Consider the following 57,671-nt stretch of genomic DNA (forward strand, 5'->3'; position numbering starts at 1 on the left):
GAAAAATGTTTGTCTGGGTATTTTTCACGCTTTTTTTGAATATTAGTCAATGCCTGGGGATTGGAATAAAGGATGTTAATCTTTATCATTTCCCAAATATTTTTATAATTCATGCCTCATCACCTGCCTTTGGCTCTTCTTTGCGTCCGGCCAGTTCCAGGTAGATAGTTTCTAGGTCCTTATCCGGATGATTAGTTTTTAATTCATCCAAAGTTCCAACAAAAATAAGCTCCCCGTGCCGCAAAATACCAATACGGTCGCATAACTGTTCAGCAACCGAAAGAACATGGGTTGAAAAGAGGACAGTGTGACCGGTACGGGCATGCTCTTTCATCATCTCTTTCAAATCAAAAGATGCCTGGGGATCCAATCCGGTCAGCGGCTCATCCAAAATCCAGATATCAGGATTAGGAATAAGAGCTCCAATGACAATAACTTTTTGGCGCATGCCGTGAGAAAAACTCTCGATTGTTTCAAAGCGCCGGTCAAAAATATCAAACAGACTGGCAAGTTTAGCAATGCGGTCTTCAGCTGTTTTTGGGTCAACATCATAAATTTTCGCTAAAAACAGCCAATATTCTTGAGCGCTGAGATTAAGAAAGATGTCAGGAGAATCAGGGACATAGGCGATCCGTCTTTTAATGTCATCGCGATGTTCAGCCAACTTTAAATCATCAACAAAAATATCGCCATAGCTGGCATTGATGACCGATGTCAGCATATTAATCGTAGTTGTTTTACCGGCGCCATTATGACCAATTAGACCAAAAATTTCACCGTTTTCAATTGTTAGGTTCAAATCGCTCAAGGCTTGGGCGGTTCCGTATAATTTGGAAACATGTTCAAATCTAATCATAAAAATTCCTCCTTAAATATTAACTATTATACTACTAAAATCATACAAACAAAACCCCAATTTTAGAAAAAATAAAGGAAAGATTTCTGTACACTGATATTTTCCGGTAAAAAAGGTATAATAAGCTATGATAAAGCTAAAAAGCAAAGGAGATTGAAAATGGCAGAAGCAGTATTGATTACGGGCGTTTCAGCGGGATTTGGCAAGGCAATGGCGGAAACCTTTGTTAAAGAAGGATACCGTGTTATCGGAGCTGCCAGACGGCTAGAAAAGTTAAATAATCTTAAAAGAGCCTTAGGAGAAAACTTTTATCCCTTGCAGATGGATATGACAGATACGGCCTCTATAGATAAAGCTTTAGCAAGCCTCCCACAAGAATGGTCAGAAATTGAACTTTTAATTAACAATGCTGGCTTAGCTTTAGGGCTTGATAAGGCTTATGAAGCTAACTTTAAGGATTGGGAAACTATGATTGCCACCAATATTATCGGGCTGACCTATCTGACACGTCAAGTATTGCCGGCTATGGCAGAGCGAAAATCAGGCCATGTCATCAACATTGGATCAACTGCCGGGACCTATCCCTATCCAGGCGGAAATGTTTACGGCGCAAGCAAGGCCTTTGTAAAGCAGTTTAGTCTTAATCTGCGGGCAGACTTGGCTGGAACCAAGGTGCGTGTCACAAATATTGAACCTGGTCTTTGCGGTGGAACAGAATTTTCTAACGTTCGTTTTAAAGGCGATGATGAACGTGCCGATCATCTCTACCGAGGCGCTCATAGTATTCAGCCTCAGGATATAGCAAATACCGTCCTCTGGGTTTATCAGCAGCCTAAACATGTCAATATTAACCGCGTTGAAATTATGCCAACTTCACAAAGTTTTGGCCCTCAACCGGTTGACAGAGATCTGGATTAGAAAGAAGCGGCTTAGTCCTTATGAAGGAAACAGAAAATATTAATCTTTTGTTTGCGATTGATGACCGATTTGTAGATCAATTTAAGGTAACCCTCTATTCTTTATATATCAACAGCTCTTGCAAAAATCTAACCGTTTATATCTTGCAAAAGGGGCTTTTGGACAGACATGATGAAATCGCAGCGTTTTGCCATCAGCTTGGTCTTGCTTATGAGCCGCTTGTCATCAGCAAAGATGACTTCAAGGACGCTCCAGTCAGCGATCGCTATCCTGAAACAATTTATTACCGGCTTTTGGCTCAAGAATATCTTCCTCAGCATCTATCACGGATTCTCTATCTGGACGCTGATATCCTTTGTCTTAATGATATTGTTTCTCTTTATCAGATGGAAATGGGCGACAATTTATATGCTGCCGCCAGTCATGTGTCAGATAAGGGGATAACAGATATTGTCAATAAGCTGCGTTTAAATAATTTTGAGGCAGAAAGCTATTTTAATACTGGCATTTTGCTGATGAACCTGGAGAAGTGCCGTCAGGAAATAAACCGTCAGCTTATCATGGATTATATCGCTAAAAAGGGAAGAACCTTGCTTTTGCCCGATCAAGATGTTCTCAATGCTCTCTATGGCTCAAAAACAAGCCAAATTCCTGATGAAATCTATAATTATGATGCTAGATATAATATCATTTATTTTACACGCAGCCTAGGAGAATGGGATCTTGATTGGGTTATCAAGAACACCGTTTTCTTACATTTTTGCGGTAAAGATAAACCGTGGAAAAAAGATTACAAGGGCCGCTATGCAGCTTTGTATAAACATTATCAGCACAGAGTTGAATTACTGTAAAGTTATTCAATTATTATATAAAACTTATTATAAGCTAACCAAAAAATGAGGCAGAGTACAGACAGACAGTTAACTGTAAATCTGTTAGCTGTCATTTTTTCTTTATACATCTTTCCGAAAAACTATAATTTTCTTGAAAATTATCCGTAGGTATGATATACTTCTGTTATTAACATATTAATGCTAAATACCCTTTCTTTATCTAGGAGATTAAAATGAGACGTGAACTTTTGCTTGAAAAAATTGAGGAACTAAAAAAGCTTATGCCCTGGTATGTTTTGGATTATTATCAATCAAAACTAACGGTTCCATACAGCTTTACGACTCTATACGAATACCTAAAAGAATATCGGCGTTTTTTTGAATGGTTAATTGACTCGGGTGTCTCTGACGCTAACAAACTTGCTGACATTCCGCTGGAGACTCTGGAGAATCTCAGTAAAAAAGATATGGAGTCCTTCATACTTTATTTACGGGAACGGACACTGCTAAACTCGAATACAAAACGTCAGGGCCTTTCTCAGACAACTATCAATCGCACGCTGTCGGCTTTATCCAGTCTGTATAAATATTTGACTGAGGAGGTTGAAAATGCTGAAGGGGAGCCTTATTTTTACCGAAATGTCATGAAAAAGGTATCGACTAAAAAGAAAAAAGAAACCTTGGCTGCACGAGCTGAAAATATTAAGCAGAAACTCTTTTTAGGCAGTGAAACAATGGAGTTTTTGGAATATGTAGATTGTGAATACGAGCACAAACTTTCTAAACGTGCTCTGGCATCTTTCCGAAAAAATAAAGAACGTGATTTGGCTATTATCGCCCTGCTGTTAGCTTCCGGCGTGCGTTTGTCTGAGGCAGTCAACCTTGATCTAAAGGATGTTAATCTTAAAATGATGGTTATTGAGGTGACTCGCAAGGGCGGTAAAAGAGATTCAGTCAATGTTGCAGCTTTTGCTAAGCCTTACTTAGAAAATTATATTAACATTCGTCAAGCTCGTTACCAGGCTGAAAAGACTGACACTGCTTTCTTTTTATCGGAATACCGCGGTCTGCCAAACCGTATGGACGCTTCTTCTATCGAAAAAATGGTTGCCAAATACTCAGAAGATTTTAAAATTCGAGTAACTCCCCATAAATTGCGGCATACACTGGCTACAAGGCTCTATGATGCGACTAAGTCTCAAGTTTTAGTCAGTCACCAATTAGGACATGCCAGCACTCAGGTAACGGATCTCTATACACATATTGTTAACGACGAGCAAAAAAATGCTTTGGATAAACTTTAATACATAATTTAAATTATGTAAAAATATTTTTTTTAATTTATAAGTTTAAACCCCTGAGAAAAATTCTCAGGGGTTTATTGCTACTAAATTAAAATCATTAATCAAAATCAATTTTGACATCCACTGTCTGCAAAGGCACATCGTAAAATGGATCTTCACGGCGACCTAAGAAATCCTTAGCCTGCTGAGGGAAGGATGCATAGCTGAGCACATCTTCTTCACTTTTAGCGTATTGAGCAATCTCCTGGCGTAAGATCGGCAGCTGAGGTTCGATGAGATCTGCCGGCCGTACGGTGATAACCTCTTCATCTCCGATGATTTTTTCTTTAATATCCTGAGCAATTGGTGCAGGTGGACGACCATAGAGCCCGCGGACATAATCTTTAATTTCATTAGGCACTGCCTTGTAGCGTTCACCAGAAATAACATTCATCAAGGACTGAGTCCCTACCATTTGTGACAGCGGAGTTACCAGAGGCGGGTAGCCTAGGTCAGCTCTGACACGCGGTACTTCTGCTAAGACCTCATCATAGCGATCGGCCAAGCCCTGTTCGGTCAGCTGGCTGAGCAGATTTGACAGCATACCACCCGGAACTTGATAAATCAACGTTTTTGGTTCAACATCTTTAACCTTAGGATTTAAGATGCCTTCTTTGCGGTAATGGTCACGTACAGTATTGAAATGAGCTGCTGCTTCTTCGACCTTTTTCAAATCAATGCCCGTTTCAAAACCGAGCTCTTCCAGAGCAATTACTAAAGATTCAGTGGCTGGCTGACTGGTTCCTCCGGCAAAAGAAGAAACAGCTGTATCAATAATATCAGCTCCCGCTTCAGCTACTTTTAGATAGGTCATCTCTGAAATACCGCTGGTTGCATGCGTATGCACTTCCAGAGGAAGATTAACAGCTTCTTTAATTCGTTTAACCAAATCATAGCCTGTCTGTGGCGTCAAAACACCGGCCATATCTTTAATACAGATAGAATCTGCGCCAATTTCAGCGTATTGCTTCGATAAATCAACAAAATAATCAACTGTGTGAACAGGACTTGTGGTGTAAGAAATGGCTACTTGTGCATGTCCGCCAGCCTCTTTTGTTGCCAAAACGGCTGTCTGCAGGTTGCGCGGATCATTCAAGGCATCAAAGATACGTACGATATCAATTCCGTTTTCAATTGATTTTTGAATAAAGGAAGTCACCACATCATCAGCATAGTTGCGGTAGCCTAGTAAATTTTGTCCGCGCAGCAGCATTTGCAGCTTGGTGTTTTTGACATGTTTGCGAATGGTGCGCAGCCGTTCCCAAGGATCCTCGTCTAAAAAGCGAAGGCAGGAATCAAAGGTGGCGCCACCCCACATTTCTAAAGCGTGGTAACCAGCTTCATCTAAGGTTTTGAGAACAGGCAGCATTTCCTTAGTTGTCATGCGCGTTGCAATCTGACTTTGCTGGCCATCTCTTAAAACCGTCTCCGTAATACGGATTTTTGTCATTTCTACTCCTTTCATAATTCGTAAGATACAAAGACCGTGTCAAAACGATCAGATTTTTCGGACAGGGAAATAGTTTCTGCTTTGGTCCGAGGTTAATTGCCTTTAATTTTGATTGAGCAGATTAACGATAGCTAAACGCATTTCTTCAATGCTATGCTTGCGTGAGCGTCCGCAGACCTTAGCATTCTCATGACAGATATAGCATTGCCTTGCGGGAAAGCCTAGGTCCTGCCGGCTTATTGGCTGAATGCAGCCATCCTTAAGAGAGAGAACATCTAAGTCCATCAGGCGTCCGATAGGTTTTGCAGTTTCTATATCAATCATTTTTCTTTTTAATGTTTCCGGAGACAAACTGCTTATCAGATAATGCTCCCAGCCTGCATCAGACATCAGCAAATGATTAAAAACAGTGTCCTTATTCAACTGATGCCTAATGTCTGTGACAATCTCTTCAAAAGCTTGGTTTAATACCGGAGATGTCTTTATAGGGCCTGGAATATTCATGGTAGTGCAAAGCAAAGTCTTTCCCTGATATTTTTCGAGAAGAGCTCTTTGCCTGAAACTGCGCTCTTCTCGTGCAGCCATCATATCTTCTAAGCCTACTTGCGGTCCGTCAAAAACGGTTTGACTGCTCAGCGGTTTAGACATTGTGCACAACATCAATCAAGCTGCCATCGCGGTATTCAATAAGAGCAACAACCTTATCACCGTATTGAATAGGCTCAGGATTGCCAACAACTGCATAGGCTTTTTCTTTCAGCTCTTCAATAGTGAACTGCGGAACTTTCAAATCTTTAAAGTGTTCCATCAGATCAGGACGGTTAGGGTTGATGGCAATACCGACTTCCGTGACGACCACATCCACACTGGTTCCTGGTGTGATAACTGTATTCACCTTATCAACAAAAGTAGGGATACGTCCGCGAACCAATGGCGAAATGACTAAACTCATTTTAGCGGCAAAGGCAGTATCACAATGACCGCCTGATGCTCCACGGATAACACCGTCTGAACCGGTCATAACATTGACATTGAAATCTGTATCCACTTCTAAAGCAGATAGGATACAGGTATCCAATTGATTGATAACTGAACCCTTGCTAAGCGGGGATGCATACATATTAGCATCAATTTCATAATGTTTTTCAGCATTGCGATCTAAAGACATGGCCGATGGATGATCGAAATCTTGAACATCAAGAATTTTGTCTACCAGACCTTCTTCCAGCAATTCTACCATGGCATTGGTAATACCGCCGAGGGCAAAATTAGCCTTGATACCATCTTTAATCATCTGTTCACGCATGAAACGTGTCACAGCAAGGGAAGCACCTCCAGTACCTGTTTGGAAAGAGAATCCTTCTTTATAGTAAGGAGAGTTTGTAATCACTTTAGCAGCATATTCAGCAATCAAAAGCTCTTTAGGATTTTTAGTGTAGCGCGTTGCCCCCTTGGCAATGCCCTCAGGGTCTCCGATAGCATCGACCACAACAACATAGTCTACATCTGTCTGTGGAATGCTGATTGGGGTATTGGGATAAGGTACCAAGGTGTCTGTAACGATAACAACCTGATCAGCATATTTGGCATCAATCATAGCATAGCCAAGTGAGCCGCAGGTTGCTTTTCCCTTTGTTCCGTTAGCGTTGCCATAAATATCAGAACTTGGAGCTCCCAAAAAGGCAACATCAATGTGGATGTCATCTGCTGCAATGGCACGCGCACGGCCTCCGTGTGAGCGGATAACAACAGGTTTTTCCATAATCCCTTCTGAAATGGCAGCACCCACCTTGTCACGCAGACCGCTGGACGTAATGTTAGTAACTACGCCGTTTTTGATATGGTCAATCAAAGGTTCATGGACATTGGCAATTGAACTTGGGGCAATAGAAATATTTTTAATACCCATTTTAGCGATTTCATCCAGCACCATATTCATCACATAATCACCTTCACGAAAATGATGGTGGAAAGAAATGGTCATACCATCTTTAAGTCCTGTTTTTTCAATAGCTTCATGAATGGAAGACAAGAGTTTGTCATCAGAAGGTTTTACCGGCTTAACGTATCGGCTAGATTCCTTATAATCTTTTATATTTGCAAGTTCTCCTTCAAATACACCATATTGGTCAGCGTATTGTTGAGGGATATCACGACCTAATTTATTTTTTACCATCTTAAATATCCTCCTCAGTAAGCAATCCAGCAGCTTTAGCTAAAGCAATAACACGTTCGGCACGCTCAACAATCGGTTTATCAACCATTTTACCTTTAAGCGAAATGACACCAGAACCTTTGCTTTCAGCCTCACGAATAGCCCAAACGACTTCTTTTGCATTTTGAATTTCTTTTTCATTTGGAGCGTATATTTCATTAACTAATGGAATTTGACGAGGGTTAATAACGGATTTACCATCAAATCCAAGTTGCTTAATCAAGCGTACTTCGTTTTGGAAGCCTTCTGGATTATTAACATCAGAATAAACTGTATCAACCGCTGCAATTCCGGCTGCACGAGCGGCATGGAGAATCATGCTGCGAGCAAAAAACAGCTCTTGACCATCAGGATAACGGCGCGTTTTCATGTTGGTGACATAATCTTCTGCTCCCAGAGCAATCCCAATCAAACGATCTGATGCCTTAGCGATTGCAGGTGCATTTAAGACCCCTTCAGCGGATTCAATAGCAGCCATCATTTTAGTCCGGCCGATTTCGATACCATTATCACGCTCTACTTTTTCGATAACAGCTTCAACATCGACAATGTCCTGAGCAGTTTCCGTTTTTGGCAGGCGAATAACATCAACACCGGCAAGGACAACCGCTTCAATATCCAGAGCACCGCAGCTATCCAGACCATTAACACGGACAACCGTTTCTACCGTGCTGTAATCAAACGTCTTCAAAGCAAAATGAACCAAAGCTCTGGAAGTATCTTTTTCTTTAAGGGAAACAGAATCTTCCAAGTCAAACATGATAGAGTCAGCTCCGTACAAAGGAGCGTCTCTCAGCATAGCCGCATTAGCACCAGGGACAAACATCATTGTTCTTCTTAAACGTTCCATGAGTCAATCTCCTTCCAGTTATAAGCTTCGATTTGAGCAGCGCGGTGAGCGGCAGCGATTGTCCGAGCTTGAATAGTACAGTCCAAAGCTCCCTTATCAACTGCTTCAACTGCTGCTGCCTTCACATCTAAATGCTTGAGCGTTTCTTCAATAACTTTACGAATTTGTTGACCAAATTGCTTTTCAACACTGCTTTCCAATTGGATAGTAATGCCTTCAGCATTGCTAGGGTTTACTGTTACCATGATATCGCTTGACTCAAGCGAACCTGCAACAGCTGTTTGTTTGATATCCATAATTTCACCTCATATATTTTGATATGCGGCGCTGGTGAGATAGTTCTCACGGGTGTCGCAATAATATTAGATTGCTTGATAAGTCTTTTTATCTATCGACCGGAAACAATTTGATAAGGACTTCTGCAGCAATGTACAAAATTCCTAAAACAATAAAGATACCAGCCATCCCCAAGCCCATTAATTCAAAGGCTTGAAGCAAATGTTCCATATTCATACTATTAGCTCTCCTTTCACTAGTGCTGTTAGCTAAAGAATGACAGCAGCAAACCGCCGGCAATTACAGAAGCGATCTGTCCTGAAACATTAGCTCCGACTGCATACATCAGAACAAAGTTTTGAGGGTCTTCGTCTGTCGCCATTTTTTGGATAACCCGGCTGGACATTGGAAAGGCTGAAATACCAGCTGCACCGATCATTGGATTGATTTTTTTCCTGCGGAAGATGTTCAAAATTTTAGCAAAGACAACACCGCCGACAGAGTCCATAATGAAAGCAACCAGACCAAACAAAATGATAAGCAGCGTTTGCACATTAAGGAACAAATCAGCCTGCATCTTTACTGAGATAGTTAAGCCCAGCAAGATACTGACGATATTTACCAATTCATTTTGTGCTGTCTGCGACAGTCTGTCCAAGACCCCGCATTCGCGCAAGAGATTGCCAAACATCAAGAATCCAACCAAAGGCAGAGATATAGGGGCGATAAAACCAGCAACAATTGTGATGACAATAGGAAAGAGAATTTTTGTCAGTTTTGAAACATTTTCAGCCTTGTAGGTCATGCGGATCTGACGTTCTTTTTTTGTTGTCACCAATTTAATAGCAAACGGCTGAATAATTGGTACCAAAGCCATGTATGAGTATGCTGCAACGGTTATCGGCCCTAGTAGTTTTGGAGCTAATTGGTTAGCAACGAAAATGGATGTTGGACCGTCTGCTGCACCGATAATACCTATTGAAGCGGCTTCTTTGATATCAAATCCAGCCATAACAGCTACGACAACAACAAAGAAAATCCCGAACTGTGCTGCCGCTCCAAAAAGCAGCATAAAAGGATTTTGAAGCAGGGGACCAAAATCAATCATAGCTCCGATTCCGATGAAAATCAGCAAAGGGAAAAGTTCTGTATTAATCCCAAATTTAAAGAGAATATCAAAGACCCCTTCTTGTTTGACGCCGTTGACAACCTGAGTCAGAACTCCTGTGCCGGGGAAATTCACCAAGAGCGTTCCAAGCCCCATAGGCACTAAAAGTGTCGGCTCATATTCCTTTTTAATCCCCAAATACATCAGAATAGCTCCAATGAGCATCATAATCACCTGGGGAAATGTAATGGATGTAATTCCTGAAATTAAAGTTTCCACAAACTCACTTCCTTCTAATAGATAATTTCTTTTAAGCGATTGTGATTAAGCCATCGCCGGCATTGACAACCTGACCTTGTGTTACATGGATAGCTGAAACGGTACCGGCTGATCCGGCTACAATTTCGTTTTCCATCTTCATAGCTTCCAAAATCATTAACGGCTGGTTTTCAGTAACTGCATCACCTACATTCACAAGAATCTTCAGAATAGTTCCAGGCATCGGAGCTGTCATAGCATCAGCGCCAGCAGGTGCTGATGCTGCAGCGGGAGCCGCCGGAGCTGGTGCAGGCTCAGCCGGTACTTCTGCTGGTGCTTCCTGAACAGGTGCAGGAGCCGCAGGCGCTGCCGGAGCTGCGGCCGGTGTCCCGCCGATTTCTTCCATTTCAACCAGATACTCCTTACCGTCTACTGAGATTTTAAATTTACGTAACATTAACAAATGCCTCCTTTTTTTATTTCTCTTTTTTTATTTCTTTTGATAAATATTTTTAACAGTTAACTGGCAGTCCGAAGACTCCCCAGCTGCGATACTGGCTGCAATCAATGAAACCTTTAAGGCTTCGGGATTGCGCTGTAAAATCTTTTTAACAACAAACTGACTGTCAGGATAATCACCGGCTGCAATGGCTGTCGCAATAACACTGACCAGCTGGTAGTCAGATTTATCGGCTGATATAAAGGCAGGGATAGGTTCCCATTCAGCCTGAAAAGAATTCAAATTATTTTCAGGCTTATTATCATTAACTTTTTCAACAGCTTCCTGTGATTTATTAAACAATCGCGTAAAAAGACCCATCTGATTCTCCTTTCTATTTATATAGGCAGCGGCAAATTATCTTTGCCGAATCAATGCTTCTAAGCCTATTATATACTGGATTTGAAAATTTTTATGGCTTTTTTGTGTTCTTTTTAAAAGCCCTTTCAAAATGTTTTTTTTGTGTTTTTCTTAAGAAAGGCTATTCCTTTTTTAAGCGCTTTCATTTATACTAGTCTTGTACAAAAAATCTTGCTTCCTGTTTAAATTCTGTGTTTTTCATTGGATTTAAATAAGAAAGATTAAAAAGGAGAGATAACTTATGTTATTAACAATTTTAGCGTATGCTATGATTATTGTCTTCATGTATGTTGTCATGAAGAAAAAAATGTCGCCTTTCACGGCATTGGTAATAGTTCCTCTGGTAGCTACTATCATTGTTATTCTGACAGGAGTCGCAGACTTTAAAGCTGACCAAAGTTTTGTCGAATTCCTGGGAGACGAGAAAATAGCAAATAACCTGACTGCTATTGGTCCTATGATCTTATATGGGATTAACAATACTGCCAACACAGGGATTATGCTCCTGTTCGCCATCTTGTATTTCTCATTGATGCTGGATGCAGGTCTCTTTGATCCCATTACAGAAAAAATGATTCGCTTCGCTAAAGGCGATCCAATGAAAGTCTTGATGGCTACTGCTGTTGTTGCTGCCGCTGTATCCCTTAATGGTGATGGTACAACAACGACTCTTATTTGCTGTTCGGCCTTTCTTCCTATTTATAAAAAACTTAACATGCGGGTCATGAACCTCGGTGTCTTGATTATCCTGCAAAACACTATCATGAACCTGCTTCCTTGGGGCGGACCTACTGCACGTGCCATGTCCGTTTTAAAGGTCGGATCCGAAATTTTGGGTTATCTGGCACCAGGTATGATCTTGTCACTCCTTTATGTCATCTTCTTTGTTGCAAGAAGCATGGGTAAAAAAGAACGTAAACGCTTGGGAGTCACCGAGTTATCTGAAGAAGAAATTTCATCCCTAATCGAAACCACTGATCCTGACACAATGGCAATTCGCCGTCCTCAAAACTTCGTGTTCAATGGTATCTTGACAATTATTCTGATTGCTTGGCTGGTCGCTGGATCCTTTATCCCAGCTATTGAAATGCCATCACTCTTCCTCTTTGCAGTCGGCACCTGTATCGCTTTGATGGTCAACTATCCTAACTTAAAAGATCAATCGAAACGTATCGGTGAAAACGGCGGGGATGCTGTACAAGTTGTTATCTTGGTATTTGCTGCAGGTATCTTCATGGGACTCTTCCAAGGTTCTGGTATGGCTGGTGCCTTAGCTCAAAGCTTTACAACAATTATTCCAAAACAACTGGCTGGTTTCTGGGGATTGGTTATTGCCCTTATCTCTGCACCAGGTACCTTCTTCCTCTCAAACGACGGCTTCTACTACGGTATTATGCCAGTCTTGGCCGAAGCCGGTGCTAAATACGGATTTGACAATATGGCTATGGCTTTAGCTTCCCTGATGGGACAAGCTTTCCACTTATTGAGTCCGCTGGTTGCCTTCATCTACCTGCTGCTTCGTTTGACAGGTTTGGATATGGGCGAATGGCAAAGAGAATCTGCAAAATATGCACTTGTAGTGTTCATCATCTTTATTGTAACTATTCTGCTTGTCGGACGTCTGCCATTCTACATTCCGCAATAACAACTGCAAACAAGAAAAAATCGCAGCTTAGTTGCAGTAACTGATTTTCTTAATGAAGGACTTGGGGCATTGCTCAAGTCCTTTTTATAAATATCTTGGAAAAAGTTAAGTATTTTCGGTATAATAAATTAAGACTAGAAAATGGGGAGAATTCATGAATTCAGTTGTAAACGCTGTGAAGAATAATTTGGATTTATCACAGAATGTTCCTTTGAAAATCGCTTTTTATGAGGCCTTGCGAAAAACAATTATCCTGAGCGAGATTCCTGCTGGTTCTCGTATTAATGAGAAAGAACTGGCAACAGCTCTCAATATCAGCCGAACACCGATTCGCTACGCGCTGGGGGTTTTGCAGGAAGAAAAATTAGTTGAACACATTCCTAAACGCGGTATTATTGTTCGCGGCATTAGCTTAAAAGATGCAATCGAAATTTTTGATATCCGTAAGGCTTTGGATACTCTGGCTGCAACCAAGGCTATGTATCTGATGAACGAAGAAGACTTCGCAGAGATGAAAAAGATTCTGACTGACTGTGAAGGGTTTATTGATGATGGGGATATCGAAACGATCTTGGATAATTTTAACCAGTTTAACGATCTCATTTACCGTAAAAGTCAGATGTTGCGCCTGAGAGAAATTGTGACCGAACTGCAAACCTATCTAAGGTATTTCAGGGAAATCTCCATCGCTTCTTTTGAACGCCGTAAACAGGCTTTAAAAGAGCACTGGGTTATCTATCGCGGCATGCGCAATAAAGATGTCGAACAGATTACCTTGATTACGCATGAGCATCTGAATTCTTCTTTGGAATTTATTCTGCAGCAAATGGAAAGCCGGCAAGATGAACACCGTTGAAGAAAAGCTGATGCCTTTTAGCCGTTTAGCGGTGAAGGCTCTTTTGTACGAACTAGTTTTGTCCCCTAAACCCGGATTGGTAGACCGCTATGATACAGGTGCCCATGATGATATGGACTTTTATACGTTCACAGACAGCATTGTAGCACTGGATCCTTTTTTTAGCCTCTACATTCAGGCGGGCTGGACTTATCATGACGAATCTCCCCAAGAGCTCTTTCACCGTCTTAGAGCTTTAGGTCTTAAAGCTGAGTCAGCCATGTTTGCTGCGACTCACGGCGTCAATACTCACAAAGGAGTTAATTTCTCCTTGGCTCTGCTGCTCGGTGCTACGGGCGCTTATTTAGCTAACCATCCCAATCTGCTGCAGGAAAAGACCTCTTTCAGCCCTGCTGACACTCAGACTGTCTGCTCCCTAGCCGCTGATATGACCAAACAGCTGGTAGCACAGGATTTAAGCTATTTAGAAAAGAAACCTGAATTAACCCATGGCGAGCGGCTCTTTCTTGAACACGGTATCAAAGGTCCTCGCGGTGAAGCTGCCAGTGGCTATGCTTCGCTTACTCAAAAAGCCCTGCCATTTTTGAGGCAGGAGCTGGCAAAAGGAAAGGATAGTTATACTGTACAGCTGCAGCTATTGCTTTATCTAATGGCATTTGTTGAAGACGGCAATCTGATTCATCGCGGCGGGATTGCAGCTTGGAAAGCAGTCAAACAGGAGTCTGAGACCCTCTTAGAAACCACTCCTTCTAAAGATTTGCCCAGTCAGATGACTGTTTACAACCAAAAGCTAGTTGAAAGGCACTTAAGTCCTGGGGGTTCTGCCGATTTACTGTCTTTAACCTTCTACTTTGCTTTTTTAGAGAATCTTCTTTGACGCACCATGCCCTGTGGCAGTCTGTCTTTATCTTTTGTAAATCATAACAAACATGCTGAGGTATTCGCCTCAGCATGTTAACGGTTATCTATTTTTTCGCTTACAGCAAATGGACAATGAATCTGACCAACATAGGCATCACGATAACAGTGTACAAGATACGGCTGATTTGAATTCCGGCAATTTTAGGCATGTCACCGCCTAATTCTCCAGCAAGCAGAGAAATGTCTGTTGCGCCAGCCGGTGATGAAGCAAAAAGAGCAGACTGCAAATCTAAAATACCTTTCTTATACATGACAAAACCAAAGAAAGCATTAATGATCAGATAGCTTGTTAACAGTAAAATAATCGGAATAATTAAGTGAGTCATTCTCGCTAGACTATCGTGTGTAAAGTTGGTACCGATTAAGGAACCGGCAAAAATTTGAGCAACATAGCGAATACTTTTAGACATTTGTTGCGTATTTTTTGTAATTTTCAGAGCACAGGAAAAGATAAGCGAAAATATTAATGCTCCAACGGGGATAGCCAGCCACATCCCAATCAAACCGCCTATACTGGCAACCGCTAAAACAAAAGCATTGTTGAGCCACTCATCTTTCAAAGACCGCTTATTGACAGCTTCTTCTTCAGCAATGTCATCTTTTACCAGATGAGAGGTAGAAAGAACCTTCTCCTTTTTTTGATCTGCAGGGGCAAAGCGTTTAGTGATAAAGGCAACCCACACAGGCAGAATGATTAGAATTCCCACCAGTCTGGCAGACTGCAAGGTTGCAACAATATCTGACTGCGCTCCCATGTCAATACTCATGAGAGACACATCAACAATCCCGCCGGGCAGGCAAGATAAAAAGGCTGTCACGGCGTCCATTTTAAAACATAGGATAAACACAAAACCCATCAGTATCATATTGATGGTAAACAGTATCATCAAAGAGGCGATGGATACAGCTAATCTAGGAAGATTAAGAAGATCTTTTTTTGAAACTTGCTGACCTATATAGGCGCCGCTGATAATCTGAGCAAAAATTTTCATTGATACTTCCATCTTCATTTGCCCGGTAATGATTGAAAAAACAGCCACAGCAACCATACTGCCAATCATAAACGGTGCCGGAACCTGAAGTTTTTTGGCAGCTAATCCGCCTAGAAGACCTACTAAAAGCGTAAAAGCAATTTGTAAAATCATAAGTTTTTCTTTCTCATCTTAATAATCAGCCTAACAAGTTCCTTTTTATTATGACATATTTAAGATGGTTTATAAAGTTATTTTAGGTTTTAAAAGTGTTTAAAATGGCTGTTTGTATTTAAAAAATACCTGGTTAGTGCTAAAATATAATAAATGTCAGCGCTTTAGTTTATTCATCTCTGCCGCTTGCAGATGATTCTCTATTTTTATAAAGGAGTAAGCCATGTCAACCTATCCGATTTCAAAAATTTATCCTTCTGATAAAAACAGTCTGCAAAAGATTGATACCCTGCTGGAAAAAGAAGGAATTCATCGGGATGCTAATCTGGATTATACCTGTGCTATGTTTGATGACGACCTCAATATTATCGCCACAGGCAGCTGTTTTGGAAATACCCTTCGCTGTTTAAGTGTCAGCAGCCGTTATCAAGGCGAAGGGCTGCTCAATGAAATTGTCACCCATCTCATTAATATTCAATTCGAGCGCGGCAATACTCATATTTTTCTTTATACTAAACCATGTACAGCCAAATTTTTTGGTGATTTAGGCTTTTACGAGATTGCCAGAGCTGATAATCAAATTGTTTTCATGGAAAATAAGAAAGATGGCTTTGATCGTTATCTTAAAACCCTTCAGCAGCCAGAACAAAAAGGTCAGACTGCTGCTGCTCTGGTTATCAATGCCAATCCTTTCACCTTAGGCCATCAGTATTTAGTGGAAAAAGCAGCTGCTGACAATGACATTTTGCATCTTTTTATGGTTAGCGAAGACAGCAGCCTGATTCCTTTTGATATTCGCAAAAAGCTGATTTTAGAAGGAACTGCTCATCTGTCTAATATTTGCTATCATGAAACCGGACCTTATATTATCAGTAAATCTACCTTCCCAAGCTATTTCCAAAAAGATCAGGCAGCAGTAATTGAAAGTCAGGCTCGCATTGACTTGGCTATTTTTACGCGTACCGCTCATCATCTAGGCATCCAAAAGCGCTATGTCGGAGAAGAGCCGACAAGTCTGGTAACCGGTATTTACAACCAGATCATGCTTCAAGAACTGCCTAAACAAGGAATTGACTGTTTGGTTATCCCCCGCAAAGCCTATAAGAGCGGCCCGATCAGTGCTTCGACTGTCCGACAGGCTCTCAAAGAAGGGAATATGGATATCTTAAAAGAACTCCTTCCTCCAACCAGTCTAAATTATTTTTTGAGCCCTGAAGCGCAGCCGCTTATTCGCAAAATCCAAAAAGAAACTAACGTCATCCACTACTAGTTAAAATAAACAAAAAGAGACCAAACAGCTGAATTCTTAGCAAAGAATATCAATGCTTTTGGCCTCTTTTTATTATTAAGGAAAGCTTCCTAAAATTCTGCTCTATTTTTTGACTGGCTGATTTTTTAAAAGAGCCTCAAAGATAGTTTTTAGCATTAAAAACACTTGAGTGTAGGCCTCATTTTCTTGTGATGCAGACTTGAGTTCCCTGGTCAATCTGACTGTCGACAGCAATCTCTAACTCAAGGCTGTTTAATATTTTTTTAGCCATATAAAGACCTAAACCTGTCGCTTTTTGATGTTCATGTCCATTGTAGCCCGTAAAACCTTCCTCAAAAAGTCTGGGAATATCTTCCTTTAGAATTCCCATCCCTGTATCTTCAATAAGCACCTGATTTTCTTGAATAAGGATAGTGATATGACCGCCCTTTTTGTTGTACTTGATAGCATTATCCAAAATTTGTGAAAAGACAAAGCTCAGCCACTTCTTATCCGATTTGAGCTCCCAATCGCCCTGAATGTTTACCGAAATCTCTTTTTGCAAAAAGAAAACCTGATTTTTCTTGATTAAATCAACCAGTATCTCACGAACCTGACATTTTTCAAAACGGAAATCACTCTGATTTTGACTGAATTTGACATAGTTTAAAAGCCGGGCTAGATCGTTTTCCAGCCTCAAAAGCTGACTTTGAACATCGCTTTGTTTCAGATGATTGGTTTGTGCCATCAAAGAAATGGCAGAAATCGGTACTTTCATTTGATGCGACCATACTTTTATGAGCTGCTGTAAGTTTTCTTCCCGCGCTTTATGGTAAAGCCTGTCATCAAGCTGTTCTTCCAATATTTTCGCAAGCGCTGCCTTATAGGCTAGATCGCTGGGTGTCTGTAAGGAATTCAGATTTTTCAGCTCTCTGACTGTTATAAAATGATGCAGGATCTTTATTTTTTGATAAAATTTCCAGTAGCAGTACAGACTGATGATAAGCAAAAGTGTTACATTAAAAATAAAGCTGCTGATAAAGTAAAAGAGCGGCAGATGATAAAGGTAAAAAGTCAGCAAAAAAATTAAACTAAGCACTAAGTACAGACCATACCAAGGGCTGTATTCTTTAAAATAAGCTCTAATCATTTGATTAAGTACCCCACACCTCTGACTGTATGAATTTTATCAAAATTTAGGGCCAGCACCTTTTTGCGCAGTCTGGTCATATTAACACTGAGCGTGTTTTGATCAATGAATTCTTCACCTTCCCACAGCTTATTGAGAAGCGCTTCTTTTGTGACAACTTCTCCTTTGTAGTCAATCAGCAAGGAGAGAATCTTAGTTTCGGTTGGTGTCAGCTGAATTTTTTGCTCCATTTCAGTATTGGAAAATACACCGTCCAGAGTCAGCTCAAAGTCCCCAATTTGATGGCTTTGCTTGGTAAATTCATTAGCCCGGCGCAAAAATGCAGCGATCTTAGCATCAAGAATAGGAAGCGAAAAAGGCTTGCTCAAAAAATCATCGCCGCCCATATTCATAGCCATTACAGCATTCATTTCTTCATCGGCGCTGGAAATAAAAATAATCGGCATCGTCAGCATCTGTTTTCTGATTTCAGTTGTCCAATAAAAACCGTTAAAATAAGGCAGGGTAATATCCATAAGCACTAAATCCGGTTTAAACTCAGCAATTTCCTGCAAAATAGCTCTGAAATTATCAACGCTTTTGACATGGTACTGCTGTCCCAAATGATTTTTTAACAAGCTGACGATGGTAGTGTCATCTTCAACAATATAAACTTTTCCTTGCTTTTTCATAATTTTATTTTACCAAAAAAACGGCGAAAAATCGCCGCTTCTTCTACCTTTCAATAATTTTATAATAAGTTCTGCTGGTAATTTTGTAAATGATAAAGTATACGATCAAGATTCCAGAAATCGTCAAAGCACTGACTGTGTAGATAAGCCGATCCCCCTGCACACCAAGCAGTAATAATAATTTTTTAAGAATAGGCAGAGCGAAAATGAAATGTACAATTGCCATCAACAAAGGCATAAAGAAAACTAATATGATTTGTGAATTAATCGTTTTCTTGACTTGCTGCAGACTCATTCCAACTTCTTGTAAAATTTTGTAGGAACGCTTATCCTGAGTCCCTTCAGACAGCTGCTTATAGTAAATAATCAAGGCAGCACCCAGTAAGAAAGCAATCCCTAATAAAAATCCTGTAAAGAGGAAGCCGCCAGCCATTTTTAAGGCTTCATTTCTATAATCCTCAGCTGTTGAAAAATGGACCATGCTATTTGTTTTGGTATCGACAATGGCACCTTTATTTTGGGCGAATAAGTGTTTTAAGGTTCTTCTTTCCTTAGCAGACAAATTGGCAAACACCTGATAATCGTAATCCACAGGATATCGGCTATAGCGGTTGTATGAGTCCCGCATGGCATTAAGGGTCGCATCATCTGAAACAACCATTATTCCTGATGGAATCCCTGCATTCATGATCTGCAGGTTGGTCGTCTTTTTTATTTGATAAACATTATGATAGGTTTGATTAAACCATTTTACTTTTTGGACTTTTAAAGATTTTCCGCTTTGATTGTAATCATAAAAAGCGAATTCATTTTCAGCCAATTTAGGAAGAGGATTGCCTATTTTTCGGAAATCGTCCTGAGTCATTACCATCACTGCTGCGATACTTATTTTATTAGAAAGAACAGATTTTGTAGGATTGATGGCCAAAAAAGACTTATCAACTGATAAACTGTGATTGTCTTTGTAATTCGCTGTAAAACTAACAGATTCGTATTGACTCAAGGTCTTATTGAAATTAGGATCCTTACTTTTCAACACTGGTATAATTTCGTTTTGCAGCATTTCTTCTGCTTTTTGACGACTGGAAAGATTTTCAAACTCCAGCAGAGAATTTTTAGGATAGTTCATTTTGACCAAATTTTTATTACTCGTATAGAGTGCTACTGTTGAAAAGATAGTCACAAAAGCCATAATCGCCAGTAAAGTAATATTAGCTAAGCCAATAGCATTTTGTTTCATTCGGAAAATCATCTGTGAGGTGGTAACAAAATGTTCAGGTTTGTAAAAATAACCTTTATTTTTCCGTCGGCGCTTCAAATACCAGGTAATAAAACTAATGTAGAAAAGATAAGTCCCTAAAATAACCGCCAAAATAGCTATAAAAAATCGGTTAATTCCAATCAGAGCATTGACCTTACCAGAGCTGACAGATAGGTAATAACCATAGCCAATTGCTGAGACAGCGATAAAAGCTAAAAGGATATTTCCGCGAGGCTCACGTTCTCCCTGGCTTTGATTACTGAAAAGATTGAGAGCGGAGGTTCTGCTGATTCTGATAATCGTTATGAATTCTAAGAAAAGAAATATTGCTGCAAACAGCACAATATTGATAATAAATGCTAGTGCAGTTAACTCAAATTCCAAGTCTTTAAACTGGATCATATTTACAAAGACCAAATAGAAAAAATTGGAGAAAACAGCACTTAAAAGGGTACCTAGAATAACGGTCACTACATAAGCAACTAGCAGTTCCAGAGTTGATATCCAGAGAATATTTTTCTTGTTCATCCCTAAAATATTATAAAGACCAAACTCTTGATTGCGCTGTTTGAGTAAAAAATTATAGCTATACAAACAGAGAATCGCCGCTAAAATATCAAGTACTATTGTGGCTAAGCCAAGTGCATATGTTCCTGTTCCCATAGACTTAGATGTCGGGCTAGTCATGATTAGTAATGTAACGGTACTGAAAATAAAAGTTGTCACACTAACTAAAAAGAAAGGAGCAAAATATTTGAAGGACTGCTTTATATTATTAATAGCAAGCTTGAAATAAAACATCCTACTCACCTCCTAGCAGCGCTGCCATGCTCAAAGAAATATCTTTACTAAATTCTTGATTGCTCTTGCTGCCTCTGTAAAGCTGATGAAAAATCCGACCGTCTTTGATAAAAAGAACACGTTTAGCATGGCTGGCTGCATTGGCAGAGTGAGTAACCATGAGAATGGTTTGATTGTCAGCGTTAATGGCTTCAAATAAATTCAGCAAGTCTTCCGAATTACGGTAATCAAGAGCTGCTGTAGGTTCATCAGCCAAAAGAATCTGAGGATTCGTGATTAAGCTTCGGGCGATAGCGACGCGCTGTTTTTGTCCGCCCGAAAGCTCAAAGGGCCTTTTTTCCAATAAATCTTGGATTCTCAGCTTAACAGCAATAGGCTGCAGGCGCTGCTCCATTTCCTTATAACTCTTTCGAGCAAGTACCAAGGGTAAAAAGATATTATCCTTGACAGAGAGTGTGTCCAGCAGATTAAACTCTTGGAAAACAAAACCTAAATTCTTCAGACGGAACGCTGCCAACTGGCTTTCTTTAATTTTGGTAATATCTTTACCGTTTAAAATAACTGAGCCATTGGTGGGTTTTTCCAAGGTAGCCAGGATATTCAGTAAAGTCGTCTTACCTGAACCCGACTCTCCCATAATGGCAATAAATTCACCGTTATCAACCTTAAAATCAACATCTTGCAAGGCGCGTGTTTCTTCTTTGGAAAAGCGCGTGCGGAAAATTTTTTCTAAATGATTAATTTCTAAAAACATACAATCTCCTTTTTTCATTATACCTTAATTCATTTGGAAGGTCACTTCCTTTGGATACCTTTATTCTATAGTAAAAAAGACACCCAAGACTTACACTTGGATGTCTTAATCTTACAGAATTGTAAGTTTAACCAGAACTGTCTGGTAAAATAAAGTCTCAGCACTTCTGCTCATTTCTTAGAAGAAAGGACGGAAGAAGTCAAAGAGATTCCCGAAGGGACTGTAACCGCGGTTGATTTGATACTGATAGCGGGAAGTATCGTTCTGCCGTGAAAGCCCTCCATGACGGTACTGATAGCTGCTGTCAAAATAAAGTCTGCGGTCGTTAATATTATTCCAGCCGGTTACAGCGTAACCATTGTTATCGAAATAATATAATCTGCCATCAGAAGTTCTCACGTAACGGTTGCGGATTTGCTCACCCGAATCTGCATCGTAGTAGCTGAGACGTCCGTAACGGTCAGTGATAAACTCACCTTTGGCCTGGACACCGTTTGCCTTGAAGTACAGGCGCTGACCGTTAATGGTTTTGGCACCTGTTACAGCGATACCATTGGCATCAAAATAGAACCATTGGTCTTGGGCATCGCGGACGAAACGGTTGCGGATTTGCTCACCCGAATCTGCATCGTAGTAACTGAGACGTCCGTAACGGTCGGTGATAAATTCACCTTTGGCCTGGACACCGTTTGCCTTGAAGTACAGGCGCTGACCGTTAATGGTTTTGGCACCTGTTGCAGCGATACCATTGGCGTCAAAATAGAACCATTGGTCTTGGGCATTACGGACGAAACGGTTGCGGATTTGTTCACCCGAATCCGCATCGTAGTAGCTGAGACGTCCGTAACGGTCGGTGATAAATTCACCTTTGGCTTGGACACCGTTTGCCTTGAAGTACAGGCGCTGACCGTTAATGGTTTTGGCACCTGTTGCAGCGATACCATTGGCATCAAAGTAGAACCATTGGTCTTGGGCATTGCGAACGAAGCGATTAGTAACTTGATCACCAGAAACTTTATCAAAGTATCTTACTTTACCGTCTTTAGCTGTGACAAACTCACCTTTAACTTGGAAGCCGGAAGCATCATAATATTGAATAGCACCGTTAACCTTAGTCAATCCAACGGCCATGACTCCGTCTTTAAAATAGCGCCATTGCTGACCAAAGAGATGATAGCCATTTTCATAACGTTTGCCGTCATTGCCGTAATAAGACAGGACGTTATTGCCATTGTCATAGATGGCATCCCTTAATTGCACACCATTTGGCAGGAAGTAATAATTATCGCCGTCAATAACCTGAACACCGGTCACCATGTAGCCATCAGCATCTAAGTAATACCACTTATCACCTTCGCTGATAAAGGTAGCTTTGGCTTGATTGCCGCTGGTTGAATAATAGATATAGCCTTTGCCATCATAAACAAAACCGCTTTGACTTTCTTGATTCAGCAATTGTTTTGGCAGGAAGAAATTATCCTTAGAAAGGTTAAAGTAGGTGTTGGTTGCTTGATCTTTCAAGACATAGCCGGCACCGCGTCCGAGGATATTAGTACCGTTAAAATATTTGGCAGACCATTGCTTAATCTTCACAGATGGATCCATCGGAAGACCTGTTGAAATCTGTTTTCTGGCAAATAATTCAGGATAATTAGCTTGAAGTTCATCTAAGAATTCACCGCCATATTTAGCCTGCTGATCATTTCCTGAACTCTTGCTGTCTACCACATAAAGACTTTCTTTAATTGTAGAGCCTGAAATAGGATTGCCGTATTTGTCCACACGTGTCACTGAAACAACTTCTTTTTCAGGGAAGGCATACATTTGATCAGGCACCCAGTCAGCCATTACCTTGATTCCCTTGCTGTGAAGAGCTTTAATAGCATTCACAAGGTCATCAGCAGTGCCGTATTTATTAGCCTTTGAAATACCTAAATCATAGCGATCTGTAAAAGCGTAACCGTTTTGGATAACAGAGTCAAGGAAGCTGCCGTCTGTAGATGATACGTATTGCGGCGCCATCTCAAAGTCAGTAATTCCCCATTCAGTAAATTTATCAACATTTTTCGCAATGACAACATTGGTGTATTCTTCTTTTGTTGTGGCAAATGCTTGGAAGTTTGAAAATCCTTCAAACATGACGCGTGAATCGAGAGCGGCATTTTGATGGATAGATTTACCATCAGTTGCTGCTGTTTCGCTGGCTGCTACGCGAATATCTTGATTTTCACTCGCTCCTACTGGTACCCAGACAGCTAAATAGCCAGATACCTGAGGATTAGCATAACCTTTGATATCACTAGCAGTAAAGATTAATTCACCATTTTCATTAGTATAGCGAACAAGGGCTGCTGCTTCTTGGTCTGTATTATAGGTTGCCACACCGCTGTCAGTTGTCAAAATTAAAGGACGGTAAGCTTGGTTTTTATGAGCAGCACCTACATTGACAACCAGACGTTCATCCTGATTGAGACGAAGGCTTGGCTGATTAGCTTCAATAACAACAACACCAGACTGACGCGTTAATTGGTCACCTGTCTCATTGGCCGTCAGTGCACCTTTACCGTAGCGAACAGATGTCAAAACAGATTGATCCCATTTTGTACGGTCAGTGTTGGCAAGGTAATGCACTTTCATGCTTTGACCGCCTGAAACGTATTTAATACGAGCTTTCAAGAGAGTTTCGATAGCATCAAAGTTAATGGTCTTATTAGCCATGTATTGACCGTCGTCAGTAAACATATCTCCGTAGTAGATACGCGGAACACTGGATTTATTGGTCAAAATTAAAGCATAAGAAAGAGCTGTATTATAGTGAGTGTATTTTTTGTTGGTTGCTTTCAGATCTTCGTTATAAATCTTGAAGGCTTTTTCAATCTCTTCTTCTGTAAATGAGTAGCCAAACGAATCGAGATTAATTTCAGCCTTGATGATGTCACGAATCAAATCCTGCACTTCACTGTCATGCGCACGTACAAATGAGTACGATGGAATTTTAGCTGTTTCAGCGCTGTCATTGGTACGATCAACTAAACTGTTTGTTATCAGCGGCTCAAGTCCTGAACGCACAGACAAAGGTCTTGCCAGTGACCAGATAAAGGATAAGCGAAGTTTATTATCCATATTGATCATGTTATCGCCGTCATCATGCAGATAAGGAGTATCATTATCACTCCAGGCTTCTAAGATAGACAGGTGATCATTGGCAGTCTTGTCGTTCTTATTGATGCCCTTAACATATTTTAAGTAATCGCCGGCAATTTGAAGCAAGTCAGCGTCAACATTATCAACAGCATCAACACGGATAGAGTCAAAGTTGGCATCAGGATCGTTAGCATAGATAGATCCAAAATTCATCAAGAAATGCAGCCAGTTTAATTGCTCTGCCTGAACAACCGGATTAGAATTATCAACGTCATTAGCAAGCAAGAACTCATAGCCGCCGATAGTTGTATCTGCTGTGTAGCGCGGATCTTTTTGACCAGTTTGATTAGTCGGTGTGCGGTTGAGAATACGGTAAGCTGAGTCAGCATAAGGTGTTAGGCTGCTTTCATTATCATAAAGCAAGGCGCCGTTTTGCAAATGATCATCGAACGGTTTTTCACTGTCGCTGTTCCAAGCTGACTGCGTCTTAACAAAAGCAGAGATAGTTGCCCGCAGCCAATTCGTATTTTGAGTGACAGAAATCTTTTCTTCAATTTTAGCTTGAACCATTTGTGCTGCCAAGTTCAATTCGGCTTGGCTGGCTGATGTACTGTAAGTTTTATCAAGTCCAAGCTGGCTGCTCATATAATTAATGTACTGGCGCTGTACCTCCCTATCCGGCCACCAAGTCATCAGAAGCGGACGAAAATCATCTTTTGTTGACTCAGTCCAAGTCTTGCCGTCTTTTAAGATGTACTTAGGACGGTACCAAGATTCCGCAGTCAAATAATTATTGATTTGTTCAAAATTTTCAGCATCAGTGCTGTACACCTGATTGTATTTGGCAAAAGAATTTTCAGCGGCTGATGAAGAAGATTCTTCAGTCACTTTGACACTTGAGGTATCTGTGTAGGCACCAGTTTCATCGAAATACAAGGTCTTTCCATTGACAACTACTATATAGTTTTTTTGGATAGATCCGTCAGCATTATAATAGTAATACTTACCATTAACCTTCTTGACATTAGCCACACCTTCAAGAACTTTAAGATCATCAGAATTAACTGTTTTTTGTTCCGAGCGGCTGCCAGTATTGTTTGCTCTTTCAGCAGGATTTGTCTGTACTGCGGTCCAGCTTTGTTCTTTTTGAGCACTTGTTTGTGCCTGAGTTGTTGCGTTTACCGCCTGAGTTTGATTTTCAGAGGAAACAGTAAGGCTGTTACTGTTAGCAGCCGTTGTTTCAGCTGAACTGGTAAGGGCTTGTGTAGATGTAACGTCATTAACAGATGTTACAGCAGATTCTTCTGCAGTCGTAACAATACCAGTACTTGAATCTTTAGAAGGAACACCAGATTCAGTCGAATCCGCCTTGACCAGCCCGCCTGACAGCGCAGCTACGGTCATCATAGCAGATGTAACCGAAACGGTTACCCATCTTTTTTTAACTTTGCGCAATTTATAATGCACTTTCTTGTCCATTAGGAACCTCCCAAATTAAGATGTTTTTTCACAAAACGTCATTATTGTAACATTTTTTTAATTAAAAAACAATACTTATAATTTTATATTAAATATGTAAACGTTTTTCAAATATTTTTAACATTTTCAGGGAAGCAGGAAAATCAAGCTCATACAAAAAAACTGAGGCTGACTGTACTGACTCCAAAAGTTAGACAAAAATCTAATGATTAGAATCAGTACAAAACATCCTAGTTTTTCAAATTAGCTATTTAGAAAATCAGTTAAAATATCAAGCGAACGCTGAGCGATTTTCTCATAGCGCTCTTTCTTATCACGGATACGCGGGCCTTCTAATTCTTTAATGATTCCAAAATTAATATTCATAGGCTGAAAATGCTTGCTGTCTGTATGGGTGATGTAGTGCGGCAAAGCACCGATAGCAGTTGTCTGAGGAAAAATCACTGCTTCTTCCCCCTTCAAACGGCGAACAGCATTAATACCTGCGACAAGTCCTGATGCGGCGGATTCCACATAGCCTTCAACTCCCGTCATTTGGCCGGCAAAGAAAAGATCTGGATTTTGACGTGCAGCAAAAGTAGGTTCTAAAAGGTTGGGAGAGTCCATGTAAGAATTGCGGTGCATGACACCATAACGCACAAACTCTGCCTTTTCAAGTCCAGGAATCATTTGAAAAACACGTTTTTGTTCTCCCCATTTAAGATGTGTCTGGAAGCCTACAATATTGTAAAGACTACCAGCTGCATTGTCCTGACGGAGCTGTACAACGGCATAAGGTGTCCTGTATTCGCCATCACGAGGGCCTTTATAATCTTTTGGATATTCCAGGCCGACAGGCTTCATAGGACCATAGAGCATGGTTTTTATGCCTCGCTTAGCCATAACTTCAATAGGCATGCAGCCCTCAAAATACTTTTCTTTTTCAAAAGAATTAAGCGGGGCTTCTTCTGCTCTTATCAAAGCCTCATAAAAAGCCATAAATTCTTTTTTGGTCATCGGACAGTTAAGATAGGCGGCCTCACCTTTGTCATAGCGCGATTTGAGATAAACTTTTTCCATATCAATAGAATTTTTATCAACAATGGGTGCTGCTGCATCATAAAAATAAAAACCATCACCGCCGTTGAACATATGAATTTTTTCAGCCAAGGCATCACTTGTTAAAGGACCAGTTGCGATAACGGTAATGGCATCCTCGGGAATTTCTGTGATTTCATGGCGTATCACTTCAATAAGAGGATGCTTCATTACTTCATCGGTTACTCTCTGCGAAAAGCCATCACGGTCAACCGCTAAGGCACCGCCGGCAGGCACACGGGTGCTTTCCGCTGCTCGCATAATGACAGAATCTAACCGCCGCATTTCTTCTTTCAGCAAGCCTACTGCATTGGTCAGAGAATCTCCTCGAAGCGAATTGGAACAAACAAGTTCTGCAAATTTATCCGTCTTATGCTGCGGAGTTGATTTAACACCGCGCATTTCATAAAGCTTAACAGGAACACCACGCTTGGCAATCTGATAGGCAGCTTCGCTTCCTGCCAGTCCTGCACCGATAACATTGATATAAGATTGAGACATAACACCAATACCTCTTGGGAATAAAAATGAGCACTGCTATTACAATCGTAAACACCCTAGTCTGTAAATGCAGCAGCTTCTTTCCTCAAATCTTTCTAAATTATAATACCCTTTATTATATCATATTTAAAATACTGTGTTTCTTATCAGCTCTTGCAAGAAAAAAATATCAAACAAAAAGTTTACGTAATTTTAGTTACGTAAACTTTTTTAGGTTATTTAACTATTTCCTCTTTATAATCACAAGTTTCCTTGCTGCAAATAACCTGCTTGCCGCCGCGAACTTTTTTTTCAACCAAGAAATCTCCTGATTTAGGACAAGCACGGCCAACCGGCTTATCCCATGAGGTAAAGTCACATTCCGGATAGCGGTCACAGCCGTAAAAAATACGGTTGCGCTTCGTTTTGCGCTCAATCACCTGCCCCTTTTTGCAAAGCGGGCAGGTAACACCGATTTCTTTGGTAATCGCCTTAGTATTATGACATTCTGGAAAATTGCTGCAGGCGTAAAATTTGCCATAGCGCCCTAATTTAATGACCATTGGGTGGCCGCAGACATCACAGTCAAAGCCTGCAGGTTCATCCTTGATTTGGACTTTTTCAATCTCTGCTTCGGCCTTAACAAGCTCTTTTTCGAAAGGCTTATAAAAACTGTCAATAACCTGTTGCCATTGCTCCTGACCTTCTTCTACTTGGTCGAGTTTTCCTTCCATTTCGGCTGTAAATTTAACATCCACAATATCTGGGAAAAACTCAAGAATCAAACCATTGACAATTTCACCAAGTTCAGTTGGCTCAAAGCGCTTAGCTGCAAGTTTGACATAATAGCGTTTTTGGATAGTTTCAAGCGTAGGCGCATAGGTAGACGGACGGCCAACACCATTTTCTTCCAGAGTTTTGATAAGCGTCGCTTCAGAATAACGGGCAGGCGGTTGGGTAAAATGCTGCTCAGGATTAGTAGAAACTTTTTTAACAGCATCCCCTTCTGCCATATCAGGGAGCATTTTATTTTTATCAGAATCATTGTAAACGGCCAGATAACCATCAAACTTTACTTGACTGCCGTTGGCTGTAAACCGGACACCGTTTTGTCCAAGATTGACTTTCATGGTGTCAAAGATTGCCGCTGCCATTTGACTGGCAACAAATCGATTCCAAATAAGCGTGTAAAGTTTCAGCTGATCCTTATCCAAATACTTAGCAATAGATTCAGGTGTATTATTGACATTTGATGGACGAATAGCTTCGTGGGCATCCTGAGCGCCTGAAGCATTTCTAACGCGGTTGCCATGCTTTGCATACTTATCTCCAAAACGCTCTGAAATAAAGTTTGCAGCATCATTTTGTGCAAGCGGACTGATTCTGGTTGAATCTGTACGCATATAGGTAATCAGACCTTGCTGACCGCTGGAACCTAACCTAATTCCTTCATAGAGCTGCTGAGCCACCATCATTGTCTTGCGGGTTCTAAAGTTGATTTTATTAGCAGCATCCTGCTGCAGTGACGAGGTGGTATAAGGGAGCGGTGCATTGCGCTTACGTTCCTTTTTTTCTACCTTGCTGACAAGAAATTCATCACTCTTAATACGAGCCAGCACTTCCTTGACGTCCGCATTAGTTTTAAGTTTGACTTTTTTGCCATCAAGCCCATAAAAACTTGCCTGAAATTTTTTACTGCCCTTTTTAAAGAAACCATCAATACTCCAATATTCCTCTGGTTTGAAGGCTTTAATCTCATTTTCTCGGTCAATAATAAGCTTAAGGGCAACAGATTGGACACGCCCTGCTGACAGACCTTTTTTAACCTTTTTCCATAAAATAGGTGAGATAGAATAACCGACAATCCTGTCTAAAACACGGCGCGCCTGCTGAGCATCAACAAGATTCATATCAATCTGACGCGGTTCAACAAAAGCGTTTTTGACAGCATCCTTGGTGATTTCGTTAAAAACAACACGGTTTTTCCCTTTAGGATCAAGGTCTAAAATATGAGCTAAATGCCAAGAAATGGCTTCTCCTTCACGGTCTGGGTCACTAGCCAGAAAAACTTGCTTAGCATTTTTAGCTTCTTTTTTCAAAGAATTAATTAGAGGACCTTTCCCACGGATATTGATATACTGGGGTTCGTAATTGTTGTCAAAATCAATAGACATACTTGATTTTTTTAAATCACGAATGTGTCCTACAGAAGCAACTACTTTATATGAACGCCCAAGATACTTTTCAATCGTTTTCGCCTTAGCAGGTGATTCAACAATCACTAAATTTTTCTTAGGAGTTGCTCGTTTTTTGCTGGTCTTTTTCTTTGTTGTCGCTGTTTTACTTGTCAATATTCTGCACTTCCTATAAGTTATAAACTTCTAGAATAATATATCATTTTTAGAATACTGTCAAGAACAAACTTTTTCTATAGGAAAAGTTATTTTCTCAGTTGATACTCATTTAGAACATCCATACCTGATGTAGTGCATTTGGCTCCTTCTTGAATAAGATGATGGCAGCCATCTGACTGCCCGTCTAAAATATTTCCAGGAACAGCAAAAACATCTCGCCCTTCTTCCAATGCTCGTTCGCAGGTGATCAGACTGCCTGAACGGATTTTAGCCTCTGCTACGACAACTCCTCGGGAAAGTCCAGCAATGATGCGATTGCGCTCTGGGAAATGATACTTGAGTGGCTGGCTGTTGGGCGCATACTCTGATAAGAGGAGATGATTTTTTGCGATATAGCTTTGCAGCTGACGATTCTCCTTAGGGTAATAGACATCAAGTCCTGCGCCGATGACTGCAATGGTAGCTCCGCCGTTTTTTAGACTGGCTAAGTGCGCAGCAGTATCAACGCCGCGTGCCAGACCGCTGACAATGACAAAACGGTTTTCCAACTCCCGGATAATTTTTTTGACGGAATCTACACCGGTTTTGCTGACATTTCGGGAACCAACCACAGCTAGCTTGGGTCTGTTCATGAGTTCCAGATCTCCCTGATAAAATAAAAGGGCAGGCGGGTTATAAATATTTTTGAGTTCTAAAGGATAGTCCTTATCTAATATAGATAAAGACGGGAAACGATTAAACTCATCACGCAGTTCTTTGCTTTTTAGATTTTTATAATTCTCTATAAAAAGCAAGGGATCCCTGCATTTGGAAACAACTGCCATATCACGCAAAGATAAGGATTTTCCTTTCTTTTTCTGATAAGCAAGAATATGTAAGACATTAAGATTGGTCAAGCCCGCTTTCTTAAGTTTAAATAGTTGAAAATTATCCATTTTATACCTCACTATTTAAACTATTCGAAAAGACAATGGGATAAAATCTGTAAAATTAAAAGAGTTTGGAACAACAACCGTGATTAGTGTCCCAAACTCTTCAGCTTATAATTCTTTAATAATCCTTGCAGGATTGCCAGCAATCAAAACGTTGTCCCCAAAGGATTTTGTCACAACACTTCCTGCTCCAACAACGATATTATGGCCTAAGCTAACACCTGGTAAAACAGTTACTCCGCCGCCTATCCACACGTTATTGCCAATGATGATCGGGGCACCGTATTCCAGACCAGAAATACGTTCTTTGGCATTCAGCGGATGCAGCGGCGTCAGCAGTTGAGTGTTGGGACCAATCATGGCATTATCTCCGATATGAATTTCACAGACATCAAGAAAGGTACAGTTGAAATTTGCATAAAAATTTTCACCAACATGGATATTGCAGCCGTAATCACAGGAAAAATTCGGTTCAATCATGATATGGCTGCCAGTTGTGCCAAACCAGTTTTTGAGCAGCTCTTGCCGCCTGCCGCGGTCAAGCTCACCATTAAAAACAGCCATTTTATCACGCGCTGCTAAGCGCAATCGTTTTAATTCAGCATCGCCTGCATCATACAGCTGACCGGCTAGCATTTTCTCTTTTTCTGTTGTCATATTTATACCCCTGCCTCCTCTAAAAAGGCGCCTTTTCCTTAAAAATACCTGCTATTGACTTGTTATGCTCTTAATCGGCTCAAAACTTTGCCGATGAATTGGCGTTACTCCTCTTTCCTGCAGTCCTTTTAGATGCTCCTTGGTGCCATAACCAGCATTTTGAACAAAGCCATAACCTGGAAATTCCCGGTCATAGGCTGCCATCATACGGTCTCGCGTAACCTTAGCGACAATAGAAGCTGCCGCAATAGATAGCGATTTAGCATCTCCTTTAATGAGCGAAGTCTGAGGAAGGTCGGTACTCAGTTCCATGGCATCTATCAATAGATGCTGAGGCTGGACAGACAGCGTCCTCAAAGCTTCCAGCATGGCCAATTTGGTTGCTTCATAGATATTAATTTGATCAATCACATGGTTTGACTTGATGCCAAGACCTATAGCAACAGCGTTTTTTACAATATCATTGTATATAGTCTCATGCTTTGACTTTGGAATTTTTTTACTGTCATCAAGTCCTCTTATCTTACAGTTAGGCGGTAAAATAACAGCCGCAGCGACAACAGGACCGGCCAGAGGCCCTCTGCCAACTTCATCAATTCCAGCTATAGCCTGACAGCCTTGCTCATAAAGCATCTTTTCATAAAACAGCATGCGTTCCAAACGCTCATTTTCTGCCCTTTCAGCTTGAATCTGCTTTTGCCGCTGTTTGATTGCCTGCTGAACGCCTGAGCGCTGATCTGTCAACAAATCCTTAAAAAATGTATCATCTAAACTGTCAATACTAGCTAACTGCTCTTTGATTTCTTTAATTGTCGCCATCTAAATCACTGACCTTGTCTAATGTATATCTACCCAATTTACCATCGCGGACTTCTTTGACAAAAAGAGAATAAAAGTGATCGTAATCATCTCGGAATCCCAGTTTTTGTGTCAAAGACATAATAATCTCAGGCGCTTCTTCGTTTAAATCAATTCCCTTAAAACGCTCTTTCAGGCGTTCAGGATAGTTCTCTTTAAAATAATTGAGTCCAAAAATAGTGACCTCATCCATGGGCAAAAGATTATCCTTAATTGCCCCTGTCAAAGCCAATTTAAGCCCCACAGTCTCGTCTTCAAATTTTGGCCAGAGAATACCGGGAGTATCTAAAATTTCCAAATCTTTGTTAGATTTAAGCCACTGCTGACCTTTGGTAACTCCCGGTTTATTGCCAACTGCTGCTACTTTTTTACCAGCCAGGCGATTCATCAGAGTTGATTTTCCAGCGTTTGGAATACCAATAATCATTGTCCGAAGAGTTTCTTTTTGAATGCCGCGCTCACGCAATTTGGAGAGCTTAGATGCCATCAATTTCTTAGCTGCTTCTCCTATTTTTTTTACGGCACTCTGTTCTTTAGAATTAATGGCCAGAGCTGTAATGCCCTGACTTTCAAAATAATCTTGCCATTCCTTAGTACGGCTGCCATCCGCCAAATCTGCTTTATTTAGAATCATCAGTCTAGGCTTGTCACCCACAATTTTAGTCAGCATAGGATTTTGACTGGAAAAAGGTAAACGGGCATCAACTAAAATCGTGACAAAATCAACATGTTTTATATTTTCCTGCACTTGACGGCGTGCTTTGGACATGTGACCCGGAAACCATTGAATAGTAGGCATATATAGATTCCTTTCATAGCGAGAGATTATAATCGCATTCTATTATATCATTTATCTTCGCAGAGGTTACTGAAAATGACAGAAAATTATACTTTTATCTAACATTAAAAGACAGGCTCATCTACATTGAAAACAAGATAAATAAGTCCGTCTTTATTCATTCTAGCTACTGTAGTTTATTTGCTTTCTTTAATTGCTGCTGTTCGGACAACTTTGACGCCGTTTTGCAAGTTGTCGCTGACCGGACAGTGTTGATCCATAAAATTAGAAAAAGCATCAATCTTATCCTGAGGTTCATCTGTCACAAAATGTGTTGAGTAACGAATTTCTTGGAAACCATTGCGAACCTCAGACAGCCCCATAAAACCATCCGGATCAAGATCACCTTCAACTTCTATCCAAAATTCATCATAACTAAAGTCTTGCGATTCAGCAAACGATGCACAAACAATTGATTGGCAAGCAGCAAACGCACACAATAAAGCTTCGACAGGATTCATTCCTGTGTTTGTTCCTCCGAGTTCTTCCGGTTCATCTAAAATAAATTTGAAGCCACGCGCATCAGCTTCTACCTGTAAGCCGGTCACAGTTTTTTTAGCAGTAATTTTAAATGTTTCTAACATAGCCTTGCCCTCCACACTTTTAGAATTGATATGCTTGCCCACCTAAATTATAGCGCTTTCAACAATAATTAGCAATTATTCAAAAACTGCACTTTCGCCTTTCAAATCATCAGCTGTAAGCTCGTGCTTACAGCTGATGATTTAATCAATTTTCTTAGAAGAGCTTGTCATAGCCGATTTTGATGTTAGGGAAATGCTCCTGCACGGCAGCAAAGAAGGGCTGGAGTTCTTCATCAGTCTTCTTGCCGCGATTGCGAATAAACATGTTCACCTTTTTCTTATCATCCTTCACTGCAACAAGGAAAGACTGCCGATTAACCGTGATAAAGTAGCGTTTTGTTTTAACAATACGGTGATAGAGCTGAACAACTTGCTGTAAATCGACCACACAGAATCCTCGAAAATAGCTGACCAAATGGTTTTTATAGATTACAATTTTAAGATTGTCATCATAGTAAAGTGCGTCTGACAAAAGGAGATCCAGATTACCATTTAATTCGGGGTAGGCAGCATATAATTCATCATAAGCTTGATTCACCTTATGCCGTGTAACAAAAGCAGCAGCAATAAGAATGACTCCAACAAGTCCTAAAATTCCGCAGACAACAGGAAGGCTTGTTCGGTCAGATTTGACATCCTGCAAGGAAACATAGGTATAGAAGGAAAAATACTTACTGATATCCGGAGATGTTCTTAAAACACCAGTCATGGCACCTGAGTAGTTTTTGATGCGGCTCTTGCTGCCTGTACGTGTATTATAGTACTTAACGGTAATGCGTTTAGGCTGGTCTTTCAGCGAATCACCTGCATTTAACAGCTTAGCAACATCTTTGTCGTCTTCTTTAGCCTCCAAACCCACATAGCCCTTATCGTAACTGACCAGCCAGATAACCGTTTTGTGGCCTTTAATAGTCGCTATAGGTTTTGAGTAAATATCGTATACTCGAAGGGATACCTTGTCTCCGGAGGAAGCACTGGTTGATGCTCCTTTATAAATAACATCCGGAGCTTTTTTATCTCCTTGAGAAACCAGCACGAAAGTACTTAAAGCACCGATGATAAAACAAAGTCCTAAAACTAGATATAAGACAAAGCCCTTATTTCGTTTTTCCTTTAACATAAAGCCAGACCTCCTAAAGCTACCTTGCATTTTCTTTTATTATAGCATGGACAGTTGTCCAGCAAAGGTCTGTAACTGAATTTTAAATGTAAATTAAATAACACACTTGAAAAAAACTGGAACAAAAATCAATTCCCCAAAGAATACTGATTCTTGTCCCAGTCTTTCGTCGTTTTAAAAATCAAGCTGTTTCGTTTTGCACCATCATTTGAGCTGTTCAAAATGTAAGTGTACGTTGATATGATCGCCATAGCCGTTTCGCTCCAGATCGCGCTGAAGACGGTAAGAAATATAGTGCTCAGCAATATTGATGTAACCAGCATCCAGCAAACGATGTTCCACCAAAGATTGGATCATGCTGATTGTCGGACGTTCAGTCTGTGCTTCTTCCAGATCTACAACAACTTTTTTTGTTACCTGTGCCAAGTCCTGACGCAGAGCATCATCTAATACATAAACGGTTTGAGCCGCTCTAAGGATAGCTTGATAAATTTTATCAGGATCAAAGTCAACGACCTGACCGCTGCGTTTGATAACTTGCATAGAAACCTCTTTCTAAAATTTGTTCAGTGCTTTTAATGTCTATTTTATTATCTAAATTGTTTGAACAATTGTCAAGTCTTTTAACCTAAACAATTAATTCTTTGAAAAATAGCTATAATCTCATTAAAAAGTCAAGCTAAGAAAGTGTTTTAACTCTCACAGCTTTGATTAGCACAGCAATTTATCGGGACCCGTATTCAAAAACAAAGGCAGAGCAACAAGCTCCACCCTTAGCCTTCCTATTTTTCAACAATTTCAATAATGCGTTTAGCTTCTTCATCTGTACAAGACACAAGAGGCAAACGCAGTGGTCCTGCTTCAAAGCCTTGATGATTGAGTACCGCTTTTACAGGAGCCGGACTGGCAACTGAGAAAAGAGCACTTACTTTTGGCAGGAACTGACGCTGAATCTGTGCCGCTTTTTTAATATCGCTGTTTACAATAGCTTCCACCATATCAAACAGTTCATCCCCGTTAGTATGTGAAGCTACACTAATGACACCGTCTGCTCCCAGATTAAGAGCATGAAAAGCTTCGCCGTCTTCACCAGTATAAACTAAGAAATCATCCGGCTTATTCTCAACTAAGTATGCAATAGTATCAAGATCAGTACATTCCTTCACTCCGATGATATTGGGATGTTTGGCCAGACGCAGCATTGTATCCGCTTCAAGCTTTGTGACAACGCGTCCCGGAATATTATAAATAATAATCGGAAGATCACTGGCATCAGCAATAGCTGTAAAATGCTGATACAGCCCTTCTTGAGTTGGCTTGTTGTAATAAGGAACAATAGCTAAACCAGCTGCAAAGCCGCCGAATTCTGAGACTTCTTTGGCAAAGTTCACGGAATCACGCGTATCGTTTGTTCCGACACCTGCAATTAGAGGAACCCGCCCCTTAACAATCTTTTGAACAGCTTCAAACAGTTCTAATTCCTCATCATGAGTAAGCGTCGGACTTTCAGCCGTTGTTCCTGCCAGAAGAAGCCCTTGAGTATGGTGAGCAAGCAAATGCTCAATAAGTTTTGGAAGAGCTGCAAAATTGATGGAGCCATCTTCGTTAAACGGTGTAACCAGTGCTGTAATAATTTTGGCGTCTTTAAAATCTGTAATTGACATAATCTCTCCCTTTCATCTGTTTTACCATTAGCTTGCAGCTTTAATTGAGTTCAAATTTTAATTCTTTAGCAGGGCCTACCAAACCACGGTCATGAAGACTTTCTGCAATCTGAACTGAATTCCAGGCAGCACCTTTGAGCAGATTGTCCGAAACAACCCACATATGGATACCCTTTTCGACATCTAAATCTTTACGAATACGGCCGACAAAAGTTTCACGTTTGCCGACAGCATTAACAGCCTGAGGATACACTTGATGCTCAGTATCATCTTCGAGAACTGCACCAGGAAAGGCAGCGATTGCATCTTTAACTTCTTCAATTGGTGCTACTTCTTTTGTTTCGATGTAAACAGATTCTGAATGCGAGAAAAGAACAGGGATACGAATGCAGGTTGCTGAAACAGCAATCGAATCATCTTCCATGATTTTCTTGGTTTCATTTGTCATTTTCATTTCTTCATAAGTGTAGTCATTATCAGTAAAGACATCAATTTGCGCCAGAGCGTTAAAAGCGATTGGATAGTGCTTTTTGTCGCCGCCCGACGGTAAGATATCTGCATGAAGATTCTTGGGATCAACACCATCATTGACAACTTCTTTGATTTCTCGGACAGTTTCATTGATAGCGGATTGGCCCGCTCCTGACACAGCCTGATAAGTTGACACAATCACCCGTTCAAGTCCCCATTTTTGACGGATAGGCTCCAAAGCCACCATCATCTGAATTGTTGAGCAGTTAGGACAGGCAATAATCCCATTGTGTCCATCCATAGCCTGCGCATTGACCTCGGGCACAATCAAAGGAACATCAGGATTTTGGCGGAAATATGATGTGTTGTCTACAACTACCGCACCAGCCTTAACGGCATAAGGAGCAAATTTAGCCGAAACCGAACCGCCGGCTGAAAAAAGCGCAATATCAACTCCTTCAAATGATTCTTTAGTTGTCAGTTCAACAGTGATATCTTGTCCTTTATACTGCAAAACCTTGCCTGCAGACCGCGATGATGACAATAAACGTACCTTGTCAATTGGCAACGTAGATTGTTCTAATTGTTGAATCATGCGAGTTCCAACGGCACCTGTAGCACCAACGACAGCAACTGTGTATCCCATAGTCTAAATTTACCCCTTTATAATCATTTAATTAGGTTTAATTATACTACTTTTCACTTAAAAATAAAAGCCTGTATGAACTGAATTTAAAATAAAAGCCCCTTGTTAAAACAAGGGGAAAGGCACTTTGTAAAAAGCGTGGCAAAGCAGGTTCACACAACTTGCCAAGATCCGCTCCTGCGTTATGATCTCCTTTAGCGCATGGGCATAGCCACAGTCGACTCATCGCATGAAGCTATTGTAACACAAGAATATCGATTTGCCAAGTTTTACAGAAGCGGAGCTACCAACTTAACAACCACACCGATTATTTTGGTAGAAATTTTCTCTTTTCTAAGAGTTGATCGGGTTACTCGTCTTGATTGTTTAAGAGTCTCCTGAAAATCCCTTTCTATATCAACAATACAGTCCGTCTGATACATGTATGTTGCACATTCAAAATGGTGGTAGAGACTGCGATAGTCAAGGTTAATTGTTCCAACCACTGCCTTGATGCCGTCAGCTACAAAGACTTTGGCGTGCACAAAACCCGGTGTAAATTCGTAAATCTTAACACCTGCATCAAGAAGAGCAGGGAAATAACGTTTGGCCAAAGCGTAGGGAACTTTTTTGTCAGGGATACCCGGCATAATAATCTTAACATCAACTCCGCGTTCAGCAGCAAATTTCAGGGCATGTTCCAGTTCACTGTCCAAAATAAGATATGGCGTCATAATATGAACATAGTCTCTGGCTTGGTTAAGGATATCGATGTATACATTTTCACCAACCTTCTCATGGTCGAGCGGTGAATCGCTGTAGGGAATAACATAACCGTTTGCTGCGACCTTATATGAATTCCTCACATAAGGTTCAAAATAATAATCCTTATTAGTCGTGGACCACATCTGCAAGAACATCAATGTAAAGGAAGCTACCCCTTCTCCCTCCAGCATAACCGCTGTGTCTTTCCAATAGCCAAAGCGATCAATATGATTGATGTATTCATCAGCAAGATTTATTCCGCCATTAAAGGCAACCTTATTATCAATAACCAAAATTTTACGGTGATCACGATAGTTATAATAGGTGGATACAAAAGGAGAAATCGGAGAAAATACCTTAGCGTTGATTCCGATTTTCTTCAGTCTTTTTGCATAATCAAAAGACAGGGTAGACAGCTCCAGCATACCATCATACATGACACGGACCTCTACACCTTCCTTGGCTTTTTGTTCTAAGATTGACAGAATTTCTCCCCACATCAGACCTTCAGCGATAATAAAATATTCTAAAAAGATAAATTTTTCAGCTTTTAACAGCTGTTTTTTCATCTCTTCAAATTTAGACTGTCCGTCAGGGAAATAGGTGACCTTAGTATTTTCATAGACAGGGAAACCACCGCTTCTATGAAGATATTGAGCCAAATTATAGGTTCTGGCGTGGCTCTCTTCTAACCTGTCCAAAATTTCTTGATCATGCTGAAAATAAGGTTTTATCGCCTGAGTTGATTTTTTCACAAGTGTTTTCAGCTCTCGATAGCCCCAGTCCTGCTTAGTATAAATCAAAAAAAGTGTCCCTAAAAACGGAAAAGGCAGAATGACCAAAAGCCAAGTAATGATAGAAAGAGTGTCCATCTGACTGTTAACAAGATAGAGTACCGCTCCTGTCATTAAGATGATTTCCAAAATTTCTACGTGCAGTCTGTAGTGACTGAACCACAGAAATGTAGATAGCAGCAGAAAAATTTGAATCAGAAATAAAATAATAATAACTGTTGCCCGGCTAAAAATTCCCCTTAAAAGACTCTTCCGGCCCTTTTTCAATAACCTTTTGGCTGTACTGTTACTACTGATAACATAACCTCCTTAAATGATCATTAAACCTATTATACCATAAAATAATCTCTCTTAAAAAAGCAATTCCTGCAAAAAAGATTTGTGTGCCAAATCAAAAGTCTTATTATTTATCAAAAAAGAGGAAGGAAGTACTAGTTCCAACCTCTATTCATATCATAAAATGTTTTAACTTTTTGATTAACGGCGTGTTCTATAGAAGTAAACACCCGCTACTATTACAATGACGAGCCCAATAGCAGTCAACCAAAGACCGGCTTGTTCACCAGTGGATGGCAACACCAGTCTTACTTTCCGCTTAACTGTTTCTTTAGCAGTTGTCATCGTATTTGTCGTTAAAGGACCTCCTACCGTTGTCGAACTTGTTTGAGCGTTTGTCGTCGTTTTTGAAGTTGTTGTCCCTATTTCTGTTGTGGTCAAAGTATTGCCAGTTGTCGTTGTGGCTTCTTCAGTAGTAGTATTGTTTTTTGTTGTTGTAGTTGTCTCTGCAGCTGTGCTGCTTTCTGTTGTAGCTTCAGTCTTTGTAGTAGATGAATCTGAAGTTGTTGTTTCAGCAACAGTTGTCGTCGTTTGCAGCTCTCTTCTTTGTCTTGAGCTGGCTTTACCATAAGCAGATTCAATGCGAGCGTAACCAACTGTATTCGAATAGTTTACATTATTTCCAGAAATTGCAATAGTGTTAGCCATATCATTACCAACAGACTGTGATTTAGTTAAACGCGTATTATAAGAAATAAAGATGGCATTATTAGTTGTACTGCCAAAAGTGTAGGTAAATCCAACTGCTGAACCAGTATTGTTTGTTTGATAAGAGAGATTTTTAGAAAAATCTTCTGCATAAGGTCTTGAAGCCGCTTCATCTAAACTGTCAACATCATCACCTTCGATATATTGCAAGCGTGCTGCCAGCAAAGAATCTTTGATAATTTCCTGCCCTTCGCCAACAACATCAGTTAAAGTGAGATTATCAATCGCTGCCTGTTTACTATTAATCAGTACTTGCCAATGAATAATACTTGGATCACTAGAATCTTGATAACCTGTCTTATAAACAGCTGGACTGATTGGTGTAATTTCCTTTTCTTCAACCCTAGTCGTATACGCTACCCCGTTGTACGTGAAGCTGAGCGTTCCGGGAGATGTTATGTTATCATGATTAACCTGTACGTTGAAATTAAGCGACATTTCCTTATCCTGAGGCAGTTTTTCAAAAATATCTGTAAAGGTTACAGTCACTTCTTGCGTCGCCGGATCGGTAACCGCCTTACCAGCCAACTGACCGCTAGAATGCAAGACATCAAATGTCAGCGCTGTTGTAAAACGCAATTGTTCAGGGAGTTTTAAAGTCAGCGTGTCACCGGCTTTGATACTCACTTCATCCGGAAACGTAATACTGTTATTAACCGCCAAAAGTTCCCAATAGCGAATAGATGAATCAGCAGAAAGCGGTGTGCCATCTGACTTAGTAATAGAAGACGTATTAGCATAATTGGTAACTTGATCAGCTTTTGCAGCTTTTGTCATCCAAAAAGCTCCTACTAGCATAGTAATAATTGAAATCAATCCTAAAAGTTTCCATTTCATTTTCATAATAAAAATTTCTCCTTAAAGATTTTGTAGAATATTTCAAATATATTATCTCTACACCACGTATTTTAACATAAAAAATATTGATTTAATATAAAGACCTCCGATTGTCATTGAATTGTTATTTTTAAAAAAATCTAATCTTTTATTAAAAAACTCAAAAATACATTGAGCCATCTACTTTTTGATTTCTCATCTTCTCATTTTAGCAAGCCTTTTTATGAGAAACAGACCTTGTTGCCTTGATTTGATGAAGACAGTTCCATCTGCGTCGCCTAGTCTGATTTTAATTTTTCATTGAGTATTAAGTACTACTTATGCACCAAAAAATGCTAGAATCTTATTCCAGCATTTTCACAGTTTCACTGCCTGCCCTAATCGTAAAGACTTGCTCCCTTTGTTTCGATGACCTTTTTGTACCAGTTAAACGATTTTTTCTTATAGCGCTCTAAGCTTCCTGAACCATCATCATTGCGGTCTACATAGATGAAGCCATAGCGTTTGCTCAATTCTGCCGTAGAAGCTGAAACTAAGTCAATTGGTCCCCAAGTGGTATATCCGAGTACTTCGACGCCGTCTTGCAGAGCTTCGCCTACCTGTACCAAATGCTTTTGCAGATAGTCAATACGATAATCATCTTCAACTGTAGGACCATCCGGACCTTGAATAAGAACATCCTTGGCGCCTAGACCGTTCTCAACAATAAAGAGCGGCAGCTGGTAGCGGTCGTAGAAATCGTTGAGCACTAACCGCAGGCCAATCGGATCAATCTGCCAGCCCCATTCCGAAGCCTCCAAATAAGGGTTAGCAATACCACCCATGATATTGCCGCGGCCGCTTTCATAGGCTTCAGGATTATGTGCTTCTGCTACGCTCATGTAGTAAGAAAATGAAATAAAGTCAACTGTATTTTCCAGCATCAATTCTTTATCGCCGTCAGCAAACTGAATCTCAATATCGTTCTCCTTGAAATAACGCTTGATATAATTTGGATATTTCCCGCGTGCATGCAAGTCACTGAACAAATAATTTTGGTTTTCAAATTCCCGAACAGCCAATTGGTCAAGCGGATTAGCTGTCATTGGATAGGCAGGCATAGCAAGTACCATACAGCCAATTTTAAAATCTGGATTTATTTCATGACCAACTTTAGTTGCAAGTGCCGATGCTACAAGTTCATGATGAACCGCCTGATAAAGATCCTGCTTACTTAATTTTTCGGGATCTGTCATAATGCCGCCGGACATAAAAGGAGCATGCAGAACCGAATTAACCTCATTAAAAGTCAGCCAGTATTTTACCTTATTTTTGTAACGTGTAAATACGGTACGGACATAACGTTCATAAAAACCAATCAAGTCACGGTTGGCCCAGCCATTGTATTTACGAGCCAAATTTAGAGGTGTTTCGTAATGAGATAGTGTCACCAATGGTTCAATGCCGTATTTTGCTAACTCATCAAAGACCTTATCATAAAAGGCAAGGCCAGCTTCATTAGGCTCTTGATCGTCACCGTTTGGAAAAATGCGCGTCCAGGCGATTGACAGCCGAAAAACCTTAAAGCCCATTTCTGCAAAAAGTGCAATATCTTCCTTATAACGATTGTAAAAATCAATTCCTATTAATTTAAGATTGTCCGCCGTTGGCTCATCTGTAATTAAAGGCGATGAAGAGCCGGGTTGAGCAACGCCGCCTTTAGGTGTGACATCTTGTACTGACAGGCCTTTGCCATCTTGATTATAAGCTCCTTCAAGTTGATTAGCAGCTGTTGCACCGCCCCATAAAAAATGATCTGGAAATGTGTAAGCCATAGTTAGTTTCCTTTCACGTTTTGATAATACTATTATATGACTTTTAGGCGGAATAAAGCTGACACTATCTTTGGAAATACTGATACTATGCTTTGATATTAAAAAGAACAAGAAAAATGACTAAATCTTCGTAGATTTTTACTCTCTTTTCTTGTTCTTGAATATTTTACTGTCTGACTCTGTGCTAAAAAGCTTCTTTTGCAGTTTTGCTTGCCTGCTGTAAAATTTGCTTGTTTAAAGATAGATAAAAGCAACTTGTGCCTGAGGACTTATACAGCGCCAATTTAGAATTTTAGGTTCAGGCATCTCGCTGACTACAAAACTCCCATCACTGTTAAGATATTCTACAAAAGCCAAATGACCTTTTTTATTCCCGTCTGCATCATCTATTAAAAAACAGGCAACAGCTCCAACCTTAGCTACATTTCCGACGGAGTATCCTTCTTGCTGTGCCTTCTCACACCACTCACTTGCTGCACCCCAATGTGAGCTAACAGTCTTGCCTAATTGAGCGCATCGGTTATAAATATACCAAGCTGCTTCGCCTTCAGTACAGGTATTCCCTTCGCTGCTGATTTTTACTGTTTGTTCATCTGGCAACTCATATATGAGCTGTTCTTCCTGCTGACTATTTAGTCTAGCATTGTAAAAACCGGTTAAAATAATATTCTTTTTGTCCACTTTCACTGTCCCCATTGTAATATGTTATCTGCAATAGCCTGTATATAAAAATTATATCCGCAAATGTTACAAAAGTCAATATTTTATTTCTATTTTATTACAAAATATTTCTGATTAAAGACATCCTACACAAACATCCTGTTCTTTTTGATCTCCTATCGCTTATTATATGCTATAATAATACTATCCTACGATTTGGATAAGTAAGAATGAAAGACTTTTTAACAGACGAAAATTTTAAACATACAACAGATTTTGAAAATCAGCTCCTGCCTTATAAAGTTTTTGAAACAGCCATTTCTAATGGGTTTCCGGATACACTTTTTCACTGGCATCCTGAGCTAGAAATTTCTTATATTTATGAAGGAACGGCTCAGTATCACATTGATTATGATTATTTTAACAGTCAGTCTGGTGATATTATTCTCGTACGGCCAAATGGCATGCACTCCATTCATCCTATCGGTAATAAAACGCAAAGGGCTGAGACTTTACTTTTTCATTTAGATATGGTTGGCTATTCGCTTTTAGACCAGATAAGTCTTCGTTATCTGCAGCCTCTGCAGCACTCTAATTTTAAACTGGTTCCTTGTATCAAACCCGGTATGTCTGGCTATAAGGCTATCAAAAACTGTCTGTTTGCGATTTTTGATATTTATCACAGACAAGGACGGCACTTTGAGCTGCTGTTAAAGGCTAAGTTGCAAGAGCTCATCTACTTACTCTATTTTCATCAGTATGTTTTGCGCAAACATTCAGATGATATGTACCGAAAAAATGAAAAAATCCGCGAATTGATTGACTACATTCATCAGCATTATCAGGAAGAACTGTCTATCGAAATGCTGGCAAACCTCTTTGGCTACAGCAAGACTCATTTTATGACGGTGTTTAAACAGCATACAGGGACATCGTGTACCGAGTTTATTATCCAATTTCGGCTCAGCAAAGCCTGTGATTTGCTTGTCAATTCAATCAAACCGATTCTTGAAATTTCGACAGAAGTCGGCTTCAACAACCTATCGAATTTTAATCGTCAATTTAAGCGGTATTATCAGGTAACCCCCAGCCAATACCGAAAAACTACGAAAAAATCCAGCTAAACTCGGTCAAACTATTCCACAATATTATACCTGTTAATGTACTGAGCCCAAAGGAGTCATCATATTCTTTTATACTCAAGAATCTAGAGCTATGTCATGTTTAACTCGCTTTTTATGCTTAAGCTCGTGAAGAAATCACCCGCAACGTCGAATTATTTGTCCCAAATTACTCCGATATTGATCATAGATAAGAGGAGACGGACTGAAAATTACATAATCTAAGGCATAACAAATTGTTTTGTCTTTTTTTGTTTATCTCCCCCACAAAAACTGGATAAGAACCTTATCGAGCTGAGGGTTTTCATGGAGTTTGCTGTGGCTGGCTAATTTACCGGTAAAGAGGTGTTCTTGATAAGATTTTGCTCTGTCAGCGATCAGGTATTTCAGCGTGCGAGAGGACTCATTGGTAACTAATCCATCAGAACCATCTCCTATGTCTCCGTACAGATTTAAAACATCTACCTGATTTTCAGGATAACAGTCCCTTAGTTTCAGCAAACGTTTATAAGCTGAGGTCATCTTATTGGGACGTCCCGTTTTGCTGTCTACTGTCAGTCCTTCAGGCAGCTCATAGCCTTTGATACCATCAAAATGTCCGGCAATATCTACTTGCTTTTGCAGCTGAGGAAGCTTCGTATTTTGAGCGTTAGCCAGCAGGTAAAAATGAATAGCCATATTTCCCATGGAATGTCCCACCATATTCATCTTTTTGAAGTGATAGGCGGCCTGCAGCTTGCTGACAACAGCTTTAGCATAGCGGCCGTCAGCAGCATAATCCGTGTTGCGGTTATCCGCAAAATTTACCTTGACAATTGGATTAACAGCATTTTTAGGGATATTACCAACTAAAACAACTTGGCCTTTTCGGTCAACATCGGCGCGAATAACTGTTTTTGTGACACCGGCATTTTTAGCCGCATTCACCATATGTGTTTCTGCACGAGCACTACTTCCATAACCATGAAAGAAAATTGTCGGTATTCTTGATTGAATATAATCAGCTTTATTGAGAGGATGAGCCAGACTCTGATAGCAAAAAAGAGCTAAAATTCCTGTAAGAGCTGCTATTAAGCCAATAAGTAACTGTTTCTTTTTCATTCTATTACTTTCTTTATTAATTTGAATCGCTATTTTATCATATTTTTCTTAAAAATATGATAAAACGATGTTTCAAATTCTTTAAAATCACAAAAACGGATTAAGCGCACATCTTTATCTTGTTTAAAGGTAAAAAAAGAGTGAAGCCCAATTAAATTAAGGCCACTCTCTTACATTAAATATTCTTTATTGTTCTCTTAGAATAAGCCAAGGGCTGTTCCATCAGCTGCTACATCCATGTTCAGCGCTGCCGGTTTTTTAGGCAGACCGGGCATAGTCATGACATCACCTGTCAAAGCGACGATAAAGCCGGCTCCTAATTTAGGAACCAATTCACGGATGGTGATATCAAAGCCTGTCGGTGCTCCCAAGAGGCTGGGATCATCAGAAAAGCTGTATTGTGTCTTAGCCATACAAACCGGCAGTTGGTCCCAGCCATTCTTAACAATCTGGGCAATCTGCGCCTTAGCCTTCTTTTCAAAAACAACCTTGTCTGCTCGATAGATCTCACGGGCAATCTTATTGATTTTTTCTTCAATGGATAAACCGTTGTCATACAAGCGCTTATAGTTAGCCGGTTTTTCATCGATTGTTTTGACAATCGTTTCCGCCAAATCAATACCACCGCTAGCTCCGTCTGCCCAGACACTTGCCAGCTCGACAGGGACATCGATTTCAGCGCACAGTTCTCGTAAAACAGCAATTTCTTCTGCCGTATCTGTTACAAATTCATTAATAGCTACAACTGCAGGAATTCCATACTTACGTATATTTTCGACATGACGTGCTAGATTAGCAAAACCTGCTTTTACAGCTTCTGTATTTTCCTCACTGAGGGCATCCTTAGCCATACCACCGTTCATTTTAAGCGCACGAATAGTTGCAACAATAACAACGGCATCAGGACTTGTTGGCAGGTTTGGTGTTTTGATATCAAGGAATTTCTCAGCACCAAGGTCAGCTCCGAAACCGGCTTCTGTTACCGTATAATCAGCCAGACGAAGCGCTGTTGAGGTTGCTAGGACAGAGTTACAGCCATGAGCGATATTGGCAAATGGTCCGCCGTGAACAAAGGCCGGTGTTCCGTAAATTGTTTGTACCAAATTAGGCTTGATGGCATCTTTCAGAATCAAAGCCAATGCTCCCTGAACTTTCAGATCGCGGACATAAACTGGAGTTCGGTCATAACGGTAGCCGATAACGATATTGGACAGGCGCTTCTTAAGGTCTTCAAGACTTGTTGCCAGACAAAGGATGGCCATAATTTCAGAAGCTACAGTAATATCAAAGCCATCCTCACGCGGAATCCCGTTGACAGGGCTGCCCAATCCCACAGTCACATGACGCAGAGCGCGATCATTTAAATCCACCACACGTTTCCAGATGATACGGCGCTGATCAATCCCTAATTCGTTGCCTTGGTGCAGATGGTTATCAATAAACGCTGCTAGGGCATTGTTAGCAGTTGTTATGGCATGCATATCGCCTGTAAAATGCAGATTGATATCTTCCATGGGCAGTACTTGAGCATAACCGCCGCCGGCAGCTCCGCCTTTGATTCCCATAACCGGACCTAAAGAAGGTTCACGGATGGCAATCATTGCCTTCTTACCAATTTTAGTCAGAGCATCAGCCAATCCAATGGTGACAGTTGACTTTCCTTCACCTGCCGGAGTCGGATTGATGGCAGTCACCAGAATCAATTTCCCGGGAGTATTTTTCTCGGCTGCTTTAATTTTACTAAAGGTCAATTTAGCCTTATATTTGCCGTAAAGTTCAAGATCATCGCAATGAATTCCCAATTTTTTGACGACATCTGCAATTGGCTGCGGTTCTGTGCTTTGTGCGATTTCAATATCCGTTTTCATGATGACTCCCATCCATATTTTTTCTTTATTATAACAAAGAAAAATAAAAAACGCACTTTATTTAGATAGATAATTCATAACGTTCGGTTTTTATGTCGATTTCGATAATTACCCCAATTGTCAATCGGTTTTAAGCAGCATTTTTCTAATAATTTTTTTAATTTACTAAATCTTAAATTTACAGTAAAATAACACTATGAAAATTTTGATTACATCCGGCGGGACTACCGAAAAAATTGATCAAGTAAGGGGTATTACCAACCACTCAACAGGCCGTCTGGGCAAGCAAATAGCAGAGCGCTTTCTGGCAGCACAGCATCAGGTGACCTTGGTAACTGCTCCTTCTGCTGTAAAACCATCTGTACAAGAAGGGTTGTCCGTTTTAGAAATCTCAACAGTTGCCGATCTGATTGAAACTTTGGAACCCCTAGTCAAAACGCATGATGTCTTAATCCACAGCATGGCAGTATCTGACTATACTCCGGTCTACATGACAGATTTCGAAGAAGTTGAGCATGCAGATAATCTGGCTCAGTTCTTGACCAAACAAAATACACAGACTAAAATTTCATCTCAAGCAGATTATCAAGTGCTTTTTTTAAAAAAGACGCCCAAAGTTATCAGCTTGGTCAAACAGTGGAATCCTGCCATAAAATTAATTGGCTTTAAACTTTTGGTAAATGCTGATAAAAAAGAACTTTTTCAGGTGGCGCGCAACAGTCTGAACACTAATCAGATGGATTATGTTCTGGCTAATGATTTAGCCCACATTTCAGCTGAACAGCATCTGGCTTATCTGCTGGATAAGACTAAGGCCTATAAAGCGCAGACAAAAGCTGAAATTGCTGATTTAATTTTTGAGAAGGTGACTGACCATGACTAAAAATATACTTTTGGCTGTTTCTGGCAGCATCTCAGCCTACAAGGCTGCTGATTTAAGCCATCAGCTAACTAAATTAGGCTACAATGTTTCTGTCTTAATGACTAAAGCGGCGGCGCAGTTTATTACACCTTTAACCTTACAGGTTTTGTCGAAAAACCCCGTCCACCTAGATGTGATGAAAGAGGACGATTCGCAGGTTATTAATCATATTGAACTGGCTAAAAAAGCTGATCTATTCTTACTGGCGCCGGCATCTGCTAATACCATCGCTCATTTAGCCCATGGCTTTGCCGATAATATGGTAACCAGTGTTGCTTTAGCCCTGCCGCCAAAGGTTCCCAAACTATTTGCCCCTGCGATGAATACCAAGATGTATGACAACCCCGCTACGCAGCATAATATGAATATGCTTAAACAATTTGGCTATGAGGAAATAGAGCCTCGCTCAAGCCTTCTGGCCTGCGGCGATGTCGGTCGCGGAGCTCTGGCAGATCTAGATAGCATTATTCAAAAAATAGAGGCCTCCTTATAGAACTGTGCAGAAAAACTTGCTAGATTTACTGTAAATTTGTATACTTGAAATAACTACCATTTTAAGGAGAACCCATGAACAAAAAAAGAAAATCATCTGATATCGCTGTCGTTGCCATCTTTTTTGCGGTTATGCTGATTATTCACTTACTTTCCAGTTTTGTCTTTAATCTGTGGCCAGTTCCGATCAAGCCAACGATTGTCCACATCCCAGTTATTATTGCTTCTATCGTTTACGGTCCCCGTATCGGAGCAATTTTAGGCGGTCTAATGGGAGTTATCAGTGTTGTCAATAACAGTATTATTTTACTGCCAACCAGCTATCTTTTTTCACCCTTTGTAGAGCACGGCAATTTTAAATCTTTGGTTGTGGCCCTGGTTCCCAGAATTCTCATTGGTATTTTTCCCTATTTTGTTTATAAGCTGATGCAGAACCGTTTGGGGCTTGTTTTAGCTGGTGCTGTAGGATCGGCGACAAACACTGTTTTTGTTCTGACTGGAATTTTTGTTTTCTTTGCTTCAGTATACGGCGGCAATATTCAGGTCATGCTGGCTGGTATTATTTCTGCAAACTCTATCGCAGAATTGATCATCTCGGCAGCTCTAACAGCAGTCACTGTCCCCCGATTGATAAAAGTGAAAAAATAATCACGTGAAAGCGTGATTTTTTTTATTGAAAGTGATATAATGAAAGCGGTTAAATATTTTAACGGAAATTTTCAAAAAGGAGTTTTGCATTATTATGACTTATCAAGAAACTTATCAAAAATGGCTCGATTACACCGAACTTCCTGCCTATCTTCGCGAAGAACTGTCTGTAATGGATGAAAAGACTAAAGAAGATGCTTTCTATACAAATCTCGAATTTGGTACGGCAGGTATGCGCGGCTATATCGGTGCTGGTACTAACCGTATCAATATTTATGTTGTCCGCCAAGCAACTGAAGGGTTGGCAAAACTCATCGAAACTAAAGGTGAAGACGTTAAAAAACGTGGTGTTGCGATTGCTTACGATTCTCGCCACTTCTCACCAGAATTCGCATTTGAATCTGCTCAAGTTTTAGCAAAACACGGCATTAAAGCTTATGTCTTTGAATCACTTCGTCCAACACCAGAACTGTCTTTTGCCGTTCGCCATCTAGGTACATTTGCAGGAATCATGGTAACAGCCAGTCACAACCCTGCTCCATTTAACGGTTATAAAGTCTATGGTGAAGATGGCGGACAAATGCCACCAGCTGACGCTGATGCTTTGACTGACTTTATCCGTGCTATCGAAGAGCCATTTGCTATCGAATTGGCTGACCTTGAAGAAAGCAAAGCTTCTGGTCTTATCGAGGTTATCGGTGAAGCTGTCGATGCCGAATACCTTAAAGAAGTCAAAGATGTGAATATCAACCAAAAATTGATTGATGAATACGGTAAAGACATGAAGATTGTTTACACACCACTTCATGGTACTGGTGAAATGCTTGCTCGTCGCGCACTTGCTCAAGCTGGTTTTGATTCAGTTCAAGTTGTTGAAGCTCAAGCTGTTCCAGATCCAGACTTCTCTACTGTAAAATCTCCAAATCCAGAAAACCAAGAAGCTTTTGCTCTTGCTGAAGAACTTGGTCGCAAAGTTGACGCTGATGTGCTTGTTGCAACTGATCCAGATGCTGACCGTCTCGGCGTGGAAATCCGTCAGCCAGATGGTTCATATAAAAACCTCTCTGGCAACCAAATCGGTGCTATCATCGCTAAATACATTCTTGAAGCTCACAAGACAGCTGGTACTCTTCCTGCTAATGCCGCACTCTGCAAATCTATCGTATCAACTGAGTTGGTCACTAAGATTGCTGAAAGCTATGGCGCTACTATGTTTAATGTCTTAACTGGTTTCAAATTCATCGCTGAAAAGATTCAAGAATTCGAAGAAAAACACAACCACACTTATATGCTTGGCTTTGAAGAAAGCTTTGGCTATCTCATCAAACCATTCGTACGTGACAAAGACGCTATCCAAGCTGTTCTTATCGTTGCTGAAATTGCAGCCTACTATCGCTCTCGCGGTTTAACACTTGCTGACGGTATTGATGAAATCTACAAAGAATACGGCTACTTTGCTGAAAAGACCATTTCAGTTACTTTGTCAGGTGTTGACGGTGCTGCTGAAATCAAGAAAATCATGGACAAATTCCGTGACAACGGGCCAAAACAATTTAACAGTACAGACATTGCTAAAACTGAAGATTTCCAAGCTCAAACAGCTACAACCGCTGCTGGTGTTGAAAAACTAACAACTCCTCCAAGCAATGTTCTCAAGTACACACTGGCTGATGATTCTTGGATTGCTGTCCGTCCTTCTGGTACAGAACCAAAAATTAAATTCTACATTGCAACAGTCGGCAGCTCACTGGCTGATGCTGAAAACAAAATCGCTGCCATCGAAAAAGAAATTAATGACTTTGTCGGTTGATGATAAAATTTATCAAATCGAATAATTAAAAAAATACAGCTTGACTATCAATTCAAGCTGTGTTTTCTTTGATTTTTATAGTTGCAGCACAATAGGCCTTAGCCTTAGCAGCAATAATTAATTTTGTGCCGTCTGCATCTGATAATAGACACCCTTCTTCTGCATTAAATCTTTATGGTTGCCTTGTTCAACAATATTGCCATCCACCATAACTAAGATAAGGTCTGCACTTTGAATAGTTGATAATCGATGGGCAATGATAAAGCTAGTTCGATTTTTCATCAGTTTTTCAAAGGCTTCTTGGATTAAAATTTCTGTACGCGTATCAATAGATGAGGTTGCTTCATCTAAAATCAGGATTTTAGGAATATGTACAAAAATCCGTGCTATGGTCAAAAGCTGCCGCTGTCCCTGTGACAGTGATTCACCGGCATCCGCCAGATAGGTATCATAGCCTTGAGGAAGCTGCTTGATAAAGAAGTCGGCATTGGCTGCTTTTGCCGCTGCAATAACCTGTTCACGGCTTGCTTGAGGCCAGCCAAAAGCAATATTTTCAAGGACAGTAGCCGTTTTCAGCCAGGTTTCTTGCAGAACCATGCCAATCTGCTGACGGTAAGAAGCTTTACTATAAGCCGTTATTGGTACCCCATCTAAAAGAATCTGACCGCTTTGCAATTCATAAAAACGCATCAGCAAATTAATCAAGGTTGATTTACCGGCTCCTGTAGGACCAACGATTGCCACTTTGGAACCTTGAGGAATAGTAAGAGACAAGTTTTTAATCAAGGTTTGCCTGCTACTGTATCCAAAGCTGATATTATCAAAAGTGATAGCTCCTTTGACCGATCGACTTTCCAATTCTTGTCGCCCTTCATCTCTAGCTTCTTCTTCGTCCAGTATCATGTACAGACGTTCGGCACAGGCTAGAGCGCTTTGCAATTCTGACAGTACAGATGAAATATCATTAAAAGGTTTGGTATATTGAGTGACATAATTTAAAAAAGTAGTTAGCTGTCCGACAGTGAAACTCCCACTAATAATCCGCAGAGCTCCGATACCGGCTAACAATGCATAAATCAAGGCATTAATAAAGCGGGTAGCCGGATTGACTGTTGACGAATAAAAGATGGCACCCTGTGAGTATCTGGCATATGTATTATTAAGATGATCAAAGGTATCAATGAACTGTTCTTGAGCATTAAAGGTCTGAATGAGACTTTCCTGTCTTAGACTTTCTTCAATGTGCTGCGTAAAAGAACCTCTGGCCCTTGCTTGGCTCTGATAGAGACGATAGCTTTTTTGAGCGATAAAACGAGCAACGAATAAAGAAAGCGGCGTCAGTGCCAATACCAGAACCATCATTAAAAGATCCAGCTCAGCCATAGTCAAAATGGTGAACAGAATCGTCAAAATCCCTACAAAAAACTGATTAAAAACCATCAGTAAGCCATTTGAAAGCTGCTCAACATCTGTTGTCATTCGGCTGACCAAGTCACCGGCAGAGTGGCTGTCCAGATAGGACAAAGGCAGACGGTAGAGCTTTTCGATCAGTTCTTGACGCAATTTTTGACTGTAAGCAAAGACCAGCCGATTGTAAATGAGAGGATTGAACCACTGAATCAACGTATTAAAAGCAACAACCAAAATCATCTTGCCTAGAATTATCGGCAAAAGCTCATGAACATTTTTAGCAACTACCGCATCAACTGCCCGGCCGATTAAAACCGGCAGATAAACGGTTAAACCAACTTGGATAAAGGTTCCAAGCAAGGCGCCGCCAACTAGGAGTTTTTGCTGCAGCATGTCGGCTGTTAAACGTTTGAGAGTATCTCTGTTGTTTCTTGCTTTCATTGGATACCCTCCTCTTTTGCATGCTGCGAATAGTGAATCTCCTGATAAAGCGGGCAGATTTCCAGCAGTTTTTTATGACTGGCAAGAGCAACTTGCTTGCCTTGATCTAAAACCAAAATACGATCTGCTTTTGCAAGACTGTTGGTCCTTTGAGAAACCATAATAAGGCTTGTCTTTCGCAGATTTTTTTCAATAGCAGATAAGAGTCTTGCTTCTGTCAAATAATCCAGCGCTGAGGTTGCGTCATCCAAAATAAGCAGAGGCCTGTCACGCAGCAAAGCTCTGGCAATTGTCAGCCGCTGTCTCTGACCACCTGAAAAATTTCGGCCGAAGGCTTCCACCTGAGCATCCAGCTGACCTGTTTTTTGCCGGACAAAATCGCTGGCCTGCGCCATGTCAAGCGCCTTCCAGAGCTCCTCATCCGTTGGTTTTTTATCCAGACCAAGTGTTAGATTAGAACGAACAGTTCCTTTAAACAGCTCAGCTCTTTGCGGGACAAGGCTGATCCAATCCCGCCACTCTTTAATCGTACGGGCACTGCTGCCACTATTAAAGACAGTTACCTGTCCTTGCTGCGGTAAATAAAGTCGCAGCAAAAGTTGAATCAGACTGGACTTGCCAGAGCCTGTTCCGCCGATAATGCCGAAAAACTCTTGTTTGTGAATGGTAAACGAAATATCTTTTAAGGCTGCTTTAGCCGCCTGAGGATAAGAAAAACTCATTTCATTGACCTTGACAAGAATATCGTCAGACGCTGAATCAACAGGTAAGAAAGCTCTTATATCTTCATCTTCTTGTTCAAAAACCTGAGCGATTCTCTGGGCACTGATGAAACTTTGATTTAAGGATGAAACCAGCATAGTCAGTTTTAAAAGCTCTACTAGAATTTGCAGGAGATAATTAACCAAAGCAATCAGCATTCCCTGACTTAAATCATTGCTCCAAATAGCTATATGTCCCTGCCAAATAACGATGATTAAGGTCACATTGACTGCCAGATAGGTTAAAGGCGTTATTAAAGCTGCGATATAACCTGTTTTAATCTGCCAATCAGTATAAGCCCGATTGGTTTGCTGAAACTGCTGCTCTTCTGCCTGTATTTGTCCAAAGGCACGAATAACACGGCTTCCTTCTAATTGTTCGCGTGTCAGTCCAACTATTTTATCGGTCAGATGCCGAATCCTGTCATAGAGCGGGTTTACTACAATAGACATCAGATAAACCAAGGCAAAAAGCACAAAAACCATGAGGAAAAACCAAATGGTAATTCTCGGATTTATTAAAAAGGCCATCAAGACAGAGCCAAAAACAATGATGGGGGCTCTCAAAAAAAGGCGTAAAAACTGGTTAATCCCTGTTTGAATCTGAAAAGTGTCACTGACCAGCCGCGTTACTAAGCTTGATGTCGTCAGTTCATCCCGGCTTTTTTTGGGCAGACGCATTATTTTTTCAAACAGACTGCGGCTGAGCTGTTTGGTATAACCCACAGCTGCCTTGGCAGAATAAAATTGAGCAATGATAGCTACAATAATATTGGAAAATGCCAGCAAAACAAGAAAGAAAATCATCAAATAGAGATGATTTTTATCGTTATGAGGAATGTAACTGTCCACCATTCTGGCAATGACTAGGGGAACTAAAAGCTCCAAAGAAGCTTCCAAAAGCTTAAAAAGAGGACCCAAAATGGTTTCTTTGAGATAACCTTTAAAATAAATAAACAAGTGTTTCATCCTCAGCTCACTTTCTTTTAAAAAGCGCTGACAAACCTAATCAAAGCAAGATTAAGTTTGACCTGCTTGGCATAATAAATATTGCCGCCGTCCTTATAGAGTTCACCGCCGCCGTAAAAGAGCGCAACCAGATTATAATAACGGTAAGTCTGTCCGCTTTTGTTGCCAAGACTGGGTGCCACGACAGTTTTAGAATAATGTTTTGCCAATTTGATAGTGCTTTTGCCACCGTTTTTAGAAATATAGGCAATGTAATTTTTACCAAAATTATAGGCTTGAACAGCTGTCCAGGCATCTGTTTTTTTCTTTTTAGCTTCTTCCAGATTTTCTGACAAGACCATCACCCCCTGCCGGACACTTTCGCGGCTGTCTGTAATGGTATTGGCGATACCGCTTGAGCTTTCGCTAGACTGCATCAGATCATCTTCTTGCCCCTTAGTTTCCGTATAAATCATGGCCAGAACCAAATTTTCATTAGTTCGTGTGTCATTTTCATCTAAAATTTCCCGCACCATAGGACGGTAAGCAAGAACGTTTTTGACATTCTGATAGGTCGTAAAAACTTGGTAGCCAATAAAGAGCAAGAGACCCAAAAGAATGACTTTCACTAGCTTTTTTTTCATATTACTTACTTTGTATATCTTCAATATTTTTGATCAAAATAGAATAGGTTCCATCTTGATTTTGAATAAATTCAACTGATTCGGCATCCTGATAAACATTGTTGGGGACCAAAAGCTCAATGCCGTTTGACAGCGACAGCTTTTGACTTTCTAATTTTTTGATTTGACGGGTGTGGTCAATATCAGCCACCTTAATCGGTTCTGAAATCGTCTCTTTCAACTCATCAACAAAGGTGAGCCGTGCTGTCAAATTAGCGTCAAAAAGCTGATCGGCTAATTTTTCCGGAGACAGTTCTTGATCTTCTTCTAAATTTTTATAAATAGCCGATTTCATCTTAGATTGGAAGGCAAAATCATCCTGATTGAAATTGTCAGCTACTTTTTGAGCTGTTTTCTCCATCAGTTTAATGGATTTTTTAACCGATTGTTCAGGCTGAACCTGAAGCAGATTTTCAGAAAAATAGTTGGCAAAGGATCCATTATGCTTAATTCGTTTTTCAATCAGATAGTACTGCCTGTTTTGCCGATTGATAATCAAGGCTTCATCTGGCGTCTGAGCAGCACTGGGCAGATTATTTTGAGTCAGGCGAATAGGGCTGTCACTGCCGTCTGTAATGTGTGCCAAACTTTCCTTTAGAGCAATACGCAAAAAGGCAAAATGCTCAATTCCTTCCTTGTCAAATTGGATAAAAATCAAATCATTGGTTTTTTGATTGTCACTGATGACGAATTCTTCCTTCCACAGCTGAGCGACTTTTTTTGAGCTTTCCAAAAAGTCCTTACTGAGATAGCTGAGAAAAACATTATCCTCATCAAATTTTCCCCGCTTAGCTTCATCTGAAAAAACCCTGCTTACTTTCTTTCGAAAATACTCATCCAATTTAGGGGTAATGGTTAGAAGTTTATCTGAAAAAATCAGCTCGGTATCATCTGGCGTGAATTGGTGAATGACAGCCTTTTTTAAGTACAAATCCATCATACGAGATTCTCATAAAGCGGGAAGGCATCAGTCAAAACTTTAACCTCTTGACGGACTTCTTCTAAAACAGCCTCATTATCAGTATTTTCAAGGGTTTTAACAATCAATTCAGCAACCTTACGGCATTCTTCAGGACCAAAGCCGCGCGCTGTTACTGCTGCCGTTCCAATGCGAATTCCTGATGTTTTAAATGGCGATAGCTTTTCAAAAGGAATAGAGTTTTTGTTTAAGGTGATATGAACATCATCTAAAATATTTTGAGCTACTTTACCATTTTCAACAACTTGTGTAACATCAACAAGGAAGAGATGATTTTCACTGGCACCTGAAACCACGCGGAACTTTTCGTGAGCATTGAAAACTTCAACCATAGCTTGACAGTTATCCAAAATATTTTGCGCATAAACTTTAAAGGCCGGATCCATATTTTCTTTGAAAGTGATGGCCTTAGCAGCAACAATATGCTCTAAAGGTCCCCCTTGCAACCCTGGGAAAATAGCAGAATTAATCTTTTTAGCAAGATCTTCATCATTGGTCAAGACAAGACCACCGCGCGGACCGCGAAGCGTTTTGTGCGTCGTACTTGTTGTAATATGGGCATAAGGTAGAGGACTTGGATGCAGGCCTGCTGCTACAAGTCCTGCAATATGAGCCATATCAACCATGAGCTTAGCGCCGACTTGGTCTGCAATGTTACGGAATTTAGCAAAATCAATAACACGAGAGTAGGCAGAAGCCCCTGCAACAATCAGCTTAGGCTGAACTTCTTTAGCCTGTTCTAAAATTTGATCGTAATCTAAAAGTTCTGTCTCTGGGTCAACATTGTAAGCTACAAAGTTGTAAGTTTGTCCAGAAAAACTGACTGGAGAACCATGAGTTAAATGTCCGCCAGCAGCCAAATCAAGTCCCA

The 57,671-nt window shown here is 40.4% G+C and carries 51 protein-coding genes (2 of these 51 running past the window's edge); 12 read left to right on the top strand and 39 right to left on the bottom strand.

Going from position 1 to position 57,671, the window contains the following annotated elements; translation table 11 throughout:
- Together SRA_RS04800 and SRA_RS04805 are read right to left on the bottom strand one after the other, a co-directional pair.
- Positions 1-113: the 5' portion of a hypothetical protein gene (locus tag SRA_RS04800; RefSeq protein WP_003088256.1), read on the bottom strand. It extends 1,498 nt beyond the left edge of the window; 113 of the gene's 1,611 nt are visible here — the first part of the coding sequence; its start codon is at positions 111-113; the stop codon falls past the left edge of the window.
- Positions 110-856, bottom strand: coding sequence for an ABC transporter ATP-binding protein (locus SRA_RS04805; RefSeq protein ID WP_003088257.1), 747 nt, complete (start codon positions 854-856; stop codon positions 110-112). The genes SRA_RS04800 and SRA_RS04805 overlap by 4 nt, the downstream gene beginning before the upstream one ends.
- 159 nt (positions 857-1,015) lie before the next feature.
- On the opposite strand from SRA_RS04805, the gene SRA_RS04810 reads away from it, so the two are divergent.
- The 3 genes from SRA_RS04810 to xerS all read left to right on the top strand — a co-directional run bounded on the left by SRA_RS04810 (position 1,016) and on the right by xerS (position 3,911).
- The gene (locus tag SRA_RS04810; RefSeq protein ID WP_003088258.1) at positions 1,016-1,774 is read left to right on the top strand and encodes an SDR family oxidoreductase; all 759 of its coding nucleotides are present in this window, start codon (positions 1,016-1,018) and stop codon (positions 1,772-1,774) included.
- Positions 1,775-1,794: 20 nt separating this feature from the next.
- Positions 1,795-2,625: a glycosyltransferase family 8 protein gene (locus SRA_RS04815; protein ID WP_003088259.1), complete on the top strand. Its 831-nt coding sequence runs from the start codon at positions 1,795-1,797 to the stop codon at positions 2,623-2,625.
- Between the two features lie 215 nt (positions 2,626-2,840).
- Positions 2,841-3,911: a tyrosine recombinase XerS gene (xerS, locus tag SRA_RS04820; protein WP_003088260.1), complete on the top strand. Its 1,071-nt coding sequence runs from the start codon at positions 2,841-2,843 to the stop codon at positions 3,909-3,911.
- A 97-nt stretch (positions 3,912-4,008) separates the two neighbouring features.
- Here the strand turns inward: xerS and SRA_RS04825 are convergent, their stop codons facing one another.
- From SRA_RS04825 to SRA_RS04865, 9 genes are all read right to left on the bottom strand, one after another.
- Entirely contained in the window at positions 4,009-5,400 is a 1,392-nt protein-coding gene (locus SRA_RS04825; RefSeq protein WP_003088261.1) for an oxaloacetate decarboxylase subunit alpha, read from the bottom strand.
- A 102-nt stretch (positions 5,401-5,502) separates the two neighbouring features.
- Positions 5,503-6,036, bottom strand: coding sequence for a citrate lyase holo-[acyl-carrier protein] synthase (gene citX / locus SRA_RS04830; RefSeq protein WP_174267036.1), 534 nt, complete (start codon positions 6,034-6,036; stop codon positions 5,503-5,505).
- Positions 6,037-6,040: 4 nt separating this feature from the next.
- Positions 6,041-7,576, bottom strand: a complete 1,536-nt coding sequence (gene citF / locus SRA_RS04835; RefSeq protein ID WP_003088263.1) for a citrate lyase subunit alpha — start codon at positions 7,574-7,576, stop codon at positions 6,041-6,043.
- A 1-nt stretch (position 7,577) separates the two neighbouring features.
- Positions 7,578-8,465 carry a citrate (pro-3S)-lyase subunit beta gene (gene citE, locus SRA_RS04840; RefSeq protein ID WP_003088264.1) on the bottom strand — a complete coding sequence of 296 codons (888 nt, stop codon included), beginning with the start codon at positions 8,463-8,465 and terminating at the stop codon, positions 7,578-7,580.
- A complete protein-coding gene (gene citD, locus SRA_RS04845) occupies positions 8,453-8,761 on the bottom strand; it encodes a citrate lyase acyl carrier protein (RefSeq protein ID WP_003088265.1) in 309 nt (102 codons plus the stop codon). The genes citE and citD overlap by 13 nt, the downstream gene beginning before the upstream one ends.
- An 88-nt stretch (positions 8,762-8,849) precedes the next feature.
- Entirely contained in the window at positions 8,850-8,978 is a 129-nt protein-coding gene (locus SRA_RS10455) for an OadG-related small transporter subunit (RefSeq protein ID WP_003088266.1), read from the bottom strand.
- 28 nt (positions 8,979-9,006) lie between these two features.
- On the bottom strand, positions 9,007-10,128 hold the full coding sequence (locus SRA_RS04855) for a sodium ion-translocating decarboxylase subunit beta (RefSeq protein WP_003088267.1): 1,122 nt from the start codon (positions 10,126-10,128) through the stop codon (positions 9,007-9,009).
- 31 nt (positions 10,129-10,159) lie between these two features.
- The gene (locus SRA_RS04860) at positions 10,160-10,564 is read right to left on the bottom strand and encodes an acetyl-CoA carboxylase biotin carboxyl carrier protein subunit (RefSeq protein WP_003088268.1); all 405 of its coding nucleotides are present in this window, start codon (positions 10,562-10,564) and stop codon (positions 10,160-10,162) included.
- Positions 10,565-10,597: 33 nt separating this feature from the next.
- A complete protein-coding gene (locus SRA_RS04865; RefSeq protein ID WP_003088269.1) occupies positions 10,598-10,927 on the bottom strand; it encodes a hypothetical protein in 330 nt (109 codons plus the stop codon).
- A gap of 280 nt (positions 10,928-11,207) precedes the next feature.
- Between SRA_RS04865 and SRA_RS04870 the strand changes: the two genes are divergently transcribed.
- The 3 genes from SRA_RS04870 (at position 11,208) to citG (ending at position 14,344) form a co-directional block, all read left to right on the top strand.
- On the top strand, positions 11,208-12,611 hold the full coding sequence (locus SRA_RS04870) for a CitMHS family transporter (RefSeq protein ID WP_003088270.1): 1,404 nt from the start codon (positions 11,208-11,210) through the stop codon (positions 12,609-12,611).
- 154 nt (positions 12,612-12,765) lie between these two features.
- Entirely contained in the window at positions 12,766-13,467 is a 702-nt protein-coding gene (locus SRA_RS04875; protein ID WP_003088272.1) for a GntR family transcriptional regulator, read from the top strand.
- Positions 13,454-14,344 carry a triphosphoribosyl-dephospho-CoA synthase CitG gene (gene citG, locus SRA_RS04880; RefSeq protein WP_003088274.1) on the top strand — a complete coding sequence of 297 codons (891 nt, stop codon included), beginning with the start codon at positions 13,454-13,456 and terminating at the stop codon, positions 14,342-14,344. Before SRA_RS04875 ends, citG begins: the two co-directional genes overlap by 14 nt.
- 100 nt (positions 14,345-14,444) lie before the next feature.
- On the opposite strand, the gene SRA_RS04885 is transcribed toward citG, so the two are convergent.
- Positions 14,445-15,533 carry an AbrB family transcriptional regulator gene (locus SRA_RS04885; protein ID WP_003088276.1) on the bottom strand — a complete coding sequence of 363 codons (1,089 nt, stop codon included), beginning with the start codon at positions 15,531-15,533 and terminating at the stop codon, positions 14,445-14,447.
- A 223-nt stretch (positions 15,534-15,756) separates the two neighbouring features.
- Between SRA_RS04885 and citC the strand changes: the two genes are divergently transcribed.
- On the top strand, positions 15,757-16,803 hold the full coding sequence (gene citC / locus SRA_RS04890; RefSeq protein ID WP_003088278.1) for a [citrate (pro-3S)-lyase] ligase: 1,047 nt from the start codon (positions 15,757-15,759) through the stop codon (positions 16,801-16,803).
- Positions 16,804-16,981: 178 nt separating this feature from the next.
- Here the strand turns inward: citC and SRA_RS04895 are convergent, their stop codons facing one another.
- The 20 genes from SRA_RS04895 to SRA_RS04990 form a co-directional block, all read right to left on the bottom strand.
- On the bottom strand, positions 16,982-17,932 hold the full coding sequence (locus SRA_RS04895) for a sensor histidine kinase (RefSeq protein WP_003088280.1): 951 nt from the start codon (positions 17,930-17,932) through the stop codon (positions 16,982-16,984).
- Positions 17,929-18,603, bottom strand: coding sequence for a response regulator transcription factor (locus SRA_RS04900; RefSeq protein ID WP_003088282.1), 675 nt, complete (start codon positions 18,601-18,603; stop codon positions 17,929-17,931). The genes SRA_RS04895 and SRA_RS04900 overlap by 4 nt, the downstream gene beginning before the upstream one ends.
- 43 nt (positions 18,604-18,646) lie before the next feature.
- On the bottom strand, positions 18,647-20,665 hold the full coding sequence (locus SRA_RS04905; RefSeq protein ID WP_003088283.1) for an ABC transporter permease: 2,019 nt from the start codon (positions 20,663-20,665) through the stop codon (positions 18,647-18,649).
- Between the two features lies 1 nt (position 20,666).
- Positions 20,667-21,419, bottom strand: a complete 753-nt coding sequence (locus tag SRA_RS04910) for an ABC transporter ATP-binding protein (RefSeq protein WP_003088285.1) — start codon at positions 21,417-21,419, stop codon at positions 20,667-20,669.
- A gap of 177 nt (positions 21,420-21,596) precedes the next feature.
- Positions 21,597-26,042 carry a glycoside hydrolase family 70 protein gene (locus SRA_RS04915; RefSeq protein ID WP_003088287.1) on the bottom strand — a complete coding sequence of 1,482 codons (4,446 nt, stop codon included), beginning with the start codon at positions 26,040-26,042 and terminating at the stop codon, positions 21,597-21,599.
- A gap of 243 nt (positions 26,043-26,285) precedes the next feature.
- The gene (gene trmFO / locus SRA_RS04920; RefSeq protein WP_003088289.1) at positions 26,286-27,620 is read right to left on the bottom strand and encodes a methylenetetrahydrofolate--tRNA-(uracil(54)-C(5))-methyltransferase (FADH(2)-oxidizing) TrmFO; all 1,335 of its coding nucleotides are present in this window, start codon (positions 27,618-27,620) and stop codon (positions 26,286-26,288) included.
- Between the two features lie 215 nt (positions 27,621-27,835).
- Entirely contained in the window at positions 27,836-29,950 is a 2,115-nt protein-coding gene (gene topA, locus SRA_RS04925) for a type I DNA topoisomerase (RefSeq protein WP_003088291.1), read from the bottom strand.
- 89 nt (positions 29,951-30,039) lie between these two features.
- A complete protein-coding gene (dprA, locus tag SRA_RS04930) occupies positions 30,040-30,888 on the bottom strand; it encodes a DNA-processing protein DprA (protein WP_003088293.1) in 849 nt (282 codons plus the stop codon).
- Between the two features lie 105 nt (positions 30,889-30,993).
- Entirely contained in the window at positions 30,994-31,542 is a 549-nt protein-coding gene (locus SRA_RS04935) for a sugar O-acetyltransferase (protein ID WP_003088296.1), read from the bottom strand.
- A gap of 51 nt (positions 31,543-31,593) precedes the next feature.
- On the bottom strand, positions 31,594-32,361 hold the full coding sequence (rnhB, locus tag SRA_RS04940; protein ID WP_003088298.1) for a ribonuclease HII: 768 nt from the start codon (positions 32,359-32,361) through the stop codon (positions 31,594-31,596).
- Positions 32,348-33,199 carry a ribosome biogenesis GTPase YlqF gene (ylqF, locus tag SRA_RS04945; RefSeq protein ID WP_003088300.1) on the bottom strand — a complete coding sequence of 284 codons (852 nt, stop codon included), beginning with the start codon at positions 33,197-33,199 and terminating at the stop codon, positions 32,348-32,350. The genes rnhB and ylqF overlap by 14 nt, the downstream gene beginning before the upstream one ends.
- Positions 33,200-33,375: 176 nt before the next feature.
- The gene (locus tag SRA_RS04950; protein WP_003088301.1) at positions 33,376-33,822 is read right to left on the bottom strand and encodes an OsmC family protein; all 447 of its coding nucleotides are present in this window, start codon (positions 33,820-33,822) and stop codon (positions 33,376-33,378) included.
- Positions 33,823-33,976: 154 nt separating this feature from the next.
- The gene (locus tag SRA_RS04955; protein ID WP_003088302.1) at positions 33,977-34,942 is read right to left on the bottom strand and encodes a hypothetical protein; all 966 of its coding nucleotides are present in this window, start codon (positions 34,940-34,942) and stop codon (positions 33,977-33,979) included.
- A 204-nt stretch (positions 34,943-35,146) separates the two neighbouring features.
- On the bottom strand, positions 35,147-35,485 hold the full coding sequence (locus SRA_RS04960; RefSeq protein WP_003088305.1) for an ATP cone domain-containing protein: 339 nt from the start codon (positions 35,483-35,485) through the stop codon (positions 35,147-35,149).
- A gap of 239 nt (positions 35,486-35,724) precedes the next feature.
- Positions 35,725-36,606, bottom strand: a complete 882-nt coding sequence (dapA, locus tag SRA_RS04965) for a 4-hydroxy-tetrahydrodipicolinate synthase (RefSeq protein ID WP_003088308.1) — start codon at positions 36,604-36,606, stop codon at positions 35,725-35,727.
- A 40-nt stretch (positions 36,607-36,646) separates the two neighbouring features.
- Positions 36,647-37,723 carry an aspartate-semialdehyde dehydrogenase gene (locus SRA_RS04970; RefSeq protein WP_003088310.1) on the bottom strand — a complete coding sequence of 359 codons (1,077 nt, stop codon included), beginning with the start codon at positions 37,721-37,723 and terminating at the stop codon, positions 36,647-36,649.
- A gap of 269 nt (positions 37,724-37,992) precedes the next feature.
- The gene (cls, locus tag SRA_RS04975; RefSeq protein WP_003088313.1) at positions 37,993-39,528 is read right to left on the bottom strand and encodes a cardiolipin synthase; all 1,536 of its coding nucleotides are present in this window, start codon (positions 39,526-39,528) and stop codon (positions 37,993-37,995) included.
- Positions 39,529-39,738: 210 nt separating this feature from the next.
- A complete protein-coding gene (locus SRA_RS04980; protein WP_003088319.1) occupies positions 39,739-41,148 on the bottom strand; it encodes a collagen binding domain-containing protein in 1,410 nt (469 codons plus the stop codon).
- Between the two features lie 371 nt (positions 41,149-41,519).
- Complete coding sequence (locus SRA_RS04985) at positions 41,520-42,956, bottom strand: glycoside hydrolase family 1 protein (protein ID WP_003088321.1); 1,437 nt, start codon at positions 42,954-42,956, stop codon at positions 41,520-41,522.
- A gap of 234 nt (positions 42,957-43,190) precedes the next feature.
- Positions 43,191-43,652, bottom strand: coding sequence for a CHAP domain-containing protein (locus SRA_RS04990; RefSeq protein ID WP_003088323.1), 462 nt, complete (start codon positions 43,650-43,652; stop codon positions 43,191-43,193).
- Positions 43,653-43,846: 194 nt separating this feature from the next.
- On the opposite strand from SRA_RS04990, the gene SRA_RS04995 reads away from it, so the two are divergent.
- Positions 43,847-44,740, top strand: coding sequence for a helix-turn-helix domain-containing protein (locus tag SRA_RS04995; RefSeq protein ID WP_003088325.1), 894 nt, complete (start codon positions 43,847-43,849; stop codon positions 44,738-44,740).
- Between the two features lie 252 nt (positions 44,741-44,992).
- On the opposite strand, the gene SRA_RS05000 is transcribed toward SRA_RS04995, so the two are convergent.
- Together SRA_RS05000 and SRA_RS05005 are read right to left on the bottom strand one after the other, a co-directional pair.
- Positions 44,993-45,838 (bottom strand): alpha/beta hydrolase, encoded by an 846-nt coding sequence (locus SRA_RS05000; protein ID WP_003088327.1) that lies wholly within the window; start codon positions 45,836-45,838, stop codon positions 44,993-44,995.
- Between the two features lie 197 nt (positions 45,839-46,035).
- On the bottom strand, positions 46,036-47,706 hold the full coding sequence (locus SRA_RS05005) for a formate--tetrahydrofolate ligase (RefSeq protein WP_003088329.1): 1,671 nt from the start codon (positions 47,704-47,706) through the stop codon (positions 46,036-46,038).
- Between the two features lie 196 nt (positions 47,707-47,902).
- Between SRA_RS05005 and SRA_RS05010 the strand changes: the two genes are divergently transcribed.
- The 4 genes from SRA_RS05010 (at position 47,903) to SRA_RS05025 (ending at position 51,578) form a co-directional block, all read left to right on the top strand.
- Positions 47,903-48,589, top strand: a complete 687-nt coding sequence (locus SRA_RS05010) for a phosphopantothenate--cysteine ligase (protein WP_003088331.1) — start codon at positions 47,903-47,905, stop codon at positions 48,587-48,589.
- A complete protein-coding gene (gene coaC, locus SRA_RS05015; RefSeq protein ID WP_003088333.1) occupies positions 48,582-49,121 on the top strand; it encodes a phosphopantothenoylcysteine decarboxylase in 540 nt (179 codons plus the stop codon). Before SRA_RS05010 ends, coaC begins: the two co-directional genes overlap by 8 nt.
- A gap of 74 nt (positions 49,122-49,195) precedes the next feature.
- Complete coding sequence (locus SRA_RS05020; protein ID WP_003088335.1) at positions 49,196-49,768, top strand: ECF transporter S component; 573 nt, start codon at positions 49,196-49,198, stop codon at positions 49,766-49,768.
- A 94-nt stretch (positions 49,769-49,862) separates the two neighbouring features.
- A complete protein-coding gene (locus tag SRA_RS05025) occupies positions 49,863-51,578 on the top strand; it encodes a phospho-sugar mutase (protein WP_003088338.1) in 1,716 nt (571 codons plus the stop codon).
- A 117-nt stretch (positions 51,579-51,695) separates the two neighbouring features.
- Here SRA_RS05025 and SRA_RS05030 read toward each other — a convergent pair whose 3' ends face one another.
- The 5 genes in view from SRA_RS05030 to glyA are tightly spaced (at most 17 nt apart) and all read right to left on the bottom strand, a layout consistent with a single transcriptional unit that may run on beyond the window.
- On the bottom strand, positions 51,696-53,429 hold the full coding sequence (locus SRA_RS05030; protein ID WP_003088339.1) for an ABC transporter ATP-binding protein: 1,734 nt from the start codon (positions 53,427-53,429) through the stop codon (positions 51,696-51,698).
- Complete coding sequence (locus SRA_RS05035) at positions 53,426-55,159, bottom strand: ABC transporter ATP-binding protein (RefSeq protein ID WP_003088342.1); 1,734 nt, start codon at positions 55,157-55,159, stop codon at positions 53,426-53,428. The genes SRA_RS05030 and SRA_RS05035 overlap by 4 nt, the downstream gene beginning before the upstream one ends.
- 17 nt (positions 55,160-55,176) lie before the next feature.
- Positions 55,177-55,782, bottom strand: a complete 606-nt coding sequence (locus SRA_RS05040) for a lysozyme family protein (protein ID WP_003088344.1) — start codon at positions 55,780-55,782, stop codon at positions 55,177-55,179.
- 1 nt (position 55,783) lies between these two features.
- Positions 55,784-56,761: a nucleoid-associated protein gene (locus tag SRA_RS05045; RefSeq protein WP_003088346.1), complete on the bottom strand. Its 978-nt coding sequence runs from the start codon at positions 56,759-56,761 to the stop codon at positions 55,784-55,786.
- Positions 56,758-57,671, bottom strand: the 3' portion of a protein-coding gene (gene glyA / locus SRA_RS05050; RefSeq protein ID WP_003088348.1) for a serine hydroxymethyltransferase. Its footprint extends 349 nt past the window's final position; 914 of the gene's 1,263 nt are visible here — the last part of the coding sequence; its start codon lies off the right edge, out of view — the gene reads right to left on this strand; the stop codon is at positions 56,758-56,760. Before glyA ends, SRA_RS05045 begins: the two co-directional genes overlap by 4 nt.

The organism is Streptococcus ratti FA-1 = DSM 20564 (assembly GCF_000286075.1).
GTDB classification, from domain to species: Bacteria; Bacillota; Bacilli; order Lactobacillales; family Streptococcaceae; genus Streptococcus; species Streptococcus ratti.

Bases quoted from the DNA above. Each gene is read 5' to 3' on its own strand.
- SRA_RS04805 (WP_003088257.1), bottom strand. From the start codon at position 856: ATGATTAGATTTGAACATGTTTCCAAATTATACGGAACCGCCCAAGCC.
- SRA_RS04810 (WP_003088258.1), top strand. From the start codon at position 1,016: ATGGCAGAAGCAGTATTGATTACGGGCGTTTCAGCGGGATTTGGCAAG.
- SRA_RS04815 (WP_003088259.1), top strand. From the start codon at position 1,795: ATGAAGGAAACAGAAAATATTAATCTTTTGTTTGCGATTGATGACCGA.
- xerS (WP_003088260.1), top strand. From the start codon at position 2,841: ATGAGACGTGAACTTTTGCTTGAAAAAATTGAGGAACTAAAAAAGCTT.
- SRA_RS04825 (WP_003088261.1), bottom strand. From the start codon at position 5,400: ATGACAAAAATCCGTATTACGGAGACGGTTTTAAGAGATGGCCAGCAA.
- citF (WP_003088263.1), bottom strand. From the start codon at position 7,576: ATGGTAAAAAATAAATTAGGTCGTGATATCCCTCAACAATACGCTGAC.
- citE (WP_003088264.1), bottom strand. From the start codon at position 8,465: ATGGAACGTTTAAGAAGAACAATGATGTTTGTCCCTGGTGCTAATGCG.
- citD (WP_003088265.1), bottom strand. From the start codon at position 8,761: ATGGATATCAAACAAACAGCTGTTGCAGGTTCGCTTGAGTCAAGCGAT.
- SRA_RS10455 (WP_003088266.1), bottom strand. From the start codon at position 8,978: ATGAATATGGAACATTTGCTTCAAGCCTTTGAATTAATGGGCTTGGGG.
- SRA_RS04860 (WP_003088268.1), bottom strand. From the start codon at position 10,564: ATGTTACGTAAATTTAAAATCTCAGTAGACGGTAAGGAGTATCTGGTT.
- SRA_RS04865 (WP_003088269.1), bottom strand. From the start codon at position 10,927: ATGGGTCTTTTTACGCGATTGTTTAATAAATCACAGGAAGCTGTTGAA.
- SRA_RS04870 (WP_003088270.1), top strand. From the start codon at position 11,208: ATGTTATTAACAATTTTAGCGTATGCTATGATTATTGTCTTCATGTAT.
- SRA_RS04875 (WP_003088272.1), top strand. From the start codon at position 12,766: ATGAATTCAGTTGTAAACGCTGTGAAGAATAATTTGGATTTATCACAG.
- citG (WP_003088274.1), top strand. From the start codon at position 13,454: ATGAACACCGTTGAAGAAAAGCTGATGCCTTTTAGCCGTTTAGCGGTG.
- SRA_RS04885 (WP_003088276.1), bottom strand. From the start codon at position 15,533: ATGATTTTACAAATTGCTTTTACGCTTTTAGTAGGTCTTCTAGGCGGA.
- citC (WP_003088278.1), top strand. From the start codon at position 15,757: ATGTCAACCTATCCGATTTCAAAAATTTATCCTTCTGATAAAAACAGT.
- SRA_RS04895 (WP_003088280.1), bottom strand. From the start codon at position 17,932: ATGATTAGAGCTTATTTTAAAGAATACAGCCCTTGGTATGGTCTGTAC.
- SRA_RS04900 (WP_003088282.1), bottom strand. From the start codon at position 18,603: ATGAAAAAGCAAGGAAAAGTTTATATTGTTGAAGATGACACTACCATC.
- SRA_RS04905 (WP_003088283.1), bottom strand. From the start codon at position 20,665: ATGTTTTATTTCAAGCTTGCTATTAATAATATAAAGCAGTCCTTCAAA.
- SRA_RS04910 (WP_003088285.1), bottom strand. From the start codon at position 21,419: ATGTTTTTAGAAATTAATCATTTAGAAAAAATTTTCCGCACGCGCTTT.
- SRA_RS04915 (WP_003088287.1), bottom strand. From the start codon at position 26,042: ATGGACAAGAAAGTGCATTATAAATTGCGCAAAGTTAAAAAAAGATGG.
- trmFO (WP_003088289.1), bottom strand. From the start codon at position 27,620: ATGTCTCAATCTTATATCAATGTTATCGGTGCAGGACTGGCAGGAAGC.
- dprA (WP_003088293.1), bottom strand. From the start codon at position 30,888: ATGGATAATTTTCAACTATTTAAACTTAAGAAAGCGGGCTTGACCAAT.
- SRA_RS04935 (WP_003088296.1), bottom strand. From the start codon at position 31,542: ATGACAACAGAAAAAGAGAAAATGCTAGCCGGTCAGCTGTATGATGCA.
- rnhB (WP_003088298.1), bottom strand. From the start codon at position 32,361: ATGGCGACAATTAAAGAAATCAAAGAGCAGTTAGCTAGTATTGACAGT.
- ylqF (WP_003088300.1), bottom strand. From the start codon at position 33,199: ATGCCTACTATTCAATGGTTTCCGGGTCACATGTCCAAAGCACGCCGT.
- SRA_RS04950 (WP_003088301.1), bottom strand. From the start codon at position 33,822: ATGTTAGAAACATTTAAAATTACTGCTAAAAAAACTGTGACCGGCTTA.
- SRA_RS04955 (WP_003088302.1), bottom strand. From the start codon at position 34,942: ATGTTAAAGGAAAAACGAAATAAGGGCTTTGTCTTATATCTAGTTTTA.
- SRA_RS04960 (WP_003088305.1), bottom strand. From the start codon at position 35,485: ATGCAAGTTATCAAACGCAGCGGTCAGGTCGTTGACTTTGATCCTGAT.
- dapA (WP_003088308.1), bottom strand. From the start codon at position 36,606: ATGTCAATTACAGATTTTAAAGACGCCAAAATTATTACAGCACTGGTT.
- SRA_RS04970 (WP_003088310.1), bottom strand. From the start codon at position 37,723: ATGGGATACACAGTTGCTGTCGTTGGTGCTACAGGTGCCGTTGGAACT.
- SRA_RS04980 (WP_003088319.1), bottom strand. From the start codon at position 41,148: ATGAAAATGAAATGGAAACTTTTAGGATTGATTTCAATTATTACTATG.
- SRA_RS04985 (WP_003088321.1), bottom strand. From the start codon at position 42,956: ATGGCTTACACATTTCCAGATCATTTTTTATGGGGCGGTGCAACAGCT.
- SRA_RS04990 (WP_003088323.1), bottom strand. From the start codon at position 43,652: ATGGGGACAGTGAAAGTGGACAAAAAGAATATTATTTTAACCGGTTTT.
- SRA_RS04995 (WP_003088325.1), top strand. From the start codon at position 43,847: ATGAAAGACTTTTTAACAGACGAAAATTTTAAACATACAACAGATTTT.
- SRA_RS05000 (WP_003088327.1), bottom strand. From the start codon at position 45,838: ATGAAAAAGAAACAGTTACTTATTGGCTTAATAGCAGCTCTTACAGGA.
- SRA_RS05005 (WP_003088329.1), bottom strand. From the start codon at position 47,706: ATGAAAACGGATATTGAAATCGCACAAAGCACAGAACCGCAGCCAATT.
- SRA_RS05010 (WP_003088331.1), top strand. From the start codon at position 47,903: ATGAAAATTTTGATTACATCCGGCGGGACTACCGAAAAAATTGATCAA.
- coaC (WP_003088333.1), top strand. From the start codon at position 48,582: ATGACTAAAAATATACTTTTGGCTGTTTCTGGCAGCATCTCAGCCTAC.
- SRA_RS05020 (WP_003088335.1), top strand. From the start codon at position 49,196: ATGAACAAAAAAAGAAAATCATCTGATATCGCTGTCGTTGCCATCTTT.
- SRA_RS05025 (WP_003088338.1), top strand. From the start codon at position 49,863: ATGACTTATCAAGAAACTTATCAAAAATGGCTCGATTACACCGAACTT.
- SRA_RS05030 (WP_003088339.1), bottom strand. From the start codon at position 53,429: ATGAAAGCAAGAAACAACAGAGATACTCTCAAACGTTTAACAGCCGAC.
- SRA_RS05035 (WP_003088342.1), bottom strand. From the start codon at position 55,159: ATGAAACACTTGTTTATTTATTTTAAAGGTTATCTCAAAGAAACCATT.
- SRA_RS05040 (WP_003088344.1), bottom strand. From the start codon at position 55,782: ATGAAAAAAAAGCTAGTGAAAGTCATTCTTTTGGGTCTCTTGCTCTTT.
- SRA_RS05045 (WP_003088346.1), bottom strand. From the start codon at position 56,761: ATGATGGATTTGTACTTAAAAAAGGCTGTCATTCACCAATTCACGCCA.